We start from the raw sequence: 56,613 nt of genomic DNA on the forward strand, positions 1-56,613 counted from the left end.
AAAGCTGACCTACATCCACAATCATTGGGACGGGTTGCAAACCTTCCTGACCGACGGCCGCGTCGAGATCGACTCCAACAGGGTCGAAAACCTGAGGGCTTGTGGCAGGTTCAGTTCGATCCCGGAAGCGCTAACTTTGGTCACGCTGCCAAGGCGCTTCTCCCCGTCGATCAGTGCCGAGCGATTATCCGTCGACATGGTCCTGCCCCCGGATACGCTCAAGTCGAGCCTCCAGCCGTTGCCGGTCGGTCTCCCCCATGATCTCAGGCAACGCTAGGGCCAGATCACTGAATCGGCCGTTCAGGACCGTGATCCGGCTGTCGCCCTCCCTTACGAGCCGAAGAATGCGAGCTTGGTAGTCCTTGAGCTTGTCGTTCGTCTTTTCGATTACATGGGCTTCGCCAATCAGTCCTGTGTCATCCAACTCGGCAACTGGCACGAAGCAGGGATCGCACAGCACGAGACGGATCGAGAGATTTGACTCGAGAGCGGACCAAATCGGTGCGCTGATGTGGTCGTCGGCAAATCCAAAACCGCTGACGATCAATGTCGTGTCGGGCTCTCGCAGTGCAGCCTGCCAAGCCGCGAACATGTCGAGGTAGGGCGGCGCGAACGCCTCCTGATATTTCGATGAGCGCGGGTAGATCAGCACTGGCTCATGGTTCCCGTCATGGCCAAGGCGGCGGATCACCACACCATCGGACTTGCGCCGCCGCCAGTCCATCGACCCGTGCAGCTTATAGAGGTGAAAAACCCCATCAACATAGTCTGCGCGCGTGCTGCTGGCGGATCGCCGCACGATGTCCTGCTGAAAGTGATCGCGGTTGAACCGCTGGACCGCAGAGTGGGAAAATCCGTCGATGAGAGCCAAGTTGCGGGCGACAGCGGCTTCCTCGATGCATCGGTCGTAATTCGTCGTGAAGAGCTTCACCCGCGCCTTTTCAGCGCTTCGGCGGGCGAGGCGGCGTAGGAACTCCTTGTGGGAAATGAGGTCCGTCTTCTCCGAGACGAAGTCGACGCGATCCAAGATCGCCTGTTCGGCTTTCTGGACGAAAGATGGCAGGTTAAGTTGTTTGTCGTCAGAGGCATCCTGGCCAGCGGCTGCCCCGCGGGCAGCTTGCAGCTCGACCGTCATCTTGCACAGACTGAGAAGCGACTCGATGTCCTTTTTGTCGGTCGCGCCCCAGACCTCGGCTACAACATTGTCGAAATCATCTTCCCCAACCTTCTGCCGAGCATCGTCCCAAAGATCACCCATGCCAGGGGCTTGCTTGCCACCTGTATTCTTCGCAGCAAATGATGCCCCCGAACCAAGTAGGGCCATCAAGTTGGTCGCATTCAGCGCCGACAGTAGTCGTTCTTCGACCTGTCCTTTTGCTCCCCGGCGGGTCTTTCCGTCTTCCTCGCGATCCTCCCAGGCCAGCCACGTCCCATCGGACTGAAACAAGCGTAGGTTGCTCGCGGATGGGGGCTGATCGGTCCAGTAACTCACGGGCACTCCTTTGGAAAACTCGGGATCTCAATGTGGGTCCGTTTTGTTGGCACGGGCGCCCCAAAAGAGCGCGCGGGATCGTGACGATCCTGCACGAGCGGATGCATCAGATGGACCGGTTTCGGGAGGATCTTCCGAAGTGACGGATGGCACCGGCGACGATTATCCGCCTCGTCGATGGGGGACTCGCAAAACGTTGACCAGGCGTTGACAAGAATTTGGAACGCCAAAAGCCGAGCGTTTTGCTCGGCTTTGAAGTATTTGATAACGCGAGGAAAGTTTGGTTGCGGGGGCAGGATTTGAACCTGCGGCCTTCAGGTTATGAGTCGTGTTGAACGAACCATGAACAGTCGCGCAGGATCGCGAGTTTTTGCGCGGTTTCCGCCAGTTGCGAGTCCGGTCCCCGAGGCCGGGCTGCGCGCGGATTGTCAGGATTGCGCAGCGGTTTTCCCCCTTGTGCTTCCACCATGCTTCCAATGGGTGGCGGAATGATTTTCCGGTAGCACGGCCATCATCCGTCCATCCGCGACCAGAAGCCGGTCTTCTTGCCATGCTCGGCTTTTAGGCGCGCGGCATAGGCTTGGTGCGGCTCGACCGGTCCGAAGTCCTCGATCCGTCCGGCCAGATCGGCACAGGCCACCAGGTGCTGGGCGGCATAGCCATAGCGCTTCTGCCTCGCCTCGTTCAGCGTGAAATCGATCATCGCCCGCAGCGCCACCGTCGCGGCCAGCGGATGCTTCTCGGCCAATGTCTCGGCCGCTGGTGCCAGGAATTCGTAGTGATCGCCGTCGACCTCCTCCTGCCGGTCGATCAGCAATCGCGCGGCATGGGCTAGCGATCGCCAGTTCAGAAAGAAGGCCAACGCAGCCAGCAGGTCGGGGTGCGCGGCGGCGTGCGCCATCGCGCGTTCCTCGGCCTCGATATCGTCGAAATCCGGCAGACGCTTCAGATAAGCCCGCAGGTGATCACCCGACAGGTCGCGCTCGAAGCAAGCCCAGCGGAATGCCTGCGCCTCGTCTTTCCGGTCAAGCGCCTCCAGCACTGCGAGCCGGGCCTCCTGCCACTCGGGCGGGATCCAGCGCGCTTGGTCCACCTCGGCCCGCTCGATGAAGCCAAGTGCGTCCCCTGCCCTGCCAGCCGACAGCAAGCGCTGCGCGATCTCGGCCGCGATCTTGGGCACTTTGCGGGTCTTGGGATCGTATTGGGCGATGAAACCATCGACGTCGCCCTGCACGTCGGCAATGTCCTTCAGCGCCATTTCGACCGTGCTCTGACGCGCGCGTTCCTCCATCTCGTGGGCATAGCGTGTGCCACCACTGCCCCAGCCGACAGCCTGCCATTCGCTCTTTGGCGGAACAGTCACGGGCGTGCGCCCAAGCTCCTCAACCAGTGTCTTCAGATGCGCGACGCCCTCCGGGCCCAGCGCCGGGGCAATCATGGCGATCAGCCCGTCGTACTGGCCAAACCCGTTGTCCTGCAGCGCATCGAGAACCTGCCGCGCCAGCGCCTCCGGCGCTGCGTCAGCCGCCTTGGCCACTTCGCCCAGATCGGCGCAGGCCTGGTGGAAGATATCGATGACGGTGCCGCTGCTGTCGTCGCAGCGTTCGAACACCGGCGTGGCCAGCCCCATGAAACGCCACAGTAGCGTGAGCGCCTCTCCAGGATCATGCGGGGCGATCTCATCCATGATGGCGCTGCGCTGGGTCTGAAGATCTTTCACCAGCGGCTTGCGGTTCTGCCAGTTCACGAAGGTCCGGGCCTTTGCGATGCTGGTCAGCCGCTTTGCAATCTCCCGCGCCGCCTCCCTCGGGCCCTCAGCTCCGGCGATGGCCAGGCGCAGCTTGCGTTTGGCTGCGGCGTCGCCCGTGCTGATCTCGATCAACAACTGCGCGAGGCGTTCGGCGCCCAGCGTCTCCAGGTTCTTTGCATTGAGGGTGGATTTCGACGCCATCGGGATTCCGTTTCTTTTCGTGGACCTTAGCAGCGCGACTGGGCGACCGGAACCTGCGTTCTGATTCGCGGCGACCAGAGTTTTCGCCCACGGCTGCGATTCACGCCCTGCGTGAGACTACGCTGATTTTCCTTTTTACACGCAATATCAATGTGTTCGTTGACTATCCATGCGCATTGCACACTGTGGAAGCCAGACAACCCGGAAGCCGATCTCCCATGCCCAGACTCACAAAGCGCATCATCGACGCCGCCGAGACCCAAGCCGCCGAATACTTCGTCTGGGACAGCGACATCCCCGGCTTCGGACTTCGGGTGCTGCCAAGCGGGCGGAAAGGCTATGTCGTGCAATACCGCGCCGGACGCCGATCCCGGAGGATCAGCCTCGGGCCCAGCACCGTGCTGACCTGCGAACAGGCACGCACCCGCGCCATCACCATCGTCGCCGCTGCGCGCAATGGACAGGACCCTGCGGCCGAACGCGACGCGGGGCGCAAGGCGATCACCATCAAGGAACTGGCCGAGCGGTTCGACAAGGAACACATCGCCATCCGTGTGAAAGCCAGCACCGGCAAAGAGTATCGACGGAACCTGCAGCGGTTCATCCTGCCCGCACTGGGCCAGTTGACGGTCACGGGGATAACGCGGGCGGATGTTGCCAAGTTTCATCACGACCTGCGCCACATCCCCTATCAGGCCAACCGCTGCCTCGAGGTGATCTCGAAGATGTTCAGCCTGTCGGAAATGTGGGGCCTGCGTCCCGACGGGACCAACCCGCGCAAGCACATCCGGAAATATCCCGAGGAAAAGCGCGAACGGTTTCTGAGCGCGGCCGAACTGCGCCGGATCGGAGAGGTGCTGCGCGAGATGGAGGCAGAAGGCGTGGAACTGCCCTCGGCCATCCTCGCCGCCCGCCTGCTGATCCTGACCGGATGCCGCCTGAACGAGATCATGTCCTTGAAGTGGTCCTACGTCGATATCGACGTCCCTGCCCTGCGCCTGCCAGATTCCAAGACAGGTGCGAAGGTCGTCCACGTTGGCCAGCCGGTGGCGGACCTGCTGCGGGACGCCCAGCGCATTTACGGCAACCCATGGGTGATCACCGGCACCCTGCCTGGCAAGCCCCTGAGCGATCTGCAACCCTTCTGGCAGCGCGTCCGTGCCCGTGCCGGGGTCAAGGACGTCCGCATCCACGACCTGCGCCACACCTTCGCGTCCACGGCCGTCGCGTCGGGTCAGGGCCTCCCGATGATCGGCAAGCTCCTTGGCCACACGCAGGTCCAGACCACGGCGCGATACGCCCATCTTGCCGCCGAACCGGTGCGGATGGCCGCCGACGCCGTCGCGCAGAACCTGCGGCAATCCTTGGGATAATTGCGCGCCAGCCCTTCCCTTTTCGATTGATCCCCAAGCATCGCGCGGCTACGGTCGAAGAAAGCCCAGAAATTGGGCGCGCATAATTTCCATGCGCATCGACCGATGACGGGAGAGCGTGGTGAGCAACGACAGGTCGGAGCTTCGTTGGGGGGTCGAGCAAAGGCTCGAGTTCATCGAGTTCCGCCTGTTCTGGGAGGGGCATGTGAACCGCAGCGATGTGATGGAGCAGTTCGGGCTGTCGGTGAACCAGGCGTCATCCGACCTGAGCCGCTACATCGGCCTCGCCCCTCACAACATGGACTACGACCGCAGCCTGCGGACCTATGTGCGCCAGCCGGGCTTCAAGCCGGTATTCGACAGGCTGGACGCCGGTCGGTACCTTGCCCAGCTGCGATCGCTCGCCGACGGTATCTTGGATCAAGACGACTGCTGGATCGCTGGACTGCCCGCTTACGATTCCGCCCCCACCCCAGCGCGCGGCGTCGATCCTGTAACCCTTCGGTACGTGGTCGATGCGATCCGCCGATCCGAGGCGATCGAGGTGCAGTATCAGTCCTTGTCCAATCCGGAGCCCCGGTGGCGCTGGATCGCCCCGCATGCCCTCGCTTTCGACGGCTTCCGCTGGCACGCCCGCGCGTTCTGCCTCACTGACGAGGTGTTCAAGGACTTCCTGCTGTCGCGGATCCTCGACATCCGCGGCTCGCGCGGGTCAGACGTTCTGCCCGAGAACGATCAGGACTGGCACACCTTTGCAGCGCTGAAAATCGGCCCTCACCCTGCCTTGTCCGATACGCAAGCCAAGGTGATCGCGCTCGACTATGGCATGCGCGGCGGCAAGGCTGAGATCAAGGTTCGTCGGGCGTTGCTCTGCTATGCGCTTCGTCGGCTTGGGCTCGATACCGATCCCGCCGCCCGGAAGCCTCATGACCAGCAGATCGTGCTTTTGAACCGTGACGTGATCTTCGGCCGCCAGGGTCAGGCAGAGGAGCAGTAGGATTTTCCATGAAAGCTTTTGAATTCGATCACAATCTCATCGACTCATATGCGCGCTTCTCTCGGTCGTTCAGCACCATCCGGGCACCGGACATCGCCGCCGAAGTCACGCGCCAATATGACGACGGCCGCTTCTGGCCCGACGCCCTTCTTTCGCTGAACCCCAGGTTCCTATCGGGCCCCACAGTGGATGACCTTGCTGCTTCCGGGGATCTGGACAAAGCCACGGCCCAGATTTTCCGGATCGGTGCTACGCCAATCCGGCTTCACCGGCATCAGGCACAGTCCATCGCCAAAGCGCAGGCGGGTCAAAGCTTTGTCGTGACGACGGGCACAGGCTCAGGGAAATCCCTGTGCTTCTTTGTCCCTGTGGTCGATGCCATCGTTCGTTCGCGCAAGACCGGACAGCCGCGCAAGACGCGCGCCATCATCGTCTACCCGATGAACGCCCTGGCAAACAGCCAGATCAAAGAAATCGAGAAGTTCATTTCCCAGTCCGGATTGCCGGACGAGCTGAAGCCGGTGGTGCGGCGCTACACGGGTCAGGAAAGCCAGGAAGAGCGCCAGCGGATCGCTGACAATCCGCCCGATATCCTGCTCACGAACTTCATGATGGCCGAACTGCTCCTGACACGGCAGGACGCCCTTGATACCAAAGTCATCGACAATGCCAGCGGGCTCGAGTTCATCGTGCTCGACGAGTTGCATACCTATCGCGGGCGCCAGGGCGCCGATGTGGCGATCCTCGTGCGCCGTCTTCGGAACCGCTGCGCACCGGCCAAAGCGCCGATCTGCATCGGCACATCGGCCACCATGGCAAGCGAGGGATCAGAGGCCGGTCGCGCGAAAGCAGTGGCCGATGTCGCCTCGCGCCTGTTCGGGGCGTCGATCGGCCCTGATGCCGTCATAGACGAGTCCCTCCAGCGCGCGACGGATGACCGCCTGAAGCTGGAAGATGTACGACCGCAGCTTGCGACAGTGCTTGGCAGCGACCTGCCGGAAACCCTCACAGATGAGGCGCTGCGGCGCCATCCCCTCGCTGTCTGGGCCGAGCTGGCGATCGGCCTTGATGACGGGCAAGAGCTGAAGCGCAAGAAGCCTGTCCCCTTCGACGATGCTGTAGAACAGCTGGCGCAGGACAGCGGCCTCGACAAGGACACATGCCGAATTGGCTTCGAGCGATTTCTGACCCGCGTCAGCCTTCCGGAGACCGAGCGCGGCGGGACGGGGTCCGGCGCGTTCCTCGCATTCAAGCTACATCGCTTCATTTCCGGCGCCGGAGAGATCTTCACGACGCTGACCGATCGACCCAGGCGGGTTCTGTTCGAGGGCCAGTTGGAAGATCCCGATGCCCCCGGCCATCGCCTCTATCCGACGCGGTTCTGCCGTGAGTGCGGTCACGAAGTCCATGTCGTCACGAAATCAGAGGATGCTGAAGGGCTGCGTTTTCTGCCCAGAAACATAGACGACACCCCCATCCAAGACCCGGATGGCGATATCGCAGGCTATCTGACACCCGTTGGCGGAAATGACCTAGATTACGCGTTCACCGGCGACGTCGAAACCTACCCGGAAGACTGGCGCGAAGAGCGTAACGGCATCGAACGGCTGCGCGCCAACCGCAAGGGCCGGCTGCCTGAGCAGGTCACGGTGCGACCAGATGGTCGCTACAGCCCGGACGGCGTCAGTTTCTGGTTCATCCCAGGCAAGTTCGGGTTCTGTCCCTGCTGCCTAGATCAACCCCATCCGAGCATGCGGGAGCGCAGCAAGCTCGCAGGTCTTTCAGGTGAAGGCCGAAGCTCGGCGACCACGCACCTTGTATCGACCGCCCTTGAGTGGATGAATGGCGATGCCAGCGGCGTTCCCGCCGAGAAACGAAAGCTCCTCGGTTTCACCGACAACCGCCAGGACGCCGCCCTTCAGGCAGGACATTTCAACGACTACCTGTTTGTCAGCTTGCTGCGCGGTGCCATCTTGCGTGCTGTCATCGACGCAGGCTCGGACGGCATTGCGGAGGACGAGTTCGGCCTGCGCGTGGTGAAAGCACTCGGCTTCACAGCATCGAACAAGGAAGCCCGCATCCATTGGATGTTGGACCCCGAAGCTGGCGCCGTCGTGCGTGAGGATGCCCAACGCTCGCTGGCCAAGGTTCTGGCCCACCGGGTCTGGACGGACCTGCGGCGGGGATGGCGCTATACCAATCCCAGCCTGTCGGTCCTGAAGTTGGTCGACGTTGAATTCATCGGGCTCGACGACATCGCGCAGGATCGCGAGGCCTTGATGGCTGTTCACCCCGCACTCGGGGACCTGGACGCCCAAGCGTGCAAGAAGCTGCTCAAGGAAATCCTTGGCGCGTTGCTGGAAGGTCTGGCCGTCAGTACCGAAGCCCTTGATCTGACCGTCCTCGACACGGTCGGACAAAAGTCGCGGAACCTGTTGCGGGCGCCTTGGGCGATCGACCAAAAGGAAACGCCCCGAAGCAGATCAACGCTGTTCCTGCAGGCGCCCGGAAAGGATCGCGTCGGGCTGCGTGAAGAGCAGACCATCATACGCGCCGGGCACAACTCCCGGATCGGACGGTCGATCAACCGCAGGAGCATGATCGGAACGAAGCTGAACAGGGACGAATACCTGGTCGTGATGACCGGCCTCCTTGAACTGATGGCACGCGAAGGTCTGGTTTCGCTTGTGGAAATCGAGGCGGATTTGCTTGGGTGGCGGTTGTCGCCCTCGGCTGTTCGTATTGTCCCTGGAGAGGCTGTCCGAACCGGACAGGCGCAGGGCAACCGCTATTTCCACGATCTCTACAACGCCATTGCGACCGACCTGAAAAAGGGCCGCAGCACCTATTGGGGGCTGGAAGGACGTGAACACACCGCTCAGGTTTCGCAAAAGCAACGCGAGTGGCGGGAGTGGCGGTTCCGCTTCGAGGATGACGATCGTGCGAAGCTCAAGGAGAACATAGCCGATATCAAGGCCTCCGGAGAGTCCGATCAGTTCCTGCCTGCCCTCTTCTGTTCACCGACAATGGAACTCGGCGTCGATATTTCTGCGCTGAATGCCGTCTATCTGCGCAACGTCCCGCCTACGCCTGCCAACTATGCGCAACGGGCAGGTCGGGCTGGTCGATCCGGGCAGGCAGCAGTCATCGTCACCTACTGCGCCGCGCAGTCTCCGCACGATCAGTATTTCTTCGAGCGCAGGAACGACATGGTCGCCGGGGTCGTCAGGCCGCCTGCGCTCGACATCACCAATGAAGAACTGGTCCGCTCGCACTTGCACGCCGTTTGGCTGGCCGAGGCCAAACTGGCGCTGTCGCCGGATATCCCCGAGATCCTAGACCTAAAGGAGGCGAAATACCCGCTGAAACAGGAAGTGATCGAGGTCATCAACCGGCCAAGCCTCGTGACGGCTGCGCGAGCGCCGATGAAGCGGGTGCTGGACCAGATACTTGCCTCAATGGACGGCAAGAAACCTGCCTGGATGGGCGACGAGGATGATTTCATCCTCGAAGTCGCGATGCGCGCACCGCAGGAATTTGACCGTGCATTTGATCGCTGGCGCGAACTCTACAATTCGGCGCGGACCCAGTTGATGGAGGCGAACAGCCGGTCCGAGATCACGGGCCTCTCCGGTGCAGACCGGCGCAAGATCAAGGCCGCCCAGATGCAGGCAAGCGACCAGATCGCCATCCTTGAACAAGGGAAGGCAACCAATGGGTCCGATTTCTATTCCTACAGATACCTTGCGACCGAAGGTTTCCTGCCGGGCTACAACTTCCCGCGGTTGCCGCTCTACGCCTTTGTCCCCGGCGAGGGCAAAGCCGGTTCCTTCCTCCAACGCGCAAGGTTCCTCGCGATTTCCGAGTTCGGGCCGCGCAGCCTGATCTACCACGAGGGCCGGGCTTACCGGGTGATGAAGGCCAAGCTGCCGCCCGAGGTCCGCACCGGCGATGGCTCGGAACTGGCCACCAAGGACATCTTCATCTGTTCCAACTGCGGCGCCTGCCACGAAGGTGAGGTCGAGCGCTGTCACGCCTGCAACTCCCCCATGGCGGGCGAAGTGCCGGTGCAGCGGACGCTCCGGATCGACAACGTCGAGGCCGCCCCGGCGGACCGGATCACCGCGAATGACGAGGAACGCGTTCGCCAGGGCTTCGATATCCAGACCGTGTTCTCCTGGCCCCGAAAGGATGGGCGGCTCCAGGTGACAGAGGCTGATTTCCGTTGCGGCGAAACATCAATCCTCTCCCTCCAGTATGCCAACAGTGCCGAGATCAGCCGCATCAACAAGGGCCTGAAACGGCGCAAGAACCAGACCGTCTTCGGCTTCAACATCGACCCGCGCAGCGGCTACTGGGCAAAGTCGGAAGACGAGGAACCGGATGTCGATGTGCCGCCCGATGTCGTGCGACCGGTCCGCATCGTGCCGATCGTGCGCGATCGCAAGAACGCGCTGCTGCTCCGCTTCCTCGATCCAGATGCCTACGCCCCTGAAACCATCGCGACCGTGCAACATGCACTTCTGCGCGGGATCGCGGTCACCTATCAGCTTGAAGAGGGCGAGATCCTTGGCGAGCCATTGCCCGCCCGGGATAACCGGCGCTCGATCCTCGCTTATGAAGCGACCGAGGGCGGTGCCGGTGTCCTGAACCGCCTCGTTGAAGACGCACACGCCTTGGGCAAAGTCGCACGGGAAGCTCTTTCCCTCATGCATTTCGACAAGGTCGATGACGCCATCGTGGCAGGGGATGCGTCGCTTCTGGTCGACCGGGACAGTGGGGCCTGTGTCCGGGGCTGCTATCGTTGCCTGCTGTCCTATTTCAACCAGCCAGACCACGAGCTGATTGACCGCGCCAGCGTCGAGGCAAAACAGATGCTGATCGATCTGGCTCGGGGTGAGATTGTGCTGGCTGCCGGATCATCCCGACCTGCTGGCGGCATCGACGGGTGGGATGTAGCCTTCAAGACTGCGGGCATCCCGGCCCCGGATGGCGCTTCCGTCAACTTCGCTGACCAAGAAATGAATTTCGCCTGGCGCACCCATTTCGTCGCTGCTTGCACCGGCACCCTGTCCGCGGCCGCGCAAGAGATCGCTGACGCCAAGGGATGGACGCTTTTCGAATTGCCTGAGACTTGCGCGGACGGCGTGCCCGACGCGTTGATTTCGATGTTCAAGGATTGACCCGATGACCGTGAATTTTGCTCCCGGAGACCTGGTACGCGCCCGTGGGCGGGAATGGGTGGCATTGCCGTCCCCGCGTGAGGGCATTCTGGCGCTACGCCCTCTTTCCGGCAGCGAGAACGACACGGTCATCCTCGACCCTTCGCTTGAAACCCAGCCTGTTGCCGCGGCACGTTTCGACTTGCCCGCCGATGCAGTGCCGACTGTCCAGGCGAAGGCAGCGCTTCTTGCGGACGCGATGCGGCTGACCCTTCGTCGGGGAGCAGGCCCTTTCCGTTCAGCCGCGCAACTTGCGTTCGAACCCCGGACCTATCAACTCGTCCCCTTGCTGATGGCGCTTCGCCTGCAGGTGCCTCGCCTCCTGATCGCCGATGATGTCGGGATCGGGAAGACGATCGAGGCGGGCCTGATCCTTCGCGAACTGATGGACCGCGGCGAAGTCGATGGTTTCTCGGTGCTTTGTCCGCCACACCTCGTCGAGCAGTGGGTCGGGGAATTGAAGCATCGGTTCGGGATCGAAGCGGTCGCCGTGACATCAGGCAGTGCCGCGCGGCTGGAACGCGGTCTTCCGCTGGCCCAGACGCTGTTCGATGCCTACCCCTACACGGTCGTCAGCCTCGACTACATCAAGGCCGAAAAGCGCCGTGAAGGATTCGCGCGTGCGTGCCCCGATTTCGTGATCGTCGACGAAGCCCATGCCTCGGTGGGAACCCACAAGGGCAAGCAGCAGCGCTTTGAACTTCTCGCTGGCCTTGCCCGCGATCCGGAGCGCCGGATGATCTTTCTCACGGCAACGCCCCACTCAGGCGACGAAGATGCGTTCGGCCGCCTTCTTTCGCTGATCGACCCGTCCTTCGGCACGATGAACTTCGACGACGCCCGCTACCGTGAACGTCTGGCGCGGCATTTCGTGCAACGCCAAAGGATCGATCTCGTTTCCGGCGATTGGGACGAGAACCGCGCTTTCCCCAAGCACGAAACCACCGAGTCCCCTTACCGGCTGTCACAGCCACATCTCGATTTTCAGGATGCTGTGCTCGATTACTGCTTCGGCATCGTCTCGCGCGCAGGGTCCGGGCTTCGGGAAAGGCGTCTGGCATTCTGGGGCACACTCGCCCTGATGCGCTGTGTCGGTTCGTCGCCAGCTGCCGCCCTCAGTGCGCTGCGCAACCGAATGTCCAATGAGAGCGACCGGCTTGAGCCGCAGATCTACGATGAGGACTCCGACGACGAGGACGCGGTGGATATCGAGCCCGCGACCGGCTTTGACACGGATCCAGCCCTTCAGGCTTTGGTCGCCCACGCCGAAGAACTGATCCACAAACCAGATCCGAAGCTTGCGGCCCTCATCGATGCCCTCACGCCGCTGATCAAGAAGGGCGCAAATCCCGTCGTGTTCTGCCGCTTCCTGGCCACGGCCGAGCACGTTCGGGATGGCCTGCGGAAGGCCTTTCCCAAGCTGGTCGTCGAAGCTGTGACAGGCGTTCTAACGCCCGACGAGCGCCGTGACCGCGTGGCCGAAATGGCCTCTGCCGACGACGCGAAGGACGTGCAGCGCATCCTGGTGGCCACCGACTGCTTGTCCGAGGGGATCAACCTCCAGCAGTTGTTCGATACCGTCATTCACTACGACCTCTCCTGGAACCCTACTCGGCATCAGCAGCGCGAGGGGCGCGTAGATCGCTTCGGCCAGCCAGCCGAACTTGTGCGATCGATCATGATGTTCTCACCGGACAGCGCCATCGATGGGGCCGTCCTGGATGTCGTCCTGCGCAAGGCGGAAGAAATCCGCAAGGCGACTGGGATCACCGTTCCTTTGCCGGACGAGCGTGGGCCGGTCACCGACGCCCTGATGGCGGCCGTCATGCTGCGGCAGGGAAGATCCAAGCAGCTGGCCTTCGATCTGCGCCTTGAGGACGGCACACGGGCGATGGAGGCGCGGTGGCGCGACGCCTCCGAGAACGAAAAGAAATCCCGCGCGCGTTTCGCCCAGAATGCGATGAAACCGCAAGAAGTTGCTCCGGAATGGGAGAAAGTCCGCACCCTTCTGGGATCGCCAGAGGATGCCAAGGTCTTCATCGAACGGGCAATGTCGCGTTTCGGCGTGCCGCTGGAGCCGCGCAAGACGCTTCTGATCGCCCATGTCCACGCGTTGGAGGCGGGGCTGAAAGAAAGTCTCGCCCAGCGCAACCTGACCGGCTCGGTCCGTCTTGCCATGACTGAACCCGCGCCGTCGGGTACTGCGCTGCTCACCAGGACACATCCCCTGACCGCGACCCTTGCAGAGGCGCTGGTCGAGGCTTCGCTGGATCCGGAGGCACTGTCCGATCTCGGGATCGGCCGGGTTGGCGCCTGGCCCACCTCAGCCGTCCAGCAGATGACCCGGCTGGCACTCCTTCGGATCCGGTTCAAGCTGACCGTCCATGCCCGAAAGGAGCGCCTGCTCCTCGCCGAGGAGGCCGCCCTTGTAGCGATTCAGGGTGGCCGGATCGTCGCTGCTGGCGAAGCGGCCCGCGAACTTCTGACCACGCCCGCTGACGCCGACCTCGCGCCATCGGCCCGCGACCGTTTCATCGCCAAGGCGAAAGAGGATCTGCCCGGGCTGCTCGACGGCCCCTTGGCCGAGTTCGTCAGATTGCGCGCCGAGGAACTCATGCAGGATCATGCCCGCTTGCGCGCTGCTGCGGGGTCGGCCTCGCGCGTCACGGTAGAGGCAGTTATACCGCCCGACGTCATCGGTCTCTTCGTCCTGATGCCGAGCGAGGTCTGATCATGGCGCGCAAACCTGTCGTCGACATGTCGGCCTGGTCGTCTCTCAGCCTCGAAGGCAATCTGATCGCGCCTGCCATGGTCGCCAGCGTCGACCGCCGCGAGGCGTCCGAGCAGACCGAGGCCGACTATCGCATCCGTAAGGGCCTGACGATCCGCGAGGAAATCTCGACCGCCTTCCGCGTCGGCCAGTCGCATTTCGACACCTTCGCCAGGATCGCAAATCCCTCGGCCGATGCGACGCGTCGGTTCATCAAGGCATTCCTGCAGGAAACCTTCGGCTTCGACGACCTCGCTCCCGCCGATGGCACTCTGTCCTTCATCGCAGGCGGCAGGGTGCCGATCGTGGTTGTACCTCCATCAGACGAAAAGCTCGACCGGCGCAGCGCGACCCTCTCGACCGACCGCACACGCTCGCCCGCCTTCGCGCTTCAGGATCACCTGAACGAGCATGACGAAACCCTCTGGGGCCTTGTCACAAACGGCACCCTGATCCGCCTGATGCGCGACAACGCCTCGCTGACCCGCCCGGCCTATATCGAGGCCGACCTCTCCCAGATCTTCACCAACGAGGATGCCGCCTCCTTCGCCGTCCTTTGGCTGCTGATCCACCGCACCCGCTTTGGCGTTGCAGGTGCCCCGGCCACCGATTGCGCGCTGGAACGCTGGCGCGACGCGGGGTCGAAGGAAGGCGAAGTCGCCCGTGACCGGCTGGCCGTCCAGGTCCAGCTCGCACTAAAGGTTCTCGGCTCCGGCTTCCTCGAGGCCAACCCCGACCTGCGCGACAAGCTGATATCGGGCGAGGTCAACCTGACCGAGTGGTTCAACGAACTCCTCCGCCTCGTCTACCGCCTGATCTTCCTGATGGTGGCCGAGGATCGAAACCTCCTGCACCCTGAGAAGGCCAAGCCCGACGCCCGCAAGCTTTATGCCGAAGGTTACAGCCTCGCTGCCCTCCGCGCCCAGTGCTACCGCGCCGCCTCTTGGGACAAGCATCACGACCGCTACGAAGGGGTCAAGATCGTCTTCCACGCGCTGGCCAACGGCCAGGACGCGCTGGCGCTCCCCGCCCTTGGTGGCCTTTTCGCGGGCGACAAGCTGCCCCACTTGGAGACCGCCCGCCTGCGCAACCGCGCCTTCATGGAGGCGCTTTACCGCCTCTCCTGGCTTGACCAGAAAACCGGCATGGTCCCCGTCAACTGGCGCGCGATGGAGACCGAGGAGCTGGGCTCCGTCTACGAATCCCTCCTCGAACTGCAGCCCCAGCTGGGTGATGACGGCAAGACGCTGGTCTTCGCGTCTGAGGCGGCCGAGCAGAAGGGCAACCAGCGCAAGACCACCGGCTCCTACTATACGCCCGACAGCCTCGTTCAGGCGCTGCTCGACACCGCCCTCGACCCCGTGCTCGACAAGACCGAGGCCGAGGCGGACGATCCCGCCAAGGCACTCCTGAAGCTTTCTGTCATCGACCCCGCCTGCGGCTCGGGCCACTTCCTGCTGGCCGCCGCCCGCCGCATCGCCACGAGGCTCGCCCGCATCCGGGCGGAGGGCACGCCGTCGCTCGCCGACTTCCGCCATGCCCTGCGCGATGTCGCGCGCTGCTGCATCCACGGGGTGGACCGCAACCCGATGGCGGTGGAGCTGACCAAGGTCGCGCTCTGGATCGAGACGGTGGACCCGGGCCTTCCGCTCGGCTTCTTCGACGCGCAGATCCGCTGCGGCGATGCGCTGCTGGGGGTATTTGACCTGCAGGTGCTGCAGGACGGCATTCCCGATGCCGCCTACAAGCCGCTGACCGGCGACGATAAGGAAACCGCGAAATACTACCTCAAGGCCAATCGCGATGCGACGGCGGGCCAAGGCGGGTTCGACTTCGGCACCGGTCAGGCGTCGATGCCCGCGATGAAACCGCTGGCGCTGGATTTCTCGGGGTTCCGCGACCTGCCCGAGGATACGGTCGAGCAGATCGGCGCCAAGGCCAAGCGGTTCAAGGAACTGCGCAAGGGGCAGACCTTTGTCCGCGCCAAGGCGGCGGCGGACCTTTATGTGGCGGCCTTCCTGCTGCCCAAGGTCGGTGGCGCACCGGCGGGGGCGTCGGAGCGGACAGTGCCGACGACCGAGGAACTGTGGATGGCCCTCAATCAGGGCAAGATGCGCCAGGCGATGGTCGAGGCGCCCAAGGCCGCCCGCAACGCCCGCGCCCTGCATTGGCCGCTGGAGTTCCCCGACGTGATGCAGCGCGGTGGGTTCGACGTGGTACTGGGAAATCCGCCGTGGGAGCGGATCAAGCTGCAGGAACAGGAGTTCTTTGCCTCCCGCTCGCCCGAAATCGTGAATGCGCCGAACAAGGCCGCGCGGGATCGCTTGATCAAGGCCTTGGAAAAGGCCGCGCCAGGTAGCGCGGAACGTGCCCTCTTCGACGCCTTCACCGAGGCAAAGCGCGAAGCCGAGGCGACCAGCGAATTCGTCCGCGTTCCGGGTGAAGATGGCGGGCGTTTTGCACTTACTGGTCGGGGCGACGTAAACACTTACGCGCTGTTTGCGGAATTGTTCTCTAAGCTCCCAAACACACGCGGGCGCATCGGAATCATAGTCAAGACCGGCATCGCCACCGATGCCACTTGGGCCCCATTCTTCAGCGACTTGATTGCCAAGAAGCGGATCGCCAGTCTCTTTGACTTCGAGAACCGGAAACTCCTATTCCCTGCGGTGGACTCTCGAGAGCGCTTTTGCCTGATGACGCTTGGCAGCGAAGAATCAAACGCAACATTTGCATTCTTCCTATTGTCCCCCGCCGACTTGCTGCAGCCCGAACGTGTGTTCTCCTTGCCGCCTGACCGTATCCGGCAGCTCAGTCCGAATACTGGGACAGCTCCGGTCTTTCGCACTTCCGACGATGCATTGCTAACTGCAAAGATATATGGCCGTTTACCTGTGCTCGTGAACAAGAGCGGCACTGACAGAGGGAACCCGTGGGCAGTCAGCCTGCGAACAATGCTGCACAAGACGAACGCATCAAACTCAGGTCACCTGAAAGAGGCCAGCGATCCCGAAGTCTTGAGTGACCCTTCCGCTTGGCTCCCGACATATGAAGGGGACTACGGCTTTCAGTTTGACCACCGGTTTGGAACCTACGATGGCCGAACGGTTCGTGGTGCAACAGCGGAGGAACATGCGCGCACCGACTTTGAACCCGAGTTTGAACTCGTGACAGATCGCGAAGAGTATCTTCGGATACTTGGAAATTGGGGAATTTCACCCAAAGCCGCATCGTTTCTCGGGTTTCGCCGGGTTTCGAACGCGACTAACGAGCGGACCTGCATCGCGTCTATTCTGCCAAACTCTCCGATGACCTACGGATGGATATTGCTCGTCGGGCTTCAATCCGCTGATCAAGCCAAGCTGGCGGGAAACATAAACTCGTTGGTTTTTGATTATTGCCTTCGAAACAGCCTGAGCCAGCCGAGCATTCCGCAGGGAACTTTCGAGCAATGCCCAGTTTGCCCGCCTGAATTCTACACCGAACCTCGCGTTGCCTTCATCACGCCGAAGGTGCTGGAACTCACCTACACCTCGCACAGCCTCGCCCCCTTCGCCCGCGATCTGGGCCATGACGGCCCGCCCTTCGCCTGGGACGAAGACCGCCGCGCACTCCTGCGCGCCGATCTCGACGCCTTCTACGCCCGCGCCTACGGCCTGACCCGCGACGAGCTGCGCTACATCCTCGACCCCGCCGACGTGAAGGGCCCGGACTACCCCTCGGAAACTTTCCGCGTCCTCAAGGAAAAGGAAATCCGCCAACACGGAGAATACCGCACCCGCCGCCTCGTCCTCGCCGCCTGGGACCGGATGGAGGCGAATGGGGAATTCACGGCGATGGGGATGTAAGCGATGCAAGATGAAGTGATTGTCGTAGAAGTGCCGGCCATCGAAGAGGCCGCGAATCCCGAAAATGATGCCGTCGCCGCCGAGTTTGAAGAGGTGAAGGCCGACGTGGCGGCGGGGCGCGAACCCTCGCGCAGCGTAAGAGAGCTGCTTCGCTGGTTTGGCGCGCGCCGCAGGCGTGGCGGTGTCGTCGAGCGCATTGAAGCAGAACTGGAGGCCGCCGGGCTGCGAACCGATCCTCATTTCACGACGACATGGATCGATGCGCCCGTGATCTTTAAGAAGCGAGAGGCGCAAGCACCCGCTGCTGACGCCGCTCCTGTTGTTGCACCCCAGCCGGGAGCCGATGCGGTTGAGGCGGCCAAACAAGCAGATGTCGCGGAACTGACCCATCTCGTGCGCATGCTCGAGGCTGCAAACCGCGAAGTTATTTCGGTGAATCCGCAGGATCCGATCGAACGGGCCGTCACTCTGATGCTGGCTTATGACTTTTCGCAACTCGCTGTCATGACCAGCCCCCGCGATCTGAAGGGTGCCATTAGCTGGAAATCAATCGGGAGCAGGCTCAGCCAACGCAATGCGTTGACCAATGTCAGTGATGCCATGGAAAAGGCGACAGAGGTATCTGACGCGGACTCGCTCTTCGAGGTCACGAAGACCATCATTCAGAGGGACTTTGTTTTTGTCCGGGCGGCAGACCGGAAAATCACGGGGATCGTGACAGCCACAGACCTCAGCGAACAGTTCCAAGGTTTGTCGGAGCCTTTTCTTTTGTTGGGTCGAATCGAGAACCAGATCCGAAGGCTTATTCAGGATGTTTTCGATGTTGATACCCTGCGCGCGGCCTGTGATGACAATGACCCGGATCGCAAGGCCGCAGTTACAAAAGCGTCTCAGCTGACCTTTGGGGAGTATCAGAGGATATTCGAGAAAGAGGAGAACTGGGCACAGCTCGGGTTTGTCGCCTGCCGGAAAACCTTCTGTAAAGAGCTGGATGAGGTTCGCAAGCTTCGAAACGAAATCATGCACTTCCACCCCGACGTAATCGAGGACGGTGATTTCGAACAGCTTCGCAGGTTTTCTCGTCTTCTTGAGCAGCTTGATCAACTGGCCGGGTAAGAGAGCAAGCGGAAAATACGCATGACCATGATCGAGTCGCCCCAGAGCTTTGTCGTCTCGCAGGAATGCCAGAAGGTCGCCTGGCAGAACGGCTATCGCCGCGCCCTGGGGGAAACGGACGGCTGGGTGCGCTACGGGTCCACCACCGCGAAGGGCACGGTGTGGTTCGCGGCGGCCGGGCACGAGGGGCCTTGGTTGCTGGCCCTCGATCATCTTGGCATCGCCGAGGATCTGAACCTGCCCAAGGCCGACATGCCGGGCCCGGGCCTCGTGCGCTACGCCTTCCCGAACCTGACCGCGCTTTATGCCGTAATGCCTCGGGTCTACCAGTTGGGCGTGACGCTGCCCGATGGCCCTCTCGAGGAATTTCGTGCGGCCGTGGCTAACCTGCCCAAGAGCACCGAAGCCGAGAGGCTGGTCATCCAGCGCGTTGGCCAGGATATCTTCCGCGACGGGCTGATGACCTACTGGCAGGGCCGCTGCCCCCTGACCGGGATCACCGATCCAGCGCTCCTGCGCGCAAGCCACATCATCGCCTGGAAGGATTGCGTCAGCGACGCCGACCGGCTGGACGTGCATAACGGCCTGCTGCTTTCGGCCCTTTGGGATGCGGCCTTCGACCGGGGGCTGGTGACCTTCGATGACGATGGCCTTCCGCAATTCTCGCGAAAGCTGAGCGAGACGGCGCGCGCAGAGCTGCGCTGGCAATCTCCCATCCCGCTCACCGACAAACACCGCGCCCGCCTCGTCTGGCATCGGGCAGAAGCCTTTGATGACATCGAACCGTGAAACCTCGCTCGATCCGCTGACAGGTGCACAATTGTGCCCATCGCCGCGCGGGACAGGTGCAGCCTTGTCGTGCAACCATTCCGGCGCAGCGAATCCCTGCCGCTCTTTGAAACTGTTAACCTGTGATCCGGGCCGGGCGATGCGCAACGGTCGAGGCGTTCGGCGCTTCCCAAGCGATGTTGCCCGGCCCGGAGATCACACGAGTTGGTTCGCCATGAAGCCGGATCAGAAGTCCGTCTCGACGTACAACCCAGCGCAGTCGTAGACGACAGCAGCGGCGGTCGCCCCGTTGTTGAGGAACAGCCGCGGCGACAGAAACTGCGTCGCAGCGGGCAGGTCGGCGGAGATTTCCTGTTCGAAGATGGCGCCCGAGACCTCATCGACGACGCGCACCCAGACAGAGCTTCCATTCGGCGGGGCCGCGATGAACAGCGTCAGCACGCCGCCGGTGGCGATACCGAAGGACGCGCCCATGTCGGTCAGGGTCGGCGCGCCGGTGCCGTCGTTCGCGACCAGTTGCCAACGGGTGTGCGTCCCGCGCTGGAAGCCGATGCCGATGCAGTTGATGGCGGCTGCGAGCGTCAGCGTGGTGGCGAGCGCGGCGGTGGAGCCGTAGAGGCCGAAGAAGCCCATTCCGGTCGCCTGCAACGTCGTCAGCGAAATCCGCGTCACGAAGGTCCAGCCGCCGAGGCCCGCCGCGTTCCCGCGCCAGCAGGCCCAACCTGCGGAGCGCTGATCGGCCACCGAGTCCACGACGGCCGCCGAGGTCAGACGCCAGCGGCGCATGCTGGCGGCGAGGTTCGTGGCGGCCAGCGTCGGGTGCGACACGGTCCCGACCGAGGTGATCGGCAGGCCCTCGGTAGTGATCGTCGTGCTGACGGAGGGGGACCAGTTCGCAATCCGGTTCACCCCGAAATGCGGCTGAAGGGGGAAGTCCCGGCCAGAGGGACGCATGACGTCGATCCACGGCGCACCGGCGCGGCTGCGCGCATAAAGGGTTGCCTTCCCTGTGGGCGGCGGAGATGGCGCTGCGGCAAGCCCCGGCAGAACCGTGGGCTGTGGCAGTTCCACTTGGCCGCTGGTGCGGTCGATGCGGATCGCGTCGAAGAAGGCCGAGCCATCCGGGCTGACCTTGAAGCTGAAGTCGTCGTTGCCGAGGAGCCCGATCAGCGCTCGGGCGGAGAAGCCGGTCTTGAAGGCAAAGGCCGCGTCATTCCCTGCCGCCGCCTTGTTGACGGTGGCCTCGATCCCGGCGCCTGCGTTGTTCAGCAGCACAGCAGGCGTGTTGACCGAAACCCGGTTGTAACTGTCCGCTGTGGCCCCGCCGAGGCCCAGAAGCTGCGCGGTCAGGTTCGCCTGCGGCATGCCAACTTGTGTGACGGCATTGGCGAAGGTTACCGTCGGCGTATTGATGACGGTCGTGCCGCCCGCACCGGCGCTGGCCGAGCCGATGTTCACGACCGTAGTCGATCCGAACGCGCCGCCGGTCCCGATGTTCACGGTCTTGGTCACGCCGGTCGTCGTGGCCCCGGTGCCCATCCCATAGGTGGCGGTGGTCGTCGCCGTGCCGATGCTGGCCGACGCCGCCGAAACGGTGACCGTGCCTGAGGCGGTCAGCGTCCCCGAAAATGTCTTGTTCCCGGTGAAGGTCTGCGTGCCCGCAAGGATCGCCAGTTCGGACGAGGTGTTGGGAAGCGTGAAGCTGCGGGTGGTTCCGGCGCTGATGCCCGCCAGCGAGAAGGTCGCTTTCTTCGTCGGGTCAGCATCGTTCACCAGGCTGAACACCGAATCCGACACTTCGCGCGGCTCGCCCACGACCGCCCAGGCGCTGCCGGTCCAGACGAGGAACAGGCCCTCGGCCGCGACCCAAGTGAGCCAGCCGGTGCGCGGCACCAGCCGGATCCATGCGCCGTCCACCCAGAAGGCAATGTTCAGATCCCATCCAGCCCAGAGGCCGGTCGCGCCCGAGGCCACGAGGTGCCGGTTGCCTTCGGCCGGGCTGGCCGGGGGCGTGGTGCGCGTGCGGTCGAGGACCGAGAGCTGCACCATGGCATCGAGCAGGCGCAGGGCCTCGTTGTGGGTGACATGCTTCTGCGCTTGGGCGGCAAGGAGATAGGGCAGGCCCAGATGGGTCGTGGTGTCGGACATGGGTGTTCCCGTGGGTTGGGATCAGAATTGCATCGTGACCGCGGCAGGCGTGCCGCGGCCGAGGCGGTTCGAAAGCTGGAAGATGCGGAGCGCCAGCGTCTGGCCAGGCCCGAGCAGCGCACCCCAATCGGCGGTCTGCTGGGCGGCGGTGTAGAGGACGGAGGTCGTGGTGCTGGTCAGCGTGCGCTTGATCGCAGCGCCGTCGAGGATCTGGACGTCGTAGCTTTCCAGGTCCTCGGCCAGCGGCACCTCGACCTGTTCCCAGGCATCGGCCACCAGCGCGCGCGATCGCCGCGTCCAGCGGATCGTCAGATCGCCCGGGCTGCGGGCCGTTCGCCACGGCTGTTCGACATGGACCGGCGCGAAGGGAACAAGCCCCTGGCCAGTGGGGGTGAAGCCCAGCGCGGCATAGCTTGCGTCACTGACCGCTCGCGCGGCTGGTCCCACGCGCCAGTTCCATGGCAGACCAAGGTCGGCCTCGGCGATGGGCAGCGCCGAAAGCGCGGCATCCAGGACCACGACCCGCGCGCCAGCCGGAGCCGGGTTGCCCATGGCATGTTCCGTTCCGCGCTGGCCGCGCAGGAGGCGGGTCAGGCGATAGCGGCCGGGCGCGATCAGTTCGACCGCGCCCGCCTGCACGATCTCCCATTGGCCAGCGGCACTTTCGACCGCGAGGGCATTGGCCCCGCCGAACAGCGCGACGTCCGTCACGCTTTCCAGCGTTCCGGACAGCAGATCGACCACCAGCGCGTTGCCCAGATCGAAGCGCGAGGTCGGCCCCGGAAAGAAGTCGAAGGCCAGTGTGCCAATCCGCGCCCGACTGCCGAAGGTGGTCAGGAGGTTGAAGCCATCCGTCGACGCGCTTCGGAAGACTGCGATCTCGCCCGGCCAGGGGCTGGCATGGGCGGCGATCAGGGGGCGATGCGCGGGCTGGTCTTCGGTGATCTGCGGAAGGTCCAGCATCACCACCTCGGGCGTGCCGAAGACGACCGGGCTGGCGAGCGAGGCCGGGCGGGGATCGCCGGGCGGCAGATCATAGGCTGCGCGGTCCTGGCGGACGGCCTCGATGCCGCGCGCCTCGGCATCGGCGACGGAGACGAGGCGGAACTCGACCTTGCGACCATCATGGACCAGCCGGATCACGTCGGCAGGGTCCAGCGCCAACCGCGAGGGTGGAAGGCGAAAAGTGGCGCTTTCCCGGCCGATCCAGGCTTCCATCAGCGCGCGACGGCAGCGGCGTTCGGCCTCCTCGGGCGGGATCGCCATGGGGAAGGACTCGGACGCGATGCGGCTGGTGTCGACAGTGATGCGCCGTGCCTCGACCAGCGCCGCGTCATAGTCCTCGTCAGCCCGCGCGACCTGCCACTTCAGCGCCTGGGGCAGTTCGGTCTCCTGGCCACGGGTCAGTTCGAAGGCTTCGCCGTCACGACTGGCCACCAGATCGTCGATGGCCAGTGTGGCGACCGAGGCGCGGCCGCGCATGACGAAACGGATCACGCCCTCGGTCTCGATGGCGTCGAAGCCGAAGTGGCGGGCGAGCGTGGAAATGGACGCGCGAGGGCTTTCGAGGGCCCCGATCACATATCCCTCGACCGCGCCCCAGAGGCCCGAGACGTCAATCAGGCTTTCCGCCAGCCCAGCGCGCAGGCAGAGGTGGCGCACGAGAGCGGCCAGCGACACCGCGCCCAGCCGCCCCGTCAGCCAGTGACCCAGCCGCCAGTTCGGGCCATCGGTCCAGACGCCGGTCAGCTCGGGAAAGAACGGATAGGGCCGCGCGTCCCAGGTCCAGGCGGCGCATTCGGGGACATGGACCATCCGGCCGCCGTAGACGGCCGAGGTCGGGTTGTTCGCGCCCTGACCCCACCAGAGGTAGCTTGCCTCGAGATAGGCGCGCTGGATGGCATCATCGCGCCAGCCGCGCGAGAAGTAGGGCGTGAAGCTCTCGGACGACTTCGGGTCGAAGAAGACGTTCGGCTGGTTCGTGCCCCGGTCGATGGCCGGGCAGCCGAGTTCGGTGAACCACACCGGCTTGGACTGCGGCACCCATGCCGTGGGCGTGCCGCTCTCGACCCCGCCCGGGCGGTTGAAATGCGGGTTCGACCACCAGGCGTGGAGATCCTTGTAACGGAAGACCCACGGTTTGCCCGCGACCCCGTCCGTGATGGGTGTGCGGATCTGGGCCGACCGGTCAGCGGCCGAGGCGTAGAACCAGTCGAAGCCTTCCCCGCCCGCGATGTTTGCCTGCAGGTAGCCCCTGTCATGGATCGCGGGCCAGCCTTCAAGGGCGTCGGCATGGTCGAAACCGTCGCGCCAATCTGACAGCGGCATGTAGTTGTCGATGCCGATGAAATCGATGTTGGCATCGGACCAGAGCGGGTCGAGGTGGAAGAACACGTCCCCGGTCCCGTCGCCCGGTTGGTGGCCGAAGTATTCCGACCAGTCGGAAGCATAGCCCACCTTGGTGCCCGGCCCGAGGATGGCCTTCACATCCGCCGCCAGCGCCTTGAACGCCGTCACGGCCGGATAGCCGCTGGCGCTGGAGCGGATCGTGGTCAGGCCCCGCATCTCGGTCCCGATCAGGAAGGCATCGACCCCGCCTGCCGCCGCGCAGAGATGGGCGTAGTGCAGGATCATCCGGCGCAGGCCCCAGTCGCCCGATGGGCCGGTCCAGCTGACGGTATCGCCCGACACGCTGAAACTGCCGGGCGTCGCAGCACCAAACAACGCCGACACTTGCGTTGCCGCCGTGCCGGTCTTGTCCACCGATCCGGCAAAGCCCGCCGCAGGTGAACAGGTGATCCGCCCCCGCCACGGAAACGCTGGCTGGCCTAGCGTGGCGGCATTGGCGCTGTAAGGGTTCGGCAGTGTGTTGCCGGGCGGCACGTCCATCAAGAGAAAGGGATAGAAGGTCACGCGCAGCCCGCGCGCCTTCATCTCCTGGATTGCCTGCACCACTGCGAAATCTGTCGGCGTGCCGCCGTAGACCGGCCGATCCTCGGCGTCGCGGCTGACCAGATGCGCGCTGGCGCGGCTGACGCCATTCACCGACCAATTGGCGGGGGTGGTGGCTTTGGAGGCAACCTCGACGCCGGGCTTCACCTTGCAGACCCCAGCGCGCAGGTCGTTGCCGAACCAGGCTACGACGAGGCTGACGCTTTCGACCGCCGGGGCCATGGCCTGCAGCCGGTCCAGCGCCACCACGATGTCCGGTTGATCTGGCAGCGCGTTCAGATTCTCCGCGACAGTGGCACCACCACTGCCCTTGCGGATTGCATCGGTGGCATAGGTGAACTCGCCCGAGGCCGGGATCATTGTGACGGCCTTCACCAGCCCCTCGGCTATGTCGGGGTCGGCCAGTGGGCGGAACACCTCGAAGCTGAGTTGCGGCAGGCGGTTGCCGAAGGTTGCCAGCGCCAGATCCTCGAACACGACATAGGCCGTGCCGCGATAGGCGGGCGTGTTGGCCGCGCCCATCTTCGCCGCAATGAAGGGATCGGCCGTTTGTACCTCGTTGCCGGGATACCAGCGCCAGGTCACGCCGGTCATGTCCATTGCCTTGCCGTCGGCCCAGACGCGACCGATGCCGGTGATTGGTCCTTCGCAGAGCGCCACGGCAAAGCTGGCATAGTAGAGGTATTCGGTGGTTTTAACCTTGCCACCCCCGCCGCCCTTGCCGCCGCCCTGCGTGGTGGTCTTGGTCTCCTCGCGGAAATCGGTGGCCCAGATGATGTTGCCACCAATCCGCATGCTGCCGTAGAGGCGCGGGATCACCGCTCCTTCGGTGGCCGAGGTGATGCGCAGCGTGTCGAGCCGTGCGCCCTCGATCCGCTGAGCCGGGGCCAGCGATGACACGATCCAGCTGTCGACGACCGAGCCCACGGTCGAGCCGATGAACCCGCCGATGGCTGCACCGGAAAAGCCGAGGATCGCACCGCCAAAGGCCCCGCCGATGGCAGTGCCGACAGCGCCGAGGACAAGCGTGGCCATGGAAAACTCTCAGCGTTTGGGAAAGAGGAAAGCAAAGGCGATGCGGCGTCGCCATGTCGGGGTGACCGGTTCCTCGATCACGCCGAGCCGCTCATAGGCATGAAGGAAGGTGTCGGGGCCCGTCAGGATGCCGACATGCTTGGCTATGGCACGCGGCATCATGCGGAACAGGATCAGCGCACCTGGTGGGGCATCGGCGGGAGCGATTTCCGGCATCATGCGACGCGCGCCTTCGGCCAGCACCTCGCGCGGGCCGCTCTCGCCCCAGTCCCGGCTGTAAGGGGGGATCGGGAAAGGCTCGGGCCCGACCACCTCGCGCCAGACACCGCGCGCGAGGCCGAGGCAGTCACAGCCGACGCCCTTGAGGCTGGCCTGATCGTGGTAGGGCGTGCCGAGCCAGGACCGCGCGGTGGCGATAACGGTGTCGGGATCGGCAGCGGTCACAGCACCGCCCCCTCATGGCCGCCATCGGTGGTGGCATAGCGCAGGACGGCATCCTGGCCGGGAATATTGGGAAAGCCCCGGAAGTTGGCGACATTGGCGAACTTCGTGCCACAGGTCGTGATGCGCTTGTCGCACCCGGCGCGGATGGTAAAGGTGTCGGACATGGCAATGGCGCGCACCGGCGCTTCAAGCAGGGTCAGGATGGCAACGCCATCGACGAGGTCGTGCGACAATACCTCGGCCTGTCGGCCAGCATTGGCCCCACTCGTCCAGTCGAGGGTGCCGAAGGTGAACCAGCCAGAACTGAAGCCGCCAAGCCCCGAGGCGGTGAAAGCTCGGTCGCGCAGAAGGTCGATGATCGCGCCGGTGCCCTTGAACATCGGAGCCTCGAGAGGGACCGCGCAGCGCGCATCGCCAAGGGCGGCATCGCATGTCGCCTGAAACGTACGCCCGACCGTCTGGCCCAGCACATGGGCAAGGCTGCGCACCTCGGCCACGAAGGCCAGCCGCCCGCGCCGGATCTGGCCAATTGCCCCGCGTCGCATCAGCAGGCGCTGGCCGACGCTCAACCAGTTCACCCGCCAGACCTCGACGGCCGCATTGTCCCAGCGGCCGTCGAGAATGTCGGTCTCGGTGATCCGGTCGGAGGACAGCACGCCTTGGGCGTCCTGCGCGTCGACCGACAAGTCGGAACCTGAGCGCACCTCCGAGGCCGCAAAGCCGCTCTCTGGCTCGAAATCGGTGCCGTCGAACGTCAGGGCCCGGTCGTGATCGGTGAAGCCAAGCGTCACCCCATCGGCCCGCACGATCCGCCAGCACCAGGCCAGCGTCGTCGTGCCCTCGTCGAGATGGGCCTGAAGTGCGGGCGGGAGAGCCTTCACTTCCGCCCCCAACCGCGCCACAGGGCGACCGAGGCTAGCGCCGAGGAAACCACGCCTCCCGCCGTGCCGGTCAGGGTGTAGAGGTTGAAGGGACGCAGATCGAAGCTGCCGGTCACCAGATCAAAATCCGCCAGCCCGGCCATGGCCAAGCCGGAGGCAGCAAGGCAGGCCAGATAGACCAGCCCGCGTGCGAGGTTCCAGTTCATGATGTTGCCTTTCCTTTGAGAAATTCCACCAGCTGCTGCCACCACGACGGGGTGGCAGGCGGTTGGGTAGGTACCGGCAGTGGCACGGGCGGCGACACCGACACGCTCGTCGGGCGCAGCAATGCCAGCGCCTCGGTCTCGGACAGTCGCCGGATAAGTCGCGAGAAATCCACCCGGCCATTGCGATCGACCGACCAGACCGGGATGGTGCCAGTCGGATAGCGGCCATCGCGGAACAGATCGCGTTCGGCCTCGCGGCGCGTGCGGATCGCGGCGGGTCGGAGCCAGCCCATGAAGGCCTGTGCAGCAGCGGCGCGGTTGCGCATGTTCAGATGGCGGGTCAGCGACGCTTTCGCGATGCCACCGGTGTTGTAGTGGAAGCTGACCAGCGCATCGAACTCGTGCGGCTCCAGCGGCACCTTCACTGCGCGCAAAACCTCTGCCTCGTAGGCCACGATGTCGGCGCGGAAGAGCCGGAACGCCTCGCGGATCCCCGCATCGAGATCGGTCGGCATGCCACGCGACATCCGTGCCGGATCGGGTGGACCAGCGGCCGCGGTGTGGCCGATGCCGAAGGTCCAGACGTTTTTGACGTCGAGATAAGGTCCGGGCACGATTCCTTCGTGCCGGACGAGGGCCAGCAGGCCCCGGTCGGTCATGTGCATGGGATCACCCGAAGATGGAGGAAAGGATCAGGATCAGGGCGGCGACCAGAAGGCCGATGCGCAGTCGATGGCTGAAAGCTTGTGCCGGATCGGCGGCGTCGCAGCGCATGGCGCGCGCGAGACGGATCAGTTCATGCATCGGGGTTGCCCCCATTGCCACTGCGCAGCCGCGCAAGGACGACTTCGATGAAGGCGGGGCCGAAGACGCCGACCAGATAGGCGGCCGAGCCTGCCGCGCCCCCGGCCGGGATCGCTTGCGATGGCAGGCCGAGCCAGGCGGTGATGATCGCCATGGACAGACTGCCCATCCCGGCCGCGATCAGACCGCCGAGCAGGATGTGGCGCAACGCATCGCGCAGCCGCATCCGAGTGGTGAGCGCATTGGTCGCCCCGCCAAGCGCGCCCCAGGCGGCGAGGATGACGGCGGTGGAGGTCGCCAGGTCACGCAGCACCGCGGCGATAAAGCCGGTTTCTTCGTTCATCGCCGGATCTCCAGCAGCGGAATGGATGTGATCGACCCCAGCCGCTCGAGGTCGAGGGTGACGTCGAGCACATCGGTGTCGAAGCGGACGGGGACATCGAATTCGAAACCGGCCGTGATTGCGACGCCCGCGCCGGGGGCAGTGGTGAAGGTGACGCTGCCGGTGGTGGTGTCGACACTCCAGCCGGACATCTGCTCGACGCCGTTCAGGGCGATGCGGACGGTCCCTGCCATCGGCTTGGCGATGGCACGGGTCCAGCTTTGCGCGCCGGACGTGTAGCGCTTCAACAGGGCGAAGGTGGTGACAGCACCATTGCCGGTGCCGACGGGCTGGTCAGTCGGGGCGACCGTCTGCGACTGCAGGCAGGACTTGAAATCGGCCCAGTCCTTGAAACGGAAGCCATGGAGGCGGCCGTTGCGGGCCTCGAAGAAGGCGACCACCGCCGCCAGATCGTCGGCGCGGCGGATGCCGTAGGCCACGTCGTAGCGGCGGCGGCTGTTTGCCCAGCTCGCATTGCGTTCCTCGGCCCCGCTCGCCAGTTCGACGATCTGTGTGCGCCGCTCGGGGCCACCGCGTGCGCCCCGGCTGATGTTGTCCGGAAACCGGACCTCGTGAAATGCCATGGCTGATCCTCACATGCCCCGCCGCCCGAGCGACACGGCACGGGCAATGTCGCTGGCGACCTGCGTGCGCGACTGGCGGAAGCTCTCGGCGTCGCGGGCGTTGATCGTGACGTTGACGGTGGAAGCGCCCGCCTGGCCGTAACTGGCCGCCTCGCGCCGGGAGAGAACCCGCTCCCCGCGTTGCAGGATCGCGGGCACCTCATCGGGACGCAGCCCGGCCCAGCCCCCGTCGTGCATCCGCGGCGCACTTGCGAAGGCCAGCGCCGGGACCATCCGGCCGGGACCGGGGGCGCCAGCCATCCCGCCTGCATGCAGGATGTTCGCGAAAATCCCACCCGCCCCGCCCAGCGCGCCGGAAAGGGCATTGGCGATGGGGCCGAGGATGAAGCGCCGGGCCGCGAGCTTCGCCAAATCGGCGATCATTGAGGTGACCAGATCGCGGAAATCGAGCTTCCCGGTCTTCACGAAGTCACCGATGGCGTTCTCGGCACTCTGGAAGGCCCCGACCAGCGCGCTGCCGATATCGCCGCCAATGTCGCGCGCCTTCGCGGCGTAGTCGGCGAGTGCGGCCATGACGGCCTGCCAGCCAGTAAAGGCGGTGTCCGCACCCTCGGCGGCCGCAGCGCCCGCATTGCGCGCGGCGCCGCCAGCGCCCTCGGCGGAGGTGGCCGTGTCGTTCAGCCCGGCTGTCAGGGCATCGGCCGAGGCGGCGGCATCTGCCAGGGCGGTCTCTGCCTCGGTCCCGGTACCGGTCACCGCATCCTTCAGCGCCTGCCAGCTGGCGAGCGGCCGACCGGCGGCATCGGCCAGCATGCCTGCGGCCTCGCGATAGCCGTCGGCCCGGGTGCGGGCATCCTCGGCCATGGCACCGAGGCCGAGGTCAGGCGGTTCGAGGTAAGTCCGCGACAGCGCGGCGGAGAAGGCATCTGCGGCGGCGGCACCGGCTGCGGTCGCAGCCCCCTCGAAGGGATTGCCGATGCGGCCGAGTTCCACCGGGTCTAGGATGCCGATCCTCACGCCACCTTCGCCGGTAGCCCATTCCGGCAGCAACGCCAGCGCGGCGTTCAGCGTCTCGATGAAGTTGTTGATGCGGGTGACCACGCCGTTCAGCATCGCCTCGACGCCGGAGATCAGCCCATTCGCCGCCTGAAAGGCAAAGTCGCCGATGGCACCGGGCAGACTGCCCCAGATCGCCACCGCCGCGTCATAGGCCCCCTGGAAGATCGCCGCCGTCCGGTCGCCGAAGCTGACGACACCCGCGATGGTGCCTTCCAGCGCCGAGAGCCCTGCCGCCTTCAGGCCCTCCCATCCGGCCGCCATCCGCGCGAGGGCTGCATCCAGCGACAGACCGATCCGCGACCAGACCTCGCGAGCCAGATCGCCGAGCAGGCGAAACGCCTCGCCCACACCGCCGACCCGGGAGACCAGCTGCGAGAACTGATAGACCAACTCGCCCGCACCGACGATCAGCGCGCCGATGCCGGTGCGGATCAAGGCGCCGCGCAGGAACACGAGCGCCGTCGCGAGGCCGCGAACCGACAGAGCAGCAACAGCCATACCTGCGACCCAGCGGCCTGCCATGACGGCCGCGAAGGTCGCGGCATATGACGCCAGCCTTCCAAGGTTGCCGATCAGCCCCTCGATGGCCGAGCGCAGGATTCCGCCATCCGAGGCGAGCGCCACGAAGGTATTGGCCAGCGCCTCGATGGTCGGGGCCACGGCGACGGCGATGCGGTTGCGCAGGCCGTCGAAGACCAGCGAGACCGTGCCCAGCGCCAGTTGCGTGCGGCGCAGGGCTTCCAGCGCATCGCTGTCCAGAACTGCGCCAAGATCGGAGGCCTGATCGCCGAGCCGGGCCATCTCCGCGCCGCCGTTGCGCAGCAGCGGCAGCAGGCGCGTCGCGTCCGAGGCCATGGCTTCGAGATAGAAGGTCATCTCCTGCTGGCTCAGACCCGCCCGTTCCAGCGTGTCGACGTAAAGCTGCAGAGCCTCGGGGCCGGAGAGGCGCGCGAACTGGTCAGCCGTCACGCCGACCCGGGGCGCGACGTTCTCGAAGAAATCCGCCATCGGACCGCCGCCGGTCTGCAGGAAATCCCCCACCCGGTCGTTCACGTCCTTGAGGATGTCGGCCAGCTTCTCCTGCTCGATGCCGACCGTTCGCGCCCCGGCCGACCAGCGCTGGAGCGCCTCGGGCGTGGTATTGGCGACCTGCGCGAACTGCCGGATCTGCGCGGCACTCTCGGCGGTAGACTTTACGATCAGACCGAGCGAAGCCGTGGCGGCGGCAGCGGCGGCCCCAAGGGCGAGGCCCGCCCGGCGTGCGAAGGCCGCAAGCCGGGTGTTCGCCAGCTCCATCTCGCGCGAGAGACGGCCGAAGCCCTTCGCTCCGGCTTCGCCAACACCTTCCAGTTCGGCACGCACCTGGCGGCCGCCCACGGCGGCGAGCCGGACGGAGACGCGTTTCTCGGCCATGGGATCGGGGCTCCGGTTGGGATAGGGTCAGTCGCGGCTGGCCGCGATTTGTTCGTTGACGCGGCGGACCATCACCGCCTCGAGGGCGGGCAGCAGTTCGGCGATAGCAGGCGGGGAGATGCCGAGGGCCGCGCCCAAGGCCAGCGCCGCGCCCATGTCCCAGCCGATCACCGCGCCGGGGATGACGCGCATCTGCCCGCCAAGGCGCTGCGCCAGGTCCCAGACCTGCGCGCCCTCCAGCGTCAGGGGCCGGTTCAGCCGTGCGGGGCAGTCGGGACAGGATCCTGCGCAGGCCGCGCAGTAGCCTTCGCCCCCGCCGAAGGACCAGTCGGCAAGGGCGCAGAGCCGTTTTTTTCCGCGTCCAGCAGGAGCGCCTTGGCGACGTACAGGGTCTGGAACGCCTCAAAGGCAGGCCAGAGGTCGAGAAGCGCGTCGATGGCCTCGGGGCTCGGCTCGATGGGAGTGCCATCGGCGTCGCCGATCCCCTCCCATGCAAGGATCGCGCGCCGCGCCAGCGCCTTGGCCATGGCGAGCGCGGCTTCCTCGGTCGCCGCCCCCTCGGGCAGCTCGGCAATCGCGGGATCGCCCCGCGCGGAGACCATCAGCGCCGTGGTGAGCGGGCGGAGCTTGATGCGCACGCCGGGGATGAGGTCGCACCACTGCGGCGCGTTCGTGAGGTCGAGGGTCAGCATGGCAGGCCTTCTCAATAGGTTGCGACGGTGTTGACGAGGACGGCGGTGCACATCCGGGCGGGGCTGCTGGCCTTGGCCGCCTGCCAGTCGAAGGTGGCCTGGATGCCCTGCGGCCCGGGGATCTCGATGCGCGGCCGCGGCAGGTAGACGGCATGCGCGGTGAAGGTGAAGCTGGCGTTGGCGCCGAGGCTCCAGGCGAAGACCAGTTCGCAAGGCGTGCCGTCGATGGCCTGGGTGATCAGCGTGGTGTCGGCGAAGCGCACCTCCACCCGGCCCGTCAGCGCGGCCATGCCGGGGTCTGCCCCCTCGATGCGGCCGTCCGAGCGGATGGTCTCGATGCGGTCGAGGCCATTGGAATAGGTCACCTCGGCCGAGATGACGTTGCCGAGCGGCGTGCCGTTGCGCGTGATCGCCCCGTTGAAATGCCCGAACCGCTGCAGCGCCAGCGCGGTGGGCGTGCCTGCGGCCGTGGTGGCGGCGACGTTCTCTCCCTGCGCCACCAGCCGGGCCGTGGCGGTCAGCAGCCCCGACCGCGCCATCTGCCAGGACAGCTGGTCGCAGACGCAGCCGGTGTACATCGCGTAGCGCGGCACCTCGGGCATGGCCGTCTCGATGGCCATCGACGGCAGGGTCCAGTTCCCCGACTGGAAGGTGTGGGTCTTGGGCGTCGTGCCGGTGGTCGTGGGCTGACCGAAGGCGGCCTTCAGCCAGAGGCCGAAGTTCTCGACGTCGATCGGCACGACGACATCGCCATCGGCGGTGACCGCGTCCTTGATCGGGGCCAGCGGGTCGCGCCCTTGGCCCAGCAGTTCCGAGGCGATAAGCGGCTGTTCAGAGCCGAGTGTGGTGCTGGCGAAGGGCACCGTCCGGTAGCCCGTGGCGGGCGCGGTGCCATAGACAGTCTCGAACGCAAGCGCCATCTGCGCCCGCGCGCCGTGTGCGCGTGCCATTGGGGTCTCCTTGGATGTGGGGTGTCAGGCCAGAGGGCCGGTGGTGGTGTAATGCAGAACGACGGTGATCACCGCCGCCTTCAGACTGGCGGCACCCTCGACCGGCAGATCGACCGGACGCGGCGCTTCTGCCTCGACCCAATCGCAAAGACCGCCCAGTGTGCGGTCGGCGGCGAGCGCCGCGCCGATGCTGGCGCATAGCGTGTCGAAGGCGGCGTCACGGGCAGCGCCCTGCACGACCGCCTCGATCTCGGCCCGGTGCTGGTAGTGATAGCGCAGCGGCGAAAGCGTGACCTCCGGCTCCCCCGGCTCGCCATCGCGTAGGATCAGGAGGCCAGCAGCGGGCACGCGCTCGGGCAGCACATCACCGCGCAGGGCGGTGGCGGGCAACGCCGAGAGCCGCACGTACAGCGCGGCGAGGATGGTTTCGCGGAGGGTGGACATAGTCGTACTCGGAGTTGAGTGACACTGACACGGCCACTTTGCAGAATGCCAACCGGTGTATCCGAACTTCCACACTTGACAGCCAAGTGCTTCGGAACGTAACGACACTGGGCGGCAGTAGCCTTAATATGGCAGAGGCACTGATCTTTGATCAGAAGTCCCGGTTCGATTCCGGGCTGTCGAGAGTGGGGCTTCTGCCCCTTTCTCGACAGCCCGGGGTGATCATGGACCAAGCAGCAAAGTTAGCAGTTTTTAGAGCTCAGGTGCTTAATGCGCGATCATTGAAGACAGCGCTGCGGCAGGTACACCGATGTGTTAACGACGCACTTCGTTCAAACGACCAGGCGCGAGTATCAGCCTTCACGAAGACCTACGCGCTTCTTTTTTGCTCCTGGGCTGAAGCGAATTTCTCAAAGATAATTCACACGCCATACGGCTTCGAAATCGATGAAATCGCACAGATACAAGTTGCAAAGGGCGAGGGCATTGCCACCGCTTGGAAAAAGGCTGTTGAACTGGGCTTACGTCACCTCGACGCAAAGAGAGGCAACTTTCAGCCGAACACGAAACAGAAGCTATTTGGCGTAATAGAACGTCACGTCTTTGATCCAAGCCTTTTCAGAAACAAACTTGCCCACGGCCAGTGGAGTGTAGCGCTGAACCGAAAAAATGACTCTGTTGAAGCAGAACGTACGGCGCAGATTGCAGCATTGACCGTGGTGCAAGTAAGTTCATGGATCCGAGGGCACGAACTTATGGCGGAGGCAGTAGAAGCACTCATCGAGTCACCCCGAAAAGCGTTCATGCGTGACTGGTACCAGTATGTTGTTGACCTAGAGGCGAGCATTATCGCTGCTGAGCAACGCACTTTGGAACAGCATGTACAAAACCTGCTGGAAAAGGACGCTCGAACAGGGGCTAAAGCAAAACGGCATGCGCCCAATTGATGTGCAATGCCGCGCTTGGGGACGATCAGTATCCGACTACGTCTTGCACCCAGTTCGCCACGATCAGCCCCGGCACGGCGTCATGCGCCCGCTCCGCATCCCGCGCCAGATCCAGCCGTTTCGGCAGCTTGACCTGCGGCACCAGCAGGAAGATTGGCGCGGTCACGAGGCCCCGGCCGGTCTTCGACCTGGACGCCACGGCGCGGCCCTTCGTGTTCAACCGCCCCTCGGTCACCAGAAGGCTCGGGCCCCTGCGGCGATAGATGAACCGCAGACGCAGGCCGGTGCGGCGCTCCCATTCGCCGGGCGTGATCCGGCCGCCGCGCAGGGACTTGACTGCAGCGGGCGTGGGGATCGCCAGCCAGAGGCCGTTCTTCGAGCGGATCAGCGGGCCGGTATCGTGGGCGCCGACAATGACCGGTGCATTGGACCAGACCACGGCCGCCGCGTTCAGGCTGGGCGTGGCCTTGGGGAACTGCTCCGACCGGATGGTGCGGGCGAGCCGGGGCCCGAGGCCCGCGCCGGTGATCTGCAGCCGCCACGCCACCTTCAGGCCGGTCCCAGCCTCGCGGATCGCGGCCGAGACGGCCCGCTCGCCCGCCGCAACCTCGGCCGCCATCATCGCGACGATATCGGGATCAATGTCGAGCTTCAGTTTCATCGCGGTCACGCCGGGCGCAGGTCGACGGTCCAGACCAGCCGCTCGCGGTCGCGGACGGGCTCGCCCTGGATGAGAAAGGCGTCGCCGTCGATCTCGATGCGGTCGCCGGGGCGCGGGGCTAGAACCTCGGTCACCCGCAGGTCGATGCGGGTGGTCTCGGACCAGAGCCGCGCGTCGCCGAAGTCGATGACCGCATCGGCACGCCGAGCGACGACGCGCACCAGGACCGGCGCGCCGCCATTGGCGATGTAGACCGCATCCCGCCCGATGTTCGGATCGGCGAAGAGCGCGCCGACGGCGGCGGCAAAGGCGCTCATCAGAAGGTGCCGTTCAGCCGCACCCGGCCGACCACATCGCCCGCGCCACCCGCCACCACCTCGGTCGCCACGCCAATCAGCGTGTTCGAGGTGGTGACCTTGGTGGTCTGGCGGGCGGTGTTGTCCCAGTAGATGCGGTCGCCCACGGCCCAAGCTTGCGAGCCGAGCTTCTTCAGCTCGTAGACGCCCACGAGCGCGGCCTCGACGGTTTCGCCGAGGGCGGCGGTGCCTGAAGCCACGCCGAAGATGGAGCCGACGAGCAGGCCATCGCCCGATGCGACGGCATAGGGCGCAGTCAAGGTGATGGTGTTGCCGGGCTGGACGTAGGTTTTCATGGGGGTTCCCCTCTGGATCGTGGTTGCAAGGAGTGCGAATTTTTCCTACCTTTGCGGCAGGAGGATCGGACATGGCCGGAAAGATCAGCATTTCCATCACCGAAGAGCACGCGGCCCTCTTGCAGGAAGCCGTGGGCAGCGGGGCCTATGCCTCGTCGAGCGAGGTGGTCCGCGAGGCGCTGCGCGAGTGGCGGGCCCGTCGGGTCGTGGGTGACCTCTGGGATGCCGGGATCGCCAGCGGCCGCGCCGAGCCCGGCACGACGATGGCAGATATCAAGCGCGAGGCACGCAGCCGCCGCAGCCTGGCCTGACCCTTCATGCCGCAAGTGTTCTTCACGCGGGCGGCCCGCGACGACCTGATCGAGATCTGGACGCATATCGCCGAGGACGATCCGACTGCCGCAGACCGCGTTCTCGACCGGCTGGACGAGGTCGCCAGCCACCTGGCGGATAACCCGCAGATGGGCCCCGCCCGGGACGATATCCGCCCCGGGCTGCGCTATCTGGTCAGCGGGTCCTACCTGCTCCTGTACCGCATCGACGGCGACGACATCGAGATCGTCCGCGCCGTGCACGGGCGGCGCGACCTCTACGGGTTGTTCTGACCTTACGCGCCCGGGTTCTTGTAGAGGCCGCGCCAGTCGATGGCCTTGGCGCCGAAGTCGAGGCGGCACTTGATCTCGACCCCGTCGACGTCGAAGCCGTTGCGCGTCTCGATGTAGGCGCCCTGCTGGCCCTCGAGATAGGCATACTCGATGGTGTCGATCTGGTTGGGCGAGGCCGCCAGATACCAGGAGGTGGCGCTGGCCGCGTCGAGACGCGGCTCGCTGATCGGCGAGAGCGTCCGGATCGACTGCGGCACCACCTTGGCGCTGTCGGCGGGCACGAGGTTCTGGGCCACCAGCTGCTCGGCCTTCAGTTCGAGGGCCGCGGGGACGATCAGGAAGGCGGGCCGGATGTTCAGCACCGTCTTCTTGTCGAGCCCGGTCTGCAGCGCCATCGCCGCCCGCGCGGCACCGACACTGGCCACGTCCATCGCAGCGCCAGTCGCGGCGAGGTTCTTGTGCGTCGTGTGGAAGAGCGCATTGCCGTCAGCCATCGCCGGGTTGGCGGTGATGATGCCCCAGACGACGTCGCTTTCCAGCTGGGCGATGGAGTTGCCGTACATCGCAGGGATCCGGGTGAAGGCGTCGAGATCGTCGTTGATCAGCACCTGCCGAGTGATCGCCACGACCCGGCCATAGGTCTTGACCTTGTAGCTCTCCTTGCTCTCGCCGAGTGTTCCGCGCTTGAACTCACCGCTTTCGCCCACTTCCAGAAGCTGCGGCGCTTCGCCGAGCTGGACGCGGTGCATGGACTTGAAGTCGGTCGCCAGCACCTGGCGGCAGAAGAGCGAGAAGGTGCGGGGATAGGCGTCATAGGCCTGCCGCAGGGTCTTGTTGGTCACCGCCGACAGGATCTCGGGGAAGTCCGAGGTCGAGTGCAGGGCCCGCGTAGCCACCTCGTCGCGCGACAGGCCGCGCGTGTTGACCCCGGCATTACCGAGGCTTTCGCGGGCCAGTTCCAGCAGTGTCATGCCGCGGTACTGGCGGGCGGCATCCTCCAGCGGGAAGAGCGTCGGGCTGTAGCGGTGCAGGAGCGCATTGGCCACCGCGTCGCGGCGGGTGATGCGTTCGTCCCGGCCGCCGAGGGGGACCGAGACATGCGGGAAGGTGCGGGTCTCATCCGACTTGGCCGCAACCTGATCGAGGATCAGGCGGCGGGATTCGTCAACGCTGACGCCGCGCTTGACCAGATCCTCGGCGAAGCTGCGCTCGAGGTTCAGGCGGCCGGTCAGATCGTAGATGGTGGAGACGCGGTCGCGCTCGGCCTCGCGGGCGCGGGTTGCGATGGCTTCGGTGTCGGGCGCGGGCGCCGGTTCCGGCATGCGCGCGGCGGTCGGTTCGAGCTGTGCCGGGGCCGCGACGGGCTGCTGGCGGGTCTCGGTAAAGGCGGGGACATCCCCGGCCACGGTGGTCGTGCTCTCAGGCATGGATGCCTCCTTTTGCATGCGGGTGTCGACGATCTCGACGGGATAACTGGCCTGATCCGAGACGCGCACCTGCGCGTGGGGATCGGCGGGGACGGTCACGAAGCTGACCTCGAGCGGGGTCCAGCGCTCGACGATGCGCTGCTCGACCTCGCCTTTGGCGGCGGGCTCGACGACCTTTACCCGCTCGATGGAATAGCCGACCGAGACGTTGCGGATGATGCCATCGCTGATCAGGCCGAACATGCGGTCGGCGGCCTGATCCAGCCCCTCGCGCGGGAAACGGATGGTCGCCTTGCCTTCCTTGCCCTCGATCCAGGCGCGTTCGACGACGCCCACTTGCGAATGCGATGACCAGACCGAATGGCTGTCGAGCGCCGGAGCCCCGGCATTGAGGCGCGTCAGGTCCACTGCGCGGTCGCTGACCTCGAGGATCTCGTCGAAGGGCACGGAGGTGTCCCAGCCGGTCCAGCGTCGCCGCCGAACGGCCGCGCCGGTGGTGAAGACCACGTCGACGGAGCGGGCATCGGTGTTGACGGTCGCGGGCAAGATGGGCGCGCGCCGCAGCTGCATCGGCAGGGCGACCGGAGCCGCCATGATGGTCTCGGGCATGGCCCTATTCCTTCTCTGGTTCGGATGCGGGGGGGGCCGGTTCGCTGGTCGGCTCGCCGGTCGGATCGCCCGCCTGCGCGCTGCCGGTCTTGGTGACGCGGCGCGGATCGCTGTCGAGCACGAGGCCGAGGCCATCGAGCTTGGCGTTGGTCGCGGCGATTTCTGCCAGCACCGCGTCCGGGTTGTGACCCTGCCGGGCGATGGCCTGCGCCAGCGTCATCGTGCCTGTTCGGATCGCCAGCAGGTCGGCCATCGCGTCCTTGTAGGGATCAACGGCGTCGAACTTCGGCGGCGACCATTCCACCGGCACGTCGGGCGTCGGGATCTGCCCCGCTGCCCATGCAGCCTCGGTGAACCAGCGCCAGACCGGTGCGCAGAGCATCGGGATGAAGAGCTGCCATTGGACGGCATCGATCTGGCGGCGGAACTCCACGAGCCCGGCCCTGATCGAGGAATAGTTGACCTGGCTCAGGTCCCCGGTCAGCAGCTCGTAGGGCACCCGGAACCCGGCCGAGATCGTGTGCAGGCTCGCCCGCTTGTATTCGCCGTAGCCGCCTGTGGCCGAAGGCTGGTTGAACCGGATGTCCTTGCCGCCGCGCGCATAGGCAATCAGGCCCGGCTCGAACTGTTCGACCCGGTTGCCGTCGGCATCGATCACGGAGGGCGCGATACCCTGCTGCGCCTCGTCGTCGCCGAAGACGATGGCGGTGACGCAGGCCTCAGTCTTCTTCCGGACCAGTTCCGCGACTTCGTAATCGTCGAGATCGCGCAAGCTGCGGATCACTGGCGCGCCCCAGGGAACGCCGCGCGCCTGCGTGCGCTGCTTCTCGTAGACATGGGCGATCTCGGTCGCTGGCACTGGGCGGCTCTGCAGCCCGTTCTGCAAGGCGCCGTAGGCGTCGCCCGGATGCTCGGCATGCAGCCAGTAGGCCCGGCGCCTGCCGACCGGGTCGAACTCGATCCCCTGCACAAGGCGTCCTGCGCCGAGCGCGCCGGATTTCGTGGCGTCGAGGAAGTCGGCCTCCAGCACCTGCAATTGCAGCGGCACGGCCAGTCCGTCCGAGGAACGCCGCAGCCTGCGGCGCACCAGAACCTCGCCCGCTTCGATCATTTCACGGCAGATCAGCGTCTGCAGCCCGTAGAAATCCAGCTGGCCGTCGGCGTCGCAGTTCGCTGTCCAGCGGGCGAACAGCGCGTCAACCTTGCGGTCCAGTTTGTCGTCGCCACTGGCAGCGCGCGGCATGATCCCTGCGCCGATGATGTTGTTGACCAGCACCGCCACGGCCTTGGCCGCATGCGGGTTGTTGCGTACCAGATCCCGCATCCGGTCGCGCAAGAGCGCCCCGGCAACGCCAATCTCGGTGTCGGCCGAGGATCCCGGTGCGCGCCAGCCGTCCGTGCGCCGGCCCTTCGCGGCCCCGTCATAGCCCCGCGTCACGGTCTCGAATGCCTGTCGCGCCAGCACGCGACGGGCGGCAGCCCGAGGGGCGACCGTCGCGATAGCGTGATCGAACCAGTTCGCGGGCATCAGCGATCTCCGCGGCTGAAGCCCGCCAACCCGGCGACCGGGAGCGGCCGCGTGGTCCCAGCAATGGCCCGCTCGATGGTGCGGATGCGCGTCAGCAGATCCTCTGCCGACCCGTAGTCGACGGATTTTCCATCATAGCTGACCCGGGTCGTGCCGCTGGCATAGGCGCGGCGGAGTGCTGCGAGTTCGGTTTCCGTCCAGTCCATGCCCTTCGCTCCCGCTCGGTGCGTTCGTTCCCTTGCGACGCTCCACCGGAGCCTCGCATCCGCTGCGCGGACCGGTCCTCACTGTCAGAACCATCCTCCGCGTCGGCCAAGCCAGTCCGACTGCCGTTTTCCCTGGGGTGCGGCTTGCGGCCGGTTGACCCGCCCCGCGCCATCGATTTCCGTTGGCGCCGCCCCGAGTTGATCCTCGAGATCGCGCCATTTCTCGTCGGTCCAGCGATCCGCGCCCGCGATCCAGGCGGCGGCGCGGGCATAGACCCGGCAGTCCAGCGCCTCGTTGCGCTCGCGCAGCTTCTGCCATTCCAGCCGGGCGAAGCCGCGCTTCGTGCGCACCGTCACCAGCTGTTCGGCCACGAACTGCTTCAGCCATTCGTTCTCGACCCAGTGCGGCAGGTGGACCGAGCCGGGCGGGAACGCCGCCCCGTCGGCGATGTCCTCCTCGGTCGGGCGCGCCAGCCGCAGGAAGCGGTAAGTCTCGGCCTTGAAGGTCGAGACCGCCACGGTCCAGAGTCGCGCCCCGCGCCGCAGACGTTTGCCGCCCTCGGTCGCATCGACGAATGTCGGCCCCGATACCGGGCTCGAACGGTTGAACCCCTCGACGCCTTTCACCGGCGACACCTGCCCAAACCCTTGCGCCCGCGACCAGGAATAGACTGCCGGAGCCTCGTAGCCGGTGTCGATGGCGAGCCGTGCGATGCGCAGGTGCGCGCCGCGTTCGTGCGGCCAGGACCTTTCCAGCAGCGCCGACAGTTCCGACCATGCATCATGCCGATCAGGCCCGCCCTCGATCACGACATGATCGACAAGCCAGCTTTCCAGTCCGCGACCCCAGGCCCAGACATCGACCTCGATCCGGTCCTTCTGCACATCGGCCCCGGCCGTCAGGAACAGCCCGCCCGCAGGCACCGAGCCGGATGTCCAGCGCTCGCGGCGGTCGTAGAGCCGCTGCCAGTCCGGGGCTTCGCCGCTCTCGACCCAGCTCTCGCCGAGGATCGTGTTGCGGAATGCCTTGATCGCCTCGTCCGACCCTTGGGCCGCGTCCCAGCCACGGGCGATGCGGGTCCAGCTGAGCCAGCCCACCGGCGAATAGAGCGCCGAGAGGTGATACCCGACCGTGGTCGGATCGGCGGCTGTGGCGGTCGCCCGCCATTCGCCGCCTTCCAGCATCGCCGTCTTGTGGTGCTCCGCGATTGCCGCGTCGCAGCCCTCGCAGTGATATTCCGCCGTCTCCGGGCGGCCCTTCTCCCAACGCAGCCGGTCGAACTTCAGCCATTGCATCGCGCCGCAATGCGGGCACGGCACGAAGAATCGCCTCTGGTCGCTCGCCTCATATTCGCGCTCGATCCGGCTCAGCCCCCGGATGGTGGGCGTCGAGACCAGCAGCACCTTGCGCCGGTGGGCGAAGGTCAGCGACCGCGCCTCGGCCAGCGTCACCGGGTCGCCTTCCTCGTCGGCCGAGGCCGGATAGGCGTCGACCTCGTCGAGGAAGATGTACCGCGCCGGGGTCGAGCGCAGTCCGACCGCCGAGTTCGCGCCCGTCATGATCAGGATGCCGCCCGCGAACTCCTTCGACAGCATCGTGTTGCCCGCGTCGCGGGACCGGGCCGGTTTGACCCGTTCCCGCAGTTCCGGGCTCTCGTCGATCAGCGGATCGATCCGCTGGCGCGAGTTGCGCTTAGCCAGTTCGACCGTCGGCTGGACCGCGAGCATCGGCCCCGGCGCCTGGTGGATGGCGAACCCGATCCAGTTGTTGCCCGCCTCGGTCGCGCCGACCTGCGCGGCCTTCATGAACACGATCCGTTGCGTGGGATCGCCGGGCGACAGCCGGTCCATGATCTCGCGCATGTAAGGCGTACGACCTGTGCGATAGCGCCCCGGTTCGGCTGAGGCGCGGCCCGACAGCATCCGGTGCTTGTCGGCCCATTGCGAAACGGTCAGGTCCGGGTCGGGCGTCAGCCCTGCACCCCAGGTGCGCAGGATTTCTGCTGCGCCGTCGAAGTCGGTCAGGCCCTCATCATCACCGGAAGTCAGGCCGGACCTCGGCGAGTTCGTCGAGGTGGGCACGGACATGTTTCTCAAGGACCTTCTGCATCGCGGCTGGCTCGACGCCCAGATCGGCCGCCATCAGCGCCGCCGCGCGCGCGGGCCAGTTCACCCACGCGTCCCGCACCTCCCGCGCCAGCCGGAACACCAGCGACAGCGCCCGGGCCCGCTCGATCAACTCCCCCTTCAGCTTCTGTAGCCGGATGCGCCGTTCCTGGGCCTTCAGCACCTCGTTCGCGGTCTTGGCCTGCAGGAAGGTCGTCCCGCCGCCGACGGCCGGGACCGCCAGCCCCTGTTCGCGCAGCGTGTCGCCGACGGCGGCCACCGCCGCCTCGGGAACGGGCTTCAGCTTCGGTTCGGGCGGCTTCCGGGTCTTCGAGGGGTCCGTGGTTTCCGCCCGGCGTGCGTCGCTGGCGGCCGCGTTGATGCTGCCGTCGGGATAGAGAACCAGACGCTCAGCGGCCTTGGCCTTCTGGATCGCGCCCCGCGACAGCCCGACATGCGCGGCGTACTGGCGCTCGCTCATGCCCTGCATCGACGGCTCCGATTATCATTCAAGATCAAGTTCTTATCTCGTTGATAAGCATCGCGGACAGAGCGAACGTGTCTCCAACGAAACGATGCAACTCACTTCGGAGCCACCAGAATGACCCGCCGCGCCACTGACAGTGAGACCGCTCCCGCCACCGGTTCGAGGGAGCGGTCGAACAAAGCCCTCGACGCCTTCATAGCCGCGAAGACCGAGATCGACGCGATGCTGGAGCGGCTCGCCGCCCTGAGCGCCGATCACTTCGAGACCAGCCCCGACGAGATCAACTGGGGCCACGTCGGCACCCTGAACCACTACCGCGACCGCCTGCGCGAGATCAGCGACAGCGCCTTCAGGGAAGGCGAGCACGCCGTCTGACCAACTGCAACGCAAGGACTCTCGCCGCGCGCCCAGCGCGGCTTTGGGTCGTAGGAGAGCCGCGACGGTCGCGGCCCCGATCAAGGAGACGACCCCATGCCCCAGATCCAGCTGACCGATACCCAAGCCGTTGTCCTCTCGGCGGCCTGCGCGCGCGACGATGGCGCGGTCTTTCCCGTCACCACCAAGCTGAAGGGCGGCGCCGTCGGCAATGTCTGCAAGAGCCTCCTGAGGCTCGGGCTGATCGAGGAAATCCCCGCCAGCGACCTCAACACTGTCTGGCGGCACGACGAGGAGCGCGGCCCGATCACCCTGCGCACAACGCCGCTGGCACAGACCACGCTCGGGATCACCGAGCCGGAGGCCACCACGACACCAGCCGAAGTCGCCACCGCACCGGTCCTGCGCAGGAAAGGCACCAAGCAGGACGCCCTGATCGAAATGTTGCGCGCGCCGGGCGGCGCCACCATCGCGGAGATCGCCGCCGCGCTCGAGTGGGAGGCCCACACGGTCCGAGGGGCCATGGCAGGCCCCCTGAAGAAGAAGCTCGGGCTCGAGGTGACCTCCGAGAAGGTCGAAGGCCGTGGGCGGGTCTACGCCCTGAAGTAAGTGCTGCAGCCCTCGACGCGCATCGGAAAAGGAGCTATATTCGCACCTAATTCGATGCGCGCCGGGAGGCCAGTCATGAACATCACCAAGGACATCAGCCCGCTGACCGAGTTCAAGCGGGATTCGGCGCGTCTGATCGCGCAGATCAAGGAAACCGGTCGGCCGCAGATCCTGACTGTGAACGGCAAGCCTTCCGTTGTCGTGATGGATGCCGCCGCGTGGCAAGAAATGCAAGACCAGCTCGACTATGCCGAAACGGTCGCGGGGATCCGCAAGGGTCTGACGCAGGCCCGTGCGGGTGAAGGCACCGACGCAGGTACGTTCTTCGACGGCCTCGCCCAGACGAAATGACTTCCCCTCTCCCGGTGATCATTACACCGAACGCGGCGGATGATCTGACAACGTCATGGACCTACCTGCGGGATCGCAACCCGAGGGCGGCGGATGAATGGCTGGCAGGCATCCGCGACACGATCCTCGCCCTCGGCGCGATGCCGGAAGCGCATCCGATTGCCACGGAGTCGCGTGAATTCGATGTTGCCGTCCGCCGCGCGCTGTATGGAAAGGCGACGCGCTGGCGGATCTACTATGCCGTCATCGACGGTGCTGTGCGGGTTCTTCACGTCCGCCATGGTAGCCGGAGCGATTGGCAACCCTGATCCGTTCGAACAGCCGCCGCAGGAGGCAGCCACGGACGAGGGAGACGCCGACAAAGACGAGACCTATCGTGAGGTGTTCAGTCAGCCCGGTCTCAAGGCCGAACCAGGGGAACACCGCAATCTGCGTCGCGATTGCCAACCCGTAGCCGACGATGGCATTGGTCGCCGCCTCGATCAGAGAGGCGACACGTTTCTGCTGCAATGCTCGATCCCTCCCTTCAGGGCTGTGATGGGAAGCGTGGTTTCGGCATCGCGATACGCGGCTGCGACATCCACGATGATGACCGTCCGCGCATTCTGCTTCAGCGCGGCGAAGATCTCCGCTTCGGTGACCAGCCCGACCGCTTGATCAGACTGGTTCTCTGCACAGTCCGTGAACAGAAACCGACCGGAAAGTTCAGAGACGGAGGCCATTCCGGTGAGATCGTCCCGGAGCCTGTCAGTCAGCAGCGATACCGCTTTCATCGTTAGCGCCTGCTTGCGCAGGGTGCCCATCACCGCGAGGCATGCGAGATCGCGCCAGTCGAACCGTCTTTGCTCACCGGATCGAACCGCCACAGAGGGTCTGAAGTGCCCGCGCGAGATCCACTGGCTGATTTCACCGGTCGTCACGGCGCAGGCAGCAGCGACTTCATGGATCGTCCATGTGGTCATACCTGCACCTCATCCATCGGCCAGCAGTTCAGCCGCCAGAGTTCGCAGCGCATGCGCCGCAACCAGCGGGACCACTCCATTGCCACAGAGCCGAAGCCGGTCCACCCGGTGGGCCAGCCCATCAGCGCCTCGACGAACAGCGGGTTCAAGGTTCGGCGCACGTCGGAGGTATTCGGCCCAGCCGTCGGCGTCACCAGGACCTGGCGGCCAAGCAGTCCGTTGACCGGCGTGTTCGCGAGTGTCGTCGCCCCGTCCTTGTGATCGCGTGCCGTCGGCGTCATCCACATCTGACTGGCATGGGTCAGATCGGCTGTCTTCCGATTGCCGGCACTCGGCTTGTTGCCGTCCGTCGCCATCGGCGTTGGCCAATCCCGCGCCATCCGGTCGAGACCTTTCTCGTCGCGCCTGTCGCCGCCCCGGCTTCGAAAGCTGTCGATCTGCGGCGTGGGCCACATCGCGGCCGTCGTCGCGAGATTCATCCCGTGCTGGCCCGCTGCCTGCGACGGCGTCGGTTTCGTCTGCCGGTTTTCGTTGGCGCTGGCGCGGGGCGTCGGCCAGAGCCGCAGCAGCTCCGTCCGGTTCCCGCCACTCGACCGGGTCCCAGAGCAGGCGCGCGGGGTCGGCCAGCTCGTCGCCCTCGCGTATGGCGAGGATGAACAGCCGCTCGCGCCTGTGGGGCGCGCCGACTTCCGCCGCCGTGAAGAGGCCTGCCGCAAGCTTGTAGCCCATGCCGACCAGTCCGCTGGCGACTTCGGGGAAGCCGAGGCGGAGATGATGGGCGACATTCTCGAGAAACACGAATGGCGGCTCGACCTCGCCGATGATGCGGGCGACATGGGGCCAGAGGTGCCGCGGGTCGTCGGCACCCCGGCGCTTGCCCGCGACCGAGAATGGCTGGCACGGATAGCCCGCAGTGATGATGTCCACCGCGCCGCGCCACGGGCGGCCGTCGAAGGTTCCAACGTCGTCCCAGACAACAGCCTGATCCAGGGACGCGTCTTCCATCCGCGCCACGAGAGTGGCTGCGGCGAAGGTTTCCCGTTCGACATGGCCCACAGCACGATATCCGGGGATAGCGATGGTGAGCCCAAGGTCGAGACCACCTGCGCCGGAGCAGAGGGAGAGGCCGAAGAGGCATGCGTCTCCGGCTCCGGAAGCGCATCCGGAGGAAGGTAAAGCCAGGTCATGCATGTCACGCGGCGGTCTGGCGCTTTCGCGCGGGTTCGGCGTCCGTTGCCGGGGCATCGGCCGGGGCGTCGGCGTCGTCGCCCAGCCGCTCGGTCCTTACCTGCGCGAAGGTCCGGCCGTCGCCGTCGAGGATCGCGTCGCGGCCGGTCTCGGCCTGCCAGCGCTCGACCGCGACATCGACATAGGCGGGACTGATCTCCATCGCGAAGACGCGGCGGCCATTCGCTTCACCCGCCATGATCTGCGAGCCCGAACCTGAGAACGGCTCGTAGCAAAGGCCGCCCCGCACCACATGCTGGCGCATCGGAATGCCGAAGGCGTCGAGCGGCTTTGGCGTCGGGTGGTCGGGGCGCTCGTCCTTGGCGAAACTCGGCAACGCCCATGTCGATGGCAGCGTTTCCTCGGCCACCTTCGGCGGGCGGTTCGGGCGGCGCCAGCCCATGAAGCAAGGCTCGTGCTTCCAGAGATAATGCGACCGGGTCAGCACCCCGCGGTCCTTCACCCAGATGATCTGCTGATGGACGAAGGCACCTGCCTTTTCCCAGCAGGCCTCCAGCATCGCCTGGCGGCGCGAGGCGTGCCAGCAGTACCAGGCAGCGTCCTCGGCGATCGCCTCGGCGACGGCGGCGGCGATGAAGCCGTCGTAGAGCTCCGCGCCCTGCGAACTGTCGTCCCAGGTCGTGCCGTAGGACGCGGACCAGTCCTTGTTCCGCGTCGGATGGTTCGAGCCATCGTAATCCACCAGATACGGCGGATCGGTCGCGAACAGGATCGCCCGCTCGCCATTCATCAGGCAGCGCACATCAGCAGCACTGGTGCTGTTACCGCAAAGCAGGCGGTGGTCGCCGAGGATCCAGAGATCGCCGGTCCGCGAGGCCGGATTGCGCGGGGGTTCGGGGATGGTCACCGGCGGCACTGAGCCCCCGGCGCCACCTTCTTCACCGTCCGCCTCCGGCACGAAGGCCAAGAGCTTGTCCAACTCGCCGTCGGAGAAGCCGACAAGGGACAAGTCGAAATCCTCGGCCAAGAGGTCATTCAGTTCTGCCGACAGCAGCGCCTCGTCCCAACTGCCGAGTTCGGTCAGCTTGTTGTCCGCGATGCGGTACGCCCGCCGCTGCGCCTCGGTCAGGTGCCCCAACACGATCACCGGTGCTTCCGTCAGCCCTAGTTGCGTCGCGGCCAGCACCCGGCCATGGCCCGCGATCAACTCGCCATCCTCGGCCACGAGGCAGGGCACAGTCCAGCCGAACTCGGCCATGCTGGCGGCAATCTTCGCGACCTGGTCCGCGCCATGCGCCTTCGCGTTCCTCGCGTAGGGCTGGAGGCGCGACAGCGACCAGGTCTCGATCCGATCAGGGGCGAAGCTCAGCGTCATGGTCGGGTGGGTTCCGATGTGATGGTGGATGCTGGCCGGATTCTGGACACCGGATGCCGCACTGGACTCCACGCGGGGTCCAGCTGCGTCCGGGGTATCCAGCCCAAGGGCCAGCGTTCATTGGTGTTTGCGTAAGGTCAGATGGATCCAGCTTCCGGGTGGCTTCCCAAAAATCCGGCCCTGTCGCTGGCGATGTGCCGCGCTTCGCCCGCCAGCATACGAATATCGCCCGGAAGGAACCGCCACCTCGCCGGGGCTGGACCCCGACCGGACTCTCGCTGGATACCGGAAGCCAGTGGCCCCCTGCCCCGCGCGCTCCTCTCCCGAGCATATCAACTTTCTAGCCCGGGAGAGGGCTTTCTGTCCCTTCGAAAACTGTCCGCCGGACAATTTTCTATCTGGAACGCAGGGTTACGCGTCACTGGCTAGGTCGATCACCCTCTGCTTCGACAGGTTGCGGTTGAACCGCCGCTTGTTGAGGGTGAGCGCGATCACCGCGAGGCCGAATTGCCAGTGCTGATGCGCGGCCGACCGGTGCAGCCCTGCGGACCAACATATCTCCTTCCACCGCTCGCCATGGGCTTTCATCCAGACGATGCGACCGTCCACGGGCTCGAGGCAGGCGGTCCAGGTCAGCGTTTCCTCCATGCGGCTGATCGCCTGCGGCGATGGCAGCACGCGCATCGGTTTGGGTTCCTGCCCGACCTTGTCGCCAAAGCTGTGCAGGACCGCAGGCCAGGTGCTGAAGTAGCCTTGCCTGCGTGGCTCGGGCAGACGCTTCAGGACGAAAGCGGCTTCGGCCAGCCGTTCCTCGACCAGCGCGGGGGTCCAGACGGTCATCGATGCACCTCCCGCCCAGTCGCAGCTGGGCCATAAAGCTTCTCCCCCAGCTGGCGCACCAGTTCCCGTTCGGGCCAGGTCAGGCGGTGATCGTCGAGGGCGACGGCCAACACGCGCTGTTCGCGCCAGCCATCACGCTTGACCTCATCGGGATTCCGGCGACGGCCGCCATACCCCTTCGGTGCAAAACGCATACCCTTCATTGCAGGCCCCCCTTGGTCTCGAGCGCCCAGATCAGGATCGCGATCGCATCCGCTTCGTTGTCATCGGCAGGGCTGAACCCCCGCGCCCGGGCGGCGGCAATCATCGCCGCCTTGTCGGCGTTGCCCTTGCCAGTGGCGTGGCGCTTGATGGTGCCGACCGGGACACCCTCGTAGGGCACGCCGCGCAGTTCCGCCCATGCGGTCAGCGTGGCCATCAGCCCGCCATAGACATGGGCGGCGTCGGTTGCGGCGTGGCGACGGACCTCTTCGAACCAGATGGATGCGATGGGCCCGGACAGACGATCCAGCTCGCCCAGCCAGTTGGTGAACCGCAGATAGCGCATGCCACCGCCAGCGAAGCGACCGGGACGGAAGGAGACGGTGCCGCTGGTGATCAGCCCATCAAGGCCATGCAGCGCCCATCCCGTCGTGGTGCCAAGGTCGAGGGCCAACAGGGTGCGGCCTGACCTGACGGCGGTCGGCAGATCGGGGATGGCCACATGGGGTTGGGTGGCGAAGGACAGGTCAGCCATGGATGGTCTCCTCTTCTGGTTGGCTGCGTAGGGCTTGAAGGTGACGGTGGATTTGGAACTCGGCGTGAACGGACCCACGACAGGCCTCGCGCGCGAAACCCCTGGGGGTGGGCGAGGGAGAACCCGCCTGCGGCGTTCTCCCCCACCCCCGTAGGGGGTGGTTTCACCCCCGAAACTTGGAACACCGATCAAGACACTGACAGGAAACGGGAATTCCAGTTTCGGGAGGTGGGTTTCGGTCGATCCTGCCGAAACTGATTGCAGCGTAGCGATTGCGCCATCCGCGCAATCCTGCAGGGGCAGTTTCGGAAGCGGGCCGAAACTGGTCACAACTGGACCCTGCGTGGTCCTGCGTGTGAATGGCGAGGCAGTCTCGGCAGCGGGGCCCATCTGGTTCAAACTGGTCCCTGCGCATTGCCGCGCAAAGCAGGTATCGGGGGCAATCATTGCCGTTCCCCCTCCGGATAGACCCAGACATGCGGGTTTTCGACCTCGAGAAGCGCGCCGGTCTGGGGCGATTTGTAATGGGTTGGCAGCACTGAAACGCGAGCGGGGCTGACTTCGCCGGTCTCCGGATCGACCTCCTCGCCGCCCATGGGCATGACCATCCCCTCGACGCAGAGGTAGCCGAAGCGCGAGCGTGAGGGCCCAAGGCCATAGGGCGCCGCGTTGCGGACAAACTTGACGGCGCCCTTGGTGGCCTGCACTGCGATCCGGTCCCGGATGGCATCCTTGCCGCCCAGACCGCCCTTGTTTTCGAAGACCTCTGCAAACTGGTTGGCGGTGTAGAGCCGCCCCTCGGCCGCCTCCTCGAGCAAAATGGAGAGGATTACCTCCTGCTTGCGAACGCGCTCGGCGTCGTATTTCGCGCCAACCTCGGCGCGGACCAGACGCTCGTTCATCGGGTTGATCTCGACCCACTGGCCGCCAACCTTGTCGATCAGCTTCGAGGGCAGCGCAGGGCCATTCCTGAGCTCGATTTCGAGCTTGCGCTCTGGCGCGTCCTCGTCCGGCCGGTGCAGGATCAGGCCGGTGCTGTAGAAGCCCCTGAGCGCGCTGGCCCCCGACAGGGCGAGGAACGGATCATCCTTCAGCTGCTGCTTCGCCAGTTTTCGCGTGTGATGGACCAGTATCACCCCGCAGGCGGGGTTGATGTAATCCCGCAGCACCTCGACCCGGTCCTTGAGGAAGAACATCATGGCGGTATTGTCGTTTTCGCCGCCGCCATCCGGGCCACCATCGAAGAGGTTGCGGATCGGGTCGATACAGATGATGTCCGGTCCCGCATCCGGAAACGCCGCCTGGATGGCGCGCGCCACCCGAATGCTGCCCTCGGCATCGAGCAGCAGCTTCAGCTTGGGCGTTGCCACGAAGGTGTCGCGCGCGGCGGCCAGAACCTTGGCAGGCAGCGAGATCTGCCCCAGCCGCTCGCGCAGGTAGTGATACTGGATCTCCGCCTGAAGGTAGAACACGCGCAGCGGGCGCGGCGGGGTGAAGCCCAGGAAGGGCTGACCGGCGGCCATGTGCACGAGCCAGCTGATCGTCAGATCGCTCTTGCCGACCTTCGGCGCACCGCCCAGCACCAGCAAGCCACCCGGCGTCAGCACGCGGGGCGCGATGATGTCCTCGGGCATCGGGCTGGTATCGTCCAGCAGCGCGCCGAGTGTGAAGGTGGGCATTTCGCAGGGCGCCGGGGCTGCGCTATCGAGGCGGACCAGCGGCGGCCCGTTCTTCTGGACATGCAGATCCCAGAGCCGCTCGGACTCGCGCTGAAGGCGCTCGATCGGCCAGGAGGGCCGCAACATGGCGGCGTTGTAGCCGCAGATCGCCTGCCAGCCCTCGTCCTTCGACAGCCGGCCTTCATGGACCATGCGCACGAAATGGCCGATCGCGGCCGATGCCCCCTCAAAACGGGACCAGTCGTCCTGCCCGCCCTCGCGCACTGGGGTCACCAAGACATCGTCGAGGCGGGGCTTGTCCGGGGTGACACTGCCGCTGGCGACCATCCCGGCCCCCGGCAAGGGCGGCATTTCGGACACGCGCTCTGCGAACTCGTCGAGATCGACCTCGACGGAGTGGTGCTCGCGGATTTGCACCAAGCGCTGGTTGCCATGCTTGTGATAGACGGTGCCTGCCACCCTGATCGGCTGATGCGCAGACCGAAAATGCGTGTCGCCGCCGACCTTCAGGGCAATCTCGCCCCGCAGACGACAAAGACTGGCCAGCGCCGCCCCCTCGGCAGGTTCGGTCATCTTCCACCAGACATGGAGCTTGGCTGCACCTTCGGGCGTCCGCCCGCCGCTCTCGATGATCAGGGTGGGTTGACCCAAATGGCGCAGCAGATGGGCGAGCTTGGCGGGGATGTCACCCGCGTCGAGATCGACGACCAGAGCCTGCATTTGCAGGACTTCGGTGGCTTTGGCCTGGCCTGGCCCGGCGACCGTGCCGGGGATCACATAGACGGCGGCCCCTTCGCGCCAGGCCCAGTTGGCGAAGGTGGCGAGCTTGCCTGGCGCTGTGGCATCAGCGTCCATCCAGACGTTGTGCGGCCGGCCCTCCTTGCCCTGCCCCATGTCGACGAAGCCCCGGACCGGGATCTGGCCTTCGCACCAGCCGAACACGACATCGAGGAACGTCGCGATCTGGACCGGGTCGGGCTCAACGCCAAACGGATCTTCGGCCGCCGGGGCGTCGTTGAAATCCTGCCATGGGCTGAAGTGGATGATCTTGTCGTCACTCATCCGGGCAGCCCCCAGCAACGCGCGGCCCATGGGCAGAAGCGGCATTCGAAGAAGTCACGATTGGTGGCGATCCGAGGCAACAGCTCGCCCGCATCGGTCGCCTGCAGGATCCGGACGCCCCGGTCCGACATGCGCTGCGCGAGCCCTGCATCGAAGGGCACAAGCTCGTGGTGCAGTTCGGCGGTGTCCTTGTTGATCGCCGTGAACAGCGCCGGATGGGCCGATATGCCGGGGACCGTCCCTTCCATGTAGGCCTGGTAGAGCGCGATCTGCGCGGCATAGACGGGCTTCGCGACAGCAACCCCGTCCTTGACGCAGGCCCGCCAGTTCTTCGCGTTCATTGTCTTGCATTCCCAGAGCGCGGGAGTGCCGATGCCCAGCGGCGCAGGTGCCGCGGCGATGATCCCGTCGACGTGGCCCCGGATGCGCCCGCTCGCGACGGAAAAGCCGAACTGCTCGCCATCAGGGCGGTTGCCCTTGCGGGTGTAGAGGTCGAGCTCGGCCGCGCGCAGCCAGCGGATGGCCAGATCCTCGAGCTGGTGGCCGATCTCGAAGATCCGCAGCGTCTGGCCGCCGAAATCCGCGCCCTCATCCTTGGGCGCGCCCGCGAATTCGAACTGCAGCGCGCGCTCGCAGGCATGGCCCAGCCGGGATGCGCCGAGATAGGTCCGGGGTGGCGTGGCCTCGCGCTCGGCGATCAACGCGGCATCGATGGCAGCGTTGACGCGCTCAGCAATGCCGGGGCGGTGATTGTAGTCCAGCATCAGAACGGCACCTCCGCCGTGGCGGCGATGCGCGACATCTCGGCGCCGTAGCCCTCCAGCACTTCCTCGATCAGAGCGGTGACCTCGGCCGCCGTGAGATCGCGAAGCCGCTTGTCCCAGCCGATCTGGTCCATCGTCTGGCCCAGACGCTTCATCACCAGCGCGATGGCCTCGCGCTCTTCGTCGGTCATTCCCTGCATGGTCAGTCCTTTGCGATGGCGGGCCGCGAACCATGCCTGGCAGGGCATCGAGCAGAACCAGCGATGCTTGCGGGGGCGTGGTTTGGCGGGATTGAAGAAGCCGAAGCCTTGCGCGGGACGCAGGCAGACGGCGCAAGGTTGCAGGCGCGGGTGCCAGTGGCGGGCCAGTTCGCGAGGGGGTGCACTATGCGCAGCATGATTCACGCCGCCACCCCGATGCCGGGGCTGGCGCGGCCGACAAGCTGGCGGATTTCGCGCTTGTTGAAGCCGAAGGTCATCAGCGCCGAGGCGCGATAGCGGGTCAGGCCATAGTCCTGACGGAACTCGGGCGGCAGGTATTGCAGCTGCTTTTCGGTGGCGGCCTGCTTCAGCCAGCCCTTCGATTTGAAGGCGCTCTCGTCGGTCTCGTATTCGTTCAGCCAGTCATCGGCCTGCGCGAGGCAGACCGTCCGCTCGCCCACGCCCAGAAGCCGGGGCGCGCGGCCCTTCGCGCCACCAACAGCGTGCCAGCGGCCCTCGAGGAAGAAGATCCCGCCCCAGGCATTGAAGCCGTTGGCCATCAACGCGGCGTCATCGCCGAAGAGATCGACCCATGCGAAACTTGACCGCTTAAGAAGGTCGATCTCGGACATGATGAAACCCGAGAGCGGGACGGCATCCTGGCCTTCACCCGGCTCCTCGACGTCGCGGGCGAACACCTCGCCGCAGAGCGGGCATTCCATGGCGGCAAGTGGGATTTCCGCCTCGCAGGCCGGGCAGGTCTTCGTCGGCGCTTCACCTGTCTCGGTTTTGCCGTCCAGATCGACATCCTGTTCCAGCGTGCCGTGGATCAGGCTCGATGTCCCGAAATCCAGCACGATGCAGTCAGTCTTCACGACACCGGGGTGTTCCTCGGGATCCACTGTGCGCAGGCCACGCCCAACCATCTGGATCATGGTCGATTTGTAGGAACTCGGCCGCAGCAGCACGACGCAGGAGGTGGGCGGATGGTCCCAGCCCTCGGTCAGCACCGCCACGTTGACGATGACGCGGATTTCGCCCGAGGCATAAGCTGCAAGGATCCGGCGGCGCGTACCAGCATCGAGATCACCATGGATGACAGCCGCCGAAACACCTGCGCCGTTGAAGGCGGCGGCGACGTTTTCGGCATGGGCGACGGTGGAACAGAAGACTACGGTCGGCCGCTCGCTCGCCTTTTCCTGCCAGTGCCTGACGACCTCATCCGTCACCGGCGCGCGGTTCATGATCTGCGCAACCTCGGTCATGTCGTAATCGGCAGCGCTCTTGCGCACGGCGCGCAGCTGCTCCTGCACGCCCACGTCGATGACGAAGGTGCGGGGTGGGACAAGGTGACCGGAAGCGATCAGTTCACTCAGCCGCACCTGGTCGCCCACATTGTCGAAGATCTCGCGTAGCCCTTTGCGGTCGCCCCGGTTGGGCGTGGCCGTGACGCCGAAGATCCGGCAGTCGGGGTTCGTGCCCCGGATATGATCGATGATCCGGCGATAACTGTCGGCGACCGCATGATGCGCCTCGTCGATGACCAGGAGGTCGAGCGCGGGCATCGCCGCCAGATTGGCCGGCCGCGACAGCGTCGGCACCATTGCGAAAGTCGCCCGCCCTGCCCAGCTCTTGGCCTCGGCATCGACGACGGAGGTGGTGATGTCAGGCGCAACCCGGCCGAACTTCGCCCGGTTCTGCGCGGTCAGCTCATCGCGATGGGCCAGGATGCAGGCCTTGGCATCACCGCCCTCGAGGGACTTCGCGACAACCGCCGACAGGGCGATGGTCTTGCCGAAGCCGGTCGAGGCGATGCTGAGGGTGTTGCCGTGATCGCAGAGCGCAGCGAGGCTGCGCTCCACAAACAGGCTCTGACGGGGGCGAAGTCGCATGGGTCAGGCCCTCACTGCGCCCAGGAGGGGCGACCCGGCACCGGCGATGCAGGTTGCTGCTGGACCGGCGGCGGGGGCGCGGGTTGCGCGGGCGGGTGGTAGCCGGGCTGCGCGGCGAGCCCCATGTACTGGGCATAGTCGCGATGGTCCGGCGTCACGGCGCTGCGGATTTCGTTCTTGTCATCACCGGTGGCATCGGTGCCGACATCGATCCGGGCCAGGAACTCGATCCCGTCCAGATCCCCAAGGCCGTTGATCCGCCGCGCCGCCTGCGCTTGCGGGGACTGGTCCTTGTCGGAAATCCCGCGCGCCGAGTTCAGCATGCCGCGGATCATGCTGCGGCCCATGTTCGCCCAATCCGGTCCCTTCGGGCTGTAAAGCCCGATCAGGGTGAAGATCTTGCGCCGGGCATACTGGCCCTCGGTGACGGTGAACTCGCCGTTGAGGTACACCGCACCGGTCGAGCCGCGGGTGGCATAGCCCCCGGTCCAGCCCTGCGAAGCGTCGTCGAAACCGCCGGGGCGGATCGTCAGGCGCACCTTGGCCAGCGTACCCTTGGGGATGAGGTTGGTGTTGGACTGGGCGTCGTTGAAGTCGTTCCAGGAACCCATGGGGGTGTCTCCTTTGCGGATCAGGATTGCGGATGGGGGTGATCGGCCCCGCCCTCAGCGGGCGGCGTGAAGGTCAGGCGCCTTGGCGCGGGCGTGCCGGGGGCGCGGATCTTCTCCATCAGGCGGCCGAGATGCGGTTCTTCCACGGGGCCGAGGCGACCGGAACGATCCTTGGCCGGAAAGCCCCAGGGGTTGATGGTGTGGCAGACGAAGGCGCGGTAGGGATCACCACCATCGGCCTTCAACTCGGCCATGGTGATCACCTCGTCGACGATGCCCGGCAGCTCGAGCCCGGTCTTCGATCCGTCGATCTGCGGCTGGAAGACGCGCCGGTTGAAGTCGTCGAACTTCTCGTCGAGGATCCCCACAAACCAGACGTTGCGCCCCCGGGTGTGCTGGAGGTGGGTCAGCCAGGCGATCATCTCGCGCCCGTGCAACCCGTAGGCCCCGCGCACATCCGGCTTGCCGGTCTTCTCCGACACCGCCTCGGGCTGGCCCTTGCACCATTGGAAGCAGAGCCGCCCCGCCACGGTGATCGAGTCGACAAAAATTGTGTCGTAGCGGTCGAGGGCAGTCGGGTCCCCGAACTTCTGGCACACGGCCGCGTGGTGCGCCGGGCTGTAGGGTTGTTCGTCGCGCAGGCTGGGATTTGCGCCGCCGATGAACACCGCGAAATCCCGGCATTCCGCCCATGTGCGCGGTCGGATGCTGTCGCCCGGCCAGCCCTCGATGGCCAGATCGCCCGCCTCGAGGTCGATGAACAACGTGCGGGCCGGGTCGAGCGTCCACAGCAGGCTGGTCTTGCCGATGCCGGACTTGCCGAAGATGCAGCCCTTGATGCCGCGCGGCTCGGCCAGCCGCTGATCGGCGGTGATGATGGGCAGGCTCACGCGCGATCCTCCTGCGGCAAGAGGTCGATTTTCAGCGTGCCGGTCTTGACGGTGCGGGCGGGCTCGAAGCCCTGGCGGATCGCCTCGGGCCAGGCGACATAGGCACGCTCGGGCACCTTGAAGCTGATCTCGACGTATTCGGCCGGATCCTCGCCTGCAGCGCGGATGCGCTCGACCATCGCCGCGAGCTTGGCCTGGTCCCATTCGACACGCTTCGGCAGGTCGGCGACCACGGTGAAATCGCCATCGACAATGCGCACGGTACCAGTGTCCTTGCCGCAAGCTCGGCGAGCCTCGGC

General features: G+C 65.6%; 52 protein-coding genes and 2 pseudogenes (1 of these 54 only partly in view). 15 read left to right on the top strand and 39 right to left on the bottom strand.

All coding sequences use genetic code 11. From position 1 onward, the window contains the following. A pseudogene (locus CRO07_RS19580) lies at positions 1-94 on the top strand (IS66 family transposase); the annotation flags it as partial. A gap of 90 nt (positions 95-184) precedes the next feature. On the opposite strand, the gene CRO07_RS15425 reads toward CRO07_RS19580, so the two are convergent. Together CRO07_RS15425 and CRO07_RS15430 are read right to left on the bottom strand one after the other, a co-directional pair. Further along, positions 185-1,492 carry an SIR2 family protein gene (locus CRO07_RS15425; RefSeq protein WP_097031559.1) on the bottom strand — a complete coding sequence of 436 codons (1,308 nt, stop codon included), beginning with the start codon at positions 1,490-1,492 and terminating at the stop codon, positions 185-187. A 511-nt stretch (positions 1,493-2,003) separates the two neighbouring features. Then, the gene (locus tag CRO07_RS15430) at positions 2,004-3,443 is read right to left on the bottom strand and encodes a DUF6880 family protein (protein WP_176504598.1); all 1,440 of its coding nucleotides are present in this window, start codon (positions 3,441-3,443) and stop codon (positions 2,004-2,006) included. 218 nt (positions 3,444-3,661) lie between these two features. Between CRO07_RS15430 and CRO07_RS15435 the strand changes: the two genes are divergently transcribed. The 7 genes from CRO07_RS15435 (at position 3,662) to CRO07_RS15465 (ending at position 19,558) form a co-directional block, all read left to right on the top strand. Next, entirely contained in the window at positions 3,662-4,816 is a 1,155-nt protein-coding gene (locus CRO07_RS15435; protein ID WP_097031561.1) for a tyrosine-type recombinase/integrase, read from the top strand. A gap of 121 nt (positions 4,817-4,937) precedes the next feature. Then, positions 4,938-5,813, top strand: a complete 876-nt coding sequence (locus tag CRO07_RS15440) for a WYL domain-containing protein (RefSeq protein ID WP_097031562.1) — start codon at positions 4,938-4,940, stop codon at positions 5,811-5,813. Between the two features lie 8 nt (positions 5,814-5,821). Next, positions 5,822-10,996, top strand: coding sequence for a DEAD/DEAH box helicase (locus tag CRO07_RS15445; protein WP_097031563.1), 5,175 nt, complete (start codon positions 5,822-5,824; stop codon positions 10,994-10,996). A gap of 4 nt (positions 10,997-11,000) precedes the next feature. Continuing rightward, a complete protein-coding gene (locus CRO07_RS15450; RefSeq protein ID WP_097031564.1) occupies positions 11,001-13,766 on the top strand; it encodes a DEAD/DEAH box helicase in 2,766 nt (921 codons plus the stop codon). 2 nt (positions 13,767-13,768) lie between these two features. Then, positions 13,769-17,653 (top strand): Eco57I restriction-modification methylase domain-containing protein, encoded by a 3,885-nt coding sequence (locus CRO07_RS15455; protein ID WP_097031565.1) that lies wholly within the window; start codon positions 13,769-13,771, stop codon positions 17,651-17,653. Between the two features lie 3 nt (positions 17,654-17,656). Continuing rightward, positions 17,657-18,769, top strand: coding sequence for a CBS domain-containing protein (locus CRO07_RS15460; RefSeq protein WP_097031566.1), 1,113 nt, complete (start codon positions 17,657-17,659; stop codon positions 18,767-18,769). A gap of 21 nt (positions 18,770-18,790) precedes the next feature. Continuing rightward, the gene (locus CRO07_RS15465; RefSeq protein ID WP_235841039.1) at positions 18,791-19,558 is read left to right on the top strand and encodes an HNH endonuclease; all 768 of its coding nucleotides are present in this window, start codon (positions 18,791-18,793) and stop codon (positions 19,556-19,558) included. A 225-nt stretch (positions 19,559-19,783) separates the two neighbouring features. Here the strand turns inward: CRO07_RS15465 and CRO07_RS15470 are convergent, their stop codons facing one another. The 14 genes from CRO07_RS15470 to CRO07_RS15525 form a co-directional block, all read right to left on the bottom strand. Next, positions 19,784-21,706 (bottom strand): DUF2793 domain-containing protein, encoded by a 1,923-nt coding sequence (locus CRO07_RS15470; protein ID WP_097031567.1) that lies wholly within the window; start codon positions 21,704-21,706, stop codon positions 19,784-19,786. A 21-nt stretch (positions 21,707-21,727) separates the two neighbouring features. Next, complete coding sequence (locus CRO07_RS15475; RefSeq protein WP_097031568.1) at positions 21,728-25,693, bottom strand: baseplate multidomain protein megatron; 3,966 nt, start codon at positions 25,691-25,693, stop codon at positions 21,728-21,730. Positions 25,694-25,702: 9 nt separating this feature from the next. Beyond that, positions 25,703-26,137 (bottom strand): NlpC/P60 family protein, encoded by a 435-nt coding sequence (locus CRO07_RS15480; protein WP_097031569.1) that lies wholly within the window; start codon positions 26,135-26,137, stop codon positions 25,703-25,705. Next, positions 26,134-27,018 (bottom strand): DUF2163 domain-containing protein, encoded by an 885-nt coding sequence (locus CRO07_RS15485; protein ID WP_097031570.1) that lies wholly within the window; start codon positions 27,016-27,018, stop codon positions 26,134-26,136. The genes CRO07_RS15480 and CRO07_RS15485 overlap by 4 nt, the downstream gene beginning before the upstream one ends. Beyond that, positions 27,015-27,224 (bottom strand): hypothetical protein, encoded by a 210-nt coding sequence (locus CRO07_RS15490; RefSeq protein WP_097031571.1) that lies wholly within the window; start codon positions 27,222-27,224, stop codon positions 27,015-27,017. The genes CRO07_RS15485 and CRO07_RS15490 overlap by 4 nt, the downstream gene beginning before the upstream one ends. Then, positions 27,221-27,889, bottom strand: coding sequence for a lysozyme (locus tag CRO07_RS15495; protein ID WP_097031572.1), 669 nt, complete (start codon positions 27,887-27,889; stop codon positions 27,221-27,223). The genes CRO07_RS15490 and CRO07_RS15495 overlap by 4 nt, the downstream gene beginning before the upstream one ends. A 4-nt stretch (positions 27,890-27,893) precedes the next feature. Then, a complete protein-coding gene (locus CRO07_RS19370; RefSeq protein ID WP_268876263.1) occupies positions 27,894-28,028 on the bottom strand; it encodes a hypothetical protein in 135 nt (44 codons plus the stop codon). Further along, on the bottom strand, positions 28,021-28,371 hold the full coding sequence (locus CRO07_RS15500; protein WP_097031573.1) for a hypothetical protein: 351 nt from the start codon (positions 28,369-28,371) through the stop codon (positions 28,021-28,023). The genes CRO07_RS19370 and CRO07_RS15500 overlap by 8 nt, the downstream gene beginning before the upstream one ends. Then, on the bottom strand, positions 28,368-28,994 hold the full coding sequence (locus tag CRO07_RS15505; protein ID WP_097031574.1) for a DUF2460 domain-containing protein: 627 nt from the start codon (positions 28,992-28,994) through the stop codon (positions 28,368-28,370). Before CRO07_RS15505 ends, CRO07_RS15500 begins: the two co-directional genes overlap by 4 nt. A 9-nt stretch (positions 28,995-29,003) precedes the next feature. Next, positions 29,004-31,466, bottom strand: coding sequence for a phage tail tape measure C-terminal domain-containing protein (locus tag CRO07_RS15510; RefSeq protein ID WP_097031575.1), 2,463 nt, complete (start codon positions 31,464-31,466; stop codon positions 29,004-29,006). Positions 31,467-31,493: 27 nt separating this feature from the next. After that, a complete protein-coding gene (locus CRO07_RS18780) occupies positions 31,494-31,658 on the bottom strand; it encodes a DUF7697 family protein (protein ID WP_176504599.1) in 165 nt (54 codons plus the stop codon). A 62-nt stretch (positions 31,659-31,720) separates the two neighbouring features. Then, positions 31,721-32,158, bottom strand: a complete 438-nt coding sequence (locus CRO07_RS15515; protein WP_097031576.1) for a hypothetical protein — start codon at positions 32,156-32,158, stop codon at positions 31,721-31,723. An 11-nt stretch (positions 32,159-32,169) separates the two neighbouring features. Next, entirely contained in the window at positions 32,170-33,108 is a 939-nt protein-coding gene (locus tag CRO07_RS15520) for a phage tail tube protein (RefSeq protein ID WP_097031577.1), read from the bottom strand. A gap of 24 nt (positions 33,109-33,132) precedes the next feature. After that, a complete protein-coding gene (locus CRO07_RS15525; RefSeq protein ID WP_097031578.1) occupies positions 33,133-33,552 on the bottom strand; it encodes an acyl-CoA transferase in 420 nt (139 codons plus the stop codon). Between the two features lie 128 nt (positions 33,553-33,680). Between CRO07_RS15525 and CRO07_RS18475 the strand changes: the two genes are divergently transcribed. Further along, a complete protein-coding gene (locus CRO07_RS18475) occupies positions 33,681-34,499 on the top strand; it encodes a hypothetical protein (RefSeq protein ID WP_176504600.1) in 819 nt (272 codons plus the stop codon). 25 nt (positions 34,500-34,524) lie between these two features. Here the strand turns inward: CRO07_RS18475 and CRO07_RS15535 are convergent, their stop codons facing one another. From CRO07_RS15535 to CRO07_RS15545, 3 genes are read right to left on the bottom strand one after another with little or no spacing between them, the layout of a single operon-like run. Beyond that, complete coding sequence (locus tag CRO07_RS15535; protein WP_097031608.1) at positions 34,525-35,160, bottom strand: DUF6441 family protein; 636 nt, start codon at positions 35,158-35,160, stop codon at positions 34,525-34,527. Between the two features lie 5 nt (positions 35,161-35,165). Continuing rightward, positions 35,166-35,477, bottom strand: a complete 312-nt coding sequence (locus CRO07_RS15540) for a head-tail joining protein (RefSeq protein WP_097031579.1) — start codon at positions 35,475-35,477, stop codon at positions 35,166-35,168. Further along, complete coding sequence (locus tag CRO07_RS15545) at positions 35,477-35,812, bottom strand: DUF2190 family protein (RefSeq protein ID WP_097031580.1); 336 nt, start codon at positions 35,810-35,812, stop codon at positions 35,477-35,479. Before CRO07_RS15545 ends, CRO07_RS15540 begins: the two co-directional genes overlap by 1 nt. A 71-nt stretch (positions 35,813-35,883) precedes the next feature. On the opposite strand from CRO07_RS15545, the gene CRO07_RS15550 reads away from it, so the two are divergent. Both CRO07_RS15550 and CRO07_RS15555 read left to right on the top strand, forming a co-directional pair. Further along, the gene (locus CRO07_RS15550; protein WP_097031581.1) at positions 35,884-36,123 is read left to right on the top strand and encodes a ribbon-helix-helix domain-containing protein; all 240 of its coding nucleotides are present in this window, start codon (positions 35,884-35,886) and stop codon (positions 36,121-36,123) included. A 6-nt stretch (positions 36,124-36,129) separates the two neighbouring features. Then, on the top strand, positions 36,130-36,417 hold the full coding sequence (locus tag CRO07_RS15555) for a type II toxin-antitoxin system RelE/ParE family toxin (RefSeq protein WP_097031582.1): 288 nt from the start codon (positions 36,130-36,132) through the stop codon (positions 36,415-36,417). A gap of 2 nt (positions 36,418-36,419) precedes the next feature. On the opposite strand, the gene CRO07_RS15560 is transcribed toward CRO07_RS15555, so the two are convergent. The 5 genes from CRO07_RS15560 to CRO07_RS15580 form a co-directional block, all read right to left on the bottom strand. After that, positions 36,420-38,453: a prohead protease/major capsid protein fusion protein gene (locus CRO07_RS15560; RefSeq protein ID WP_235841040.1), complete on the bottom strand. Its 2,034-nt coding sequence runs from the start codon at positions 38,451-38,453 to the stop codon at positions 36,420-36,422. Between the two features lie 4 nt (positions 38,454-38,457). After that, entirely contained in the window at positions 38,458-39,981 is a 1,524-nt protein-coding gene (locus tag CRO07_RS15565; protein ID WP_097031583.1) for a phage portal protein, read from the bottom strand. Beyond that, positions 39,981-40,187: a phage head-tail joining protein gene (locus tag CRO07_RS15570; protein WP_097031584.1), complete on the bottom strand. Its 207-nt coding sequence runs from the start codon at positions 40,185-40,187 to the stop codon at positions 39,981-39,983. The genes CRO07_RS15565 and CRO07_RS15570 overlap by 1 nt, the downstream gene beginning before the upstream one ends. 84 nt (positions 40,188-40,271) lie before the next feature. Continuing rightward, positions 40,272-42,275: a phage terminase large subunit family protein gene (locus CRO07_RS15575; protein WP_097031585.1), complete on the bottom strand. Its 2,004-nt coding sequence runs from the start codon at positions 42,273-42,275 to the stop codon at positions 40,272-40,274. After that, positions 42,223-42,783 carry a hypothetical protein gene (locus CRO07_RS15580; protein WP_097031586.1) on the bottom strand — a complete coding sequence of 187 codons (561 nt, stop codon included), beginning with the start codon at positions 42,781-42,783 and terminating at the stop codon, positions 42,223-42,225. The genes CRO07_RS15575 and CRO07_RS15580 overlap by 53 nt, the downstream gene beginning before the upstream one ends. 111 nt (positions 42,784-42,894) lie before the next feature. Between CRO07_RS15580 and CRO07_RS15585 the strand changes: the two genes are divergently transcribed. The 4 genes from CRO07_RS15585 (at position 42,895) to CRO07_RS15600 (ending at position 44,423) form a co-directional block, all read left to right on the top strand. Further along, entirely contained in the window at positions 42,895-43,155 is a 261-nt protein-coding gene (locus tag CRO07_RS15585; RefSeq protein WP_097031587.1) for a hypothetical protein, read from the top strand. 96 nt (positions 43,156-43,251) lie between these two features. Continuing rightward, on the top strand, positions 43,252-43,764 hold the full coding sequence (locus CRO07_RS15590; protein ID WP_097031588.1) for a DUF3489 domain-containing protein: 513 nt from the start codon (positions 43,252-43,254) through the stop codon (positions 43,762-43,764). Continuing rightward, complete coding sequence (locus CRO07_RS15595; protein ID WP_204840030.1) at positions 43,765-44,115, top strand: type II toxin-antitoxin system Phd/YefM family antitoxin; 351 nt, start codon at positions 43,765-43,767, stop codon at positions 44,113-44,115. It abuts the gene before it with no gap. Positions 44,116-44,129: 14 nt separating this feature from the next. Beyond that, positions 44,130-44,423: a type II toxin-antitoxin system RelE/ParE family toxin gene (locus CRO07_RS15600; RefSeq protein WP_097031589.1), complete on the top strand. Its 294-nt coding sequence runs from the start codon at positions 44,130-44,132 to the stop codon at positions 44,421-44,423. On the opposite strand, the gene CRO07_RS19585 is transcribed toward CRO07_RS15600, so the two are convergent. From CRO07_RS19585 to CRO07_RS15670, 15 genes and pseudogenes are all read right to left on the bottom strand, one after another. Next, the gene (locus tag CRO07_RS19585) at positions 44,359-44,625 is read right to left on the bottom strand and encodes a DUF7220 family protein (protein WP_097031590.1); all 267 of its coding nucleotides are present in this window, start codon (positions 44,623-44,625) and stop codon (positions 44,359-44,361) included. The two genes, CRO07_RS15600 and CRO07_RS19585, sit on opposite strands and share 65 nt — an antisense overlap. Next, entirely contained in the window at positions 44,598-45,077 is a 480-nt protein-coding gene (locus CRO07_RS15610; RefSeq protein ID WP_097031591.1) for a MerR family transcriptional regulator, read from the bottom strand. Before CRO07_RS15610 ends, CRO07_RS19585 begins: the two co-directional genes overlap by 28 nt. After that, the gene (locus tag CRO07_RS19195; RefSeq protein WP_235841042.1) at positions 45,074-45,556 is read right to left on the bottom strand and encodes a hypothetical protein; all 483 of its coding nucleotides are present in this window, start codon (positions 45,554-45,556) and stop codon (positions 45,074-45,076) included. The genes CRO07_RS15610 and CRO07_RS19195 overlap by 4 nt, the downstream gene beginning before the upstream one ends. Positions 45,557-45,758: 202 nt before the next feature. Then, positions 45,759-46,322 (bottom strand): annotated as a pseudogene (locus tag CRO07_RS19200) (DNA cytosine methyltransferase); the annotation flags it as partial. Continuing rightward, complete coding sequence (locus tag CRO07_RS15620; RefSeq protein ID WP_097031593.1) at positions 46,270-47,640, bottom strand: site-specific DNA-methyltransferase; 1,371 nt, start codon at positions 47,638-47,640, stop codon at positions 46,270-46,272. The gene CRO07_RS15620 and the pseudogene CRO07_RS19200, both read right to left, overlap by 53 nt. Positions 47,641-48,051: 411 nt before the next feature. Then, entirely contained in the window at positions 48,052-48,480 is a 429-nt protein-coding gene (locus CRO07_RS15625; protein ID WP_068765055.1) for a DUF6362 family protein, read from the bottom strand. Next, positions 48,477-48,683: a hypothetical protein gene (locus CRO07_RS15630; protein ID WP_456236510.1), complete on the bottom strand. Its 207-nt coding sequence runs from the start codon at positions 48,681-48,683 to the stop codon at positions 48,477-48,479. Before CRO07_RS15630 ends, CRO07_RS15625 begins: the two co-directional genes overlap by 4 nt. Next, a complete protein-coding gene (locus tag CRO07_RS15635; protein WP_097031595.1) occupies positions 48,680-49,216 on the bottom strand; it encodes a hypothetical protein in 537 nt (178 codons plus the stop codon). Before CRO07_RS15635 ends, CRO07_RS15630 begins: the two co-directional genes overlap by 4 nt. 443 nt (positions 49,217-49,659) lie before the next feature. Further along, positions 49,660-51,957: an AAA family ATPase gene (locus CRO07_RS15640; protein WP_204840031.1), complete on the bottom strand. Its 2,298-nt coding sequence runs from the start codon at positions 51,955-51,957 to the stop codon at positions 49,660-49,662. Beyond that, positions 51,954-52,721, bottom strand: coding sequence for a hypothetical protein (locus tag CRO07_RS15645; RefSeq protein WP_097031597.1), 768 nt, complete (start codon positions 52,719-52,721; stop codon positions 51,954-51,956). The genes CRO07_RS15640 and CRO07_RS15645 overlap by 4 nt, the downstream gene beginning before the upstream one ends. Further along, positions 52,721-52,921 carry a DUF6511 domain-containing protein gene (locus tag CRO07_RS15650; protein WP_097031598.1) on the bottom strand — a complete coding sequence of 67 codons (201 nt, stop codon included), beginning with the start codon at positions 52,919-52,921 and terminating at the stop codon, positions 52,721-52,723. The genes CRO07_RS15645 and CRO07_RS15650 overlap by 1 nt, the downstream gene beginning before the upstream one ends. Before the next feature lie 200 nt (positions 52,922-53,121). After that, positions 53,122-54,813, bottom strand: coding sequence for a DEAD/DEAH box helicase (locus CRO07_RS15655; RefSeq protein ID WP_097031599.1), 1,692 nt, complete (start codon positions 54,811-54,813; stop codon positions 53,122-53,124). An 11-nt stretch (positions 54,814-54,824) separates the two neighbouring features. Continuing rightward, positions 54,825-55,424: a hypothetical protein gene (locus CRO07_RS15660; RefSeq protein ID WP_097031600.1), complete on the bottom strand. Its 600-nt coding sequence runs from the start codon at positions 55,422-55,424 to the stop codon at positions 54,825-54,827. A gap of 20 nt (positions 55,425-55,444) precedes the next feature. Continuing rightward, on the bottom strand, positions 55,445-56,314 hold the full coding sequence (locus CRO07_RS15665) for an ATP-binding protein (protein WP_097031601.1): 870 nt from the start codon (positions 56,312-56,314) through the stop codon (positions 55,445-55,447). After that, positions 56,311-56,613: the 3' portion of a hypothetical protein gene (locus CRO07_RS15670; protein ID WP_097031602.1), read on the bottom strand. Its footprint extends 186 nt past the window's final position; the window shows 303 of its 489 coding nt (coding positions 187-489); its start codon lies off the right edge, out of view — the gene reads right to left on this strand; its stop codon occupies positions 56,311-56,313. The genes CRO07_RS15665 and CRO07_RS15670 overlap by 4 nt, the downstream gene beginning before the upstream one ends.

It is taken from the genome of Cereibacter ovatus, from assembly GCF_900207575.1.
GTDB classification, from domain to species: Bacteria; Pseudomonadota; Alphaproteobacteria; order Rhodobacterales; family Rhodobacteraceae; genus Cereibacter_A; species Cereibacter_A ovatus.

Excerpts from the sequence above, each read along its gene's own strand:
- CRO07_RS15430 (WP_176504598.1), bottom strand. The coding sequence starts at position 3,443 with ATGGCGTCGAAATCCACCCTCAATGCAAAGAACCTGGAGACGCTGGGC.
- CRO07_RS15435 (WP_097031561.1), top strand. The coding sequence starts at position 3,662 with ATGCCCAGACTCACAAAGCGCATCATCGACGCCGCCGAGACCCAAGCC.
- CRO07_RS15445 (WP_097031563.1), top strand. The coding sequence starts at position 5,822 with ATGAAAGCTTTTGAATTCGATCACAATCTCATCGACTCATATGCGCGC.
- CRO07_RS15450 (WP_097031564.1), top strand. The coding sequence starts at position 11,001 with ATGACCGTGAATTTTGCTCCCGGAGACCTGGTACGCGCCCGTGGGCGG.
- CRO07_RS15455 (WP_097031565.1), top strand. The coding sequence starts at position 13,769 with ATGGCGCGCAAACCTGTCGTCGACATGTCGGCCTGGTCGTCTCTCAGC.
- CRO07_RS15460 (WP_097031566.1), top strand. The coding sequence starts at position 17,657 with ATGCAAGATGAAGTGATTGTCGTAGAAGTGCCGGCCATCGAAGAGGCC.
- CRO07_RS15465 (WP_235841039.1), top strand. The coding sequence starts at position 18,791 with ATGACCATGATCGAGTCGCCCCAGAGCTTTGTCGTCTCGCAGGAATGC.
- CRO07_RS15470 (WP_097031567.1), bottom strand. The coding sequence starts at position 21,706 with ATGTCCGACACCACGACCCATCTGGGCCTGCCCTATCTCCTTGCCGCC.
- CRO07_RS15475 (WP_097031568.1), bottom strand. The coding sequence starts at position 25,693 with ATGGCCACGCTTGTCCTCGGCGCTGTCGGCACTGCCATCGGCGGGGCC.
- CRO07_RS15490 (WP_097031571.1), bottom strand. The coding sequence starts at position 27,224 with ATGAACTGGAACCTCGCACGCGGGCTGGTCTATCTGGCCTGCCTTGCT.
- CRO07_RS15495 (WP_097031572.1), bottom strand. The coding sequence starts at position 27,889 with ATGCACATGACCGACCGGGGCCTGCTGGCCCTCGTCCGGCACGAAGGA.
- CRO07_RS19370 (WP_268876263.1), bottom strand. The coding sequence starts at position 28,028 with ATGCATGAACTGATCCGTCTCGCGCGCGCCATGCGCTGCGACGCCGCC.
- CRO07_RS15500 (WP_097031573.1), bottom strand. The coding sequence starts at position 28,371 with ATGAACGAAGAAACCGGCTTTATCGCCGCGGTGCTGCGTGACCTGGCG.
- CRO07_RS15505 (WP_097031574.1), bottom strand. The coding sequence starts at position 28,994 with ATGGCATTTCACGAGGTCCGGTTTCCGGACAACATCAGCCGGGGCGCA.
- CRO07_RS15510 (WP_097031575.1), bottom strand. The coding sequence starts at position 31,466 with ATGGCCGAGAAACGCGTCTCCGTCCGGCTCGCCGCCGTGGGCGGCCGC.
- CRO07_RS18780 (WP_176504599.1), bottom strand. The coding sequence starts at position 31,658 with ATGCGCGTCATCCCCGGCGCGGTGATCGGCTGGGACATGGGCGCGGCG.
- CRO07_RS15515 (WP_097031576.1), bottom strand. The coding sequence starts at position 32,158 with ATGCTGACCCTCGACCTCACGAACGCGCCGCAGTGGTGCGACCTCATC.
- CRO07_RS15520 (WP_097031577.1), bottom strand. The coding sequence starts at position 33,108 with ATGGCACGCGCACACGGCGCGCGGGCGCAGATGGCGCTTGCGTTCGAG.
- CRO07_RS15525 (WP_097031578.1), bottom strand. The coding sequence starts at position 33,552 with ATGTCCACCCTCCGCGAAACCATCCTCGCCGCGCTGTACGTGCGGCTC.
- CRO07_RS18475 (WP_176504600.1), top strand. The coding sequence starts at position 33,681 with ATGGCAGAGGCACTGATCTTTGATCAGAAGTCCCGGTTCGATTCCGGG.
- CRO07_RS15535 (WP_097031608.1), bottom strand. The coding sequence starts at position 35,160 with ATGAAACTGAAGCTCGACATTGATCCCGATATCGTCGCGATGATGGCG.
- CRO07_RS15540 (WP_097031579.1), bottom strand. The coding sequence starts at position 35,477 with ATGAGCGCCTTTGCCGCCGCCGTCGGCGCGCTCTTCGCCGATCCGAAC.
- CRO07_RS15545 (WP_097031580.1), bottom strand. The coding sequence starts at position 35,812 with ATGAAAACCTACGTCCAGCCCGGCAACACCATCACCTTGACTGCGCCC.
- CRO07_RS15550 (WP_097031581.1), top strand. The coding sequence starts at position 35,884 with ATGGCCGGAAAGATCAGCATTTCCATCACCGAAGAGCACGCGGCCCTC.
- CRO07_RS15555 (WP_097031582.1), top strand. The coding sequence starts at position 36,130 with ATGCCGCAAGTGTTCTTCACGCGGGCGGCCCGCGACGACCTGATCGAG.
- CRO07_RS15560 (WP_235841040.1), bottom strand. The coding sequence starts at position 38,453 with ATGCCCGAGACCATCATGGCGGCTCCGGTCGCCCTGCCGATGCAGCTG.
- CRO07_RS15565 (WP_097031583.1), bottom strand. The coding sequence starts at position 39,981 with ATGCCCGCGAACTGGTTCGATCACGCTATCGCGACGGTCGCCCCTCGG.
- CRO07_RS15570 (WP_097031584.1), bottom strand. The coding sequence starts at position 40,187 with ATGGACTGGACGGAAACCGAACTCGCAGCACTCCGCCGCGCCTATGCC.
- CRO07_RS15575 (WP_097031585.1), bottom strand. The coding sequence starts at position 42,275 with ATGTCCGTGCCCACCTCGACGAACTCGCCGAGGTCCGGCCTGACTTCC.
- CRO07_RS15580 (WP_097031586.1), bottom strand. The coding sequence starts at position 42,783 with ATGCAGGGCATGAGCGAGCGCCAGTACGCCGCGCATGTCGGGCTGTCG.
- CRO07_RS15585 (WP_097031587.1), top strand. The coding sequence starts at position 42,895 with ATGACCCGCCGCGCCACTGACAGTGAGACCGCTCCCGCCACCGGTTCG.
- CRO07_RS15590 (WP_097031588.1), top strand. The coding sequence starts at position 43,252 with ATGCCCCAGATCCAGCTGACCGATACCCAAGCCGTTGTCCTCTCGGCG.
- CRO07_RS15610 (WP_097031591.1), bottom strand. The coding sequence starts at position 45,077 with ATGACCACATGGACGATCCATGAAGTCGCTGCTGCCTGCGCCGTGACG.
- CRO07_RS19195 (WP_235841042.1), bottom strand. The coding sequence starts at position 45,556 with ATGAATCTCGCGACGACGGCCGCGATGTGGCCCACGCCGCAGATCGAC.
- CRO07_RS15620 (WP_097031593.1), bottom strand. The coding sequence starts at position 47,640 with ATGACGCTGAGCTTCGCCCCTGATCGGATCGAGACCTGGTCGCTGTCG.
- CRO07_RS15625 (WP_068765055.1), bottom strand. The coding sequence starts at position 48,480 with ATGACCGTCTGGACCCCCGCGCTGGTCGAGGAACGGCTGGCCGAAGCC.
- CRO07_RS15630 (WP_456236510.1), bottom strand. The coding sequence starts at position 48,683 with ATGAAGGGTATGCGTTTTGCACCGAAGGGGTATGGCGGCCGTCGCCGG.
- CRO07_RS15635 (WP_097031595.1), bottom strand. The coding sequence starts at position 49,216 with ATGGCTGACCTGTCCTTCGCCACCCAACCCCATGTGGCCATCCCCGAT.
- CRO07_RS15640 (WP_204840031.1), bottom strand. The coding sequence starts at position 51,957 with ATGAGTGACGACAAGATCATCCACTTCAGCCCATGGCAGGATTTCAAC.
- CRO07_RS15645 (WP_097031597.1), bottom strand. The coding sequence starts at position 52,721 with ATGCTGGACTACAATCACCGCCCCGGCATTGCTGAGCGCGTCAACGCT.
- CRO07_RS15650 (WP_097031598.1), bottom strand. The coding sequence starts at position 52,921 with ATGCAGGGAATGACCGACGAAGAGCGCGAGGCCATCGCGCTGGTGATG.
- CRO07_RS15655 (WP_097031599.1), bottom strand. The coding sequence starts at position 54,813 with ATGCGACTTCGCCCCCGTCAGAGCCTGTTTGTGGAGCGCAGCCTCGCT.
- CRO07_RS15660 (WP_097031600.1), bottom strand. The coding sequence starts at position 55,424 with ATGGGTTCCTGGAACGACTTCAACGACGCCCAGTCCAACACCAACCTC.